This is a genomic window from Desulfofundulus salinus (assembly GCF_003627965.1).
Classification (GTDB): Bacteria; Bacillota; Desulfotomaculia; order Desulfotomaculales; family Desulfovirgulaceae; genus Desulfofundulus; species Desulfofundulus salinus.
Genome location: NZ_RBWE01000001.1, coordinates 172,803 through 230,473 on the forward strand (window position 1 = coordinate 172,803; position 57,671 = coordinate 230,473).

Consider the following 57,671-nt stretch of genomic DNA (forward strand, 5'->3'; position numbering starts at 1 on the left):
GCGGGCTGCTCGCGGTTGGGGGGTATGCCCGCCTGGCCGGGGCGGCGGTCGGCGGGGAACCGGGTTCTGACGCCGACCCCCTGGTAAGCAAGAGCTTCGTGGAGGAATATGTGGCCAAATATGTACGCGAAGCCCTGGGAGAAAGGCAGGGCGGCGGGGACTTCCAGTGGCGGGTGGCCACCGTACCTGCCGGGCAGGAGTTTACCGGCGGTGCGGGAATGGAATTTATCCTGCGTTCCGGTAAGGCAGTGGCCGTGGATCCCACGGGCAGCGGGATACCGGATGTTACCTCCGGCACCAATCTGACCGCCGGGAAGGCGGTGGCTCCCAACCACCTGTACATCATTCCCAGGGCCGACGGCCGGGGCTTGCGTGCCCAGACCAGCGTGATTATCATGTACCGGGGTGCGGCCGGCAAATAGGCCGGCCTTTATCACCCGGCTGGAAAAAAGCGGGGTGTTGGTATGGTTAGACGCAGGCGGAGGTGGAGACCAAAGCCCCTGTTCCTGCTTTTATTAATGCTTTGTCTGGCGGGGGGAGGCTATTTGCTCGCAGGCCACCTTGGCTTGGGCTGGCCGGAATTGCCTGCCGGTCCCGAGAACAATGAGGCGCAGGCCAGTCAGCCCCCGGAGTCCTTTACCGTGCTGCTCCTGGGTACCGATGCCCGGCCCGGGGAAAAGGTGGGGCGAACCGACAGTATTATTGTGGCCAACGTGGATGGCGAGAAAAAGCGCATTGCCCTGTTGTCCATACCCCGGGATACCCGGGTGGAGATCCCCGGCCACGGGACGGATAAAATCAATGCTGCCGCCGTTTACGGCGGGCCGGCGCTGACCTGCGAGACCGTCTCCAACCTCATCGGGATGCCCGTGCAGTATTACGCCCTGGCCCGCTGGGAAGGGTTCAAGAACATCGTGGACGTCCTGGGCGGCGTGACCATCGACGTGGAAAGGAACATGTATCACTACGATAGTTCCGACGGGCGTGAGTACGCCATCAACCTGCGCAAGGGGGTACAGCGCCTGGATGGCGACAAGGCCCTGCAGTATGTCCGTTTCCGGGGGGACGCCCTGGGGGACATCGGCCGCACGGAAAGGCAGCTGAAATTCTTAAAGGCCCTGGCCGCGGAAGTGATGAAACCGTCCACCCTGGTGAAACTGCCCCGCCTGGTGCCGGAAATAAATAAGAGCGTGGAAACAAACATGGGCTTCAAGCAGATGCTGGCCCTGGCCCAGGCGGCCCGGTATTTCGACCAGGCCGAGATCGTCACCCAGACCCTGCCCGGGCGGTTTTTGGATTTAAGGGGCGTCAGCTACTGGTATGTGGACCCGGCGCAGGCCCATGAGGTGGCCCTGGCCCTCTTTGAAGAGGGGCGGGTGACCCAGGTGGTACAGGGGTCCACGGTCAGCGAGGGGGGGCCTTCTTCCAGCCCGCCCGCGCGCAGGACGGAGACGGGCCAGCTTGCTGCCGGTGAGCCGGCAGTCACCCGGTCCGCATCGCCTGCGCCGGCTGTGCCGCCGGTTCCTCCTGCACCGGAGGCGAATACTCCGGATGGCGAGCCGCAGCCCGGGGATGGTTCCATCGGCGATACGCCTGGGGGCAGCATGCCGGGGCAGGATAACGCCCCGCCTCCCGCCGGCCATACGGGCAACGGTGGAGAGACCGGTGACGGCAGCTCTTCTCCGCCTGCGGCGCGAACAAAAACGGGTGAAAAACAAAAGGTGCTTGTCCCAAATAACGGAAAACAGAGCGGTGATAGCGGCGCGGTCATGGAAATTATCCCCATTCCCAACGGAAGTGCCAGTTAGTGGTAAAAATTCAGTAAAACGTTATGAGGAGGATGCGGCGCTGTCGGCGCGTGACAGCGCCGCATCCAACCTGGTTCACTGAATATTTACCCGTGAAGGTTTCCGTGCGCCTCCTGTAGCACCACTTGCAGTGCCCGCAGGAGGCTTGTAACTTAAGGGCCCCCTCCGGGGAACATTTTGTCTATGCTGGAGGTCTGTTATATTATGAGACAACGCTGGTACCCCCTGTTGCTGGTGTTTCTGTTGCTGGCGGGTGTGATCGCAGCCGGCGCGGCCGCCTGGCAGCGCTACCGGGTGGAGGCCGGTTTTCGCAGCGTGGAAGTGGCCATGCCCTACGAGGATCTGAACGCCCTGGCCCGGCTGTCGGGACGGGATACCCTGGAAGTGATGCGCCTTTTCCGGGAACAGGGGCTGACCACCGTGCTCTTTAAAGAGCCCACGGCGGACGAGCTGCGTCGTGCGGGGGAAATAGCGGTAATGACCGGCCAGGAACTGCAGTTAATGTCGCCCCCCTGGCTGGGACAGCTGCGGACCGGGGGTGGAATAGCCACCCGGGATACCTACCTGGTCACCTCCCGGGAGGAAACCTTCCGGCGCCTGCTGGTCCAGCTGGAAGCCAGGATCCCGGGAGCGCGGGGTTACCGGCCGGCGCCGGGGGTTTACGTGGTGCGCACTTCTGCCGACCCCGGCCTGTTGTCACAGCTGGGCCTGGGTTTTCCGGACGGTCCCCTGCAGGACAGCGCCCGGGCCGGGTTGCTGGCCATGGTCCAGGTGCGCAGCTGGTCCGGGGCCACCGCCAGGGGGATTGAACAGGCCCTGGCGCCCTTAAAGGAGATCCCCAACCTCTCAGCCCTGGCCTTTAACGACGACACCCTGCCCGGCTACCCGCAGAAACTGCGGGCGCTGGCCCAGGTGGTGGACCAGCTGGGGGTTCCTGTGGCCCAGATTGAATTTTACCCCCAGAAAGGCCTTGATAAGCTGGGGGTGCTGCTGGACAAGGATGTGGTGCGCCTGCACAGCATTTCCCCCAGGGACATGGGTCGCTACACCCCGGCCGAAGCACTGGAACGCTACAGGCTGGCTGCCGCCGAACGCAACATGCGGGTACTGCTGGTGCGGCCCTTCCCGGGGGCGGGAGTCCGGGACGTGCTCCAGGAAAACCTCGATTATATAAGCAGCCTGAAAGAGAGTTTGCAGCGGGAAGGCCTGGTGGTGGGGCAGGCTTCCACCCTGCCGGCCCTGCCCGTCTCCCGCGCCAATCTCTTCGTCATGGGCCTGGGGGTTATTGCCGGCGGCCTTTTGCTCGCCGGGCGCCTGGGTTTACGCCGGGGGGAACTGTGGTTGCTGCTCCTGGCGGTGGCGGCCTGGGCAGGAATATTATTTGTGGCTCCGTCCCCGGCGCGCAAGCTCATGGCCCTGGCGGCGGTGATCATTTTCCCCAGTTTGGCTCTAATTACCAACGTGTGCGCCCGGGGTGCCCCCGCCCTGGAAAGTGCGGGCATGCTTTTGCGCACCACCCTGGCTTCCCTGCTGGGTGCACTTTTTACCGTGGGCTTTTTGGCGGATGCCGGGTTCATGCTCAAGCTGGACCAGTTTAGCGGGGTTAAGCTGGCCCACCTGGCGCCTCTGGTGCTGGTGGCCGGGGTGTTTTTCTTCCTGTCCGGCCCTGCAGAACCCTTTGGAAAGCGCCTGGAGAGGACGTTGAACCAGCCGGTGCTGGTCAAGTGGGCCGCCCTCGCCGCATTGCTCCTGGCGGTTCTGGCCGTTTACCTCGTGCGTACGGGCAACGAAGGGCAAATGGCCACCTCCGCCCTGGAGCTGAAGTTCCGGGGATTCCTGGATGCCGTCCTGGGGGTGCGCCCGAGAACCAAGGAATTTTTGCTCGGTCACCCCGCTTTGATGCTGCTCTTCTACACCGGCTACCGGGACAACCGCTTCCTGCCCCTGCTGTTGCTGGGGACTATTGGCCAGGTTTCCCTGGTGAACACCTTTGCCCATATCCACACGCCGCTTCTGGTTTCCCTGATGCGGCTGGTCAACGGCCTGTGGCTGGGGATCCTGGTGGGCCTGGCGCTCATCCTGGTGGTGAACCTGGCCCAGCACTGGTGGCGCAGGTTCTCCCCGGGGGATAGTCAGTGACCCCGGTTGGATGCGGCCCAGCACTCACCCAAATATGATTCTGTTCCCGGAGTTACAGGTTTAATTGACACATCAGGTTTCGGGAAGAGCCAGTAATCCCAGTGAGTGCTGGGTCCTCGTTCACTCCGATGCTTCGCGCCGACAGCACCGCATCCTTGTCATAACGGTTTTTCATATACTTCCAGCAGAATAACTCGGGTGAAAACGGGGGTGTAGTTATGGCGGCTGGTGAAGGGCCGGTGGTGGCCATTTCCGGTTATTACGGTTTCGACAACCTGGGGGATGAGGCGGTCCTCTACAGCCTGCTGGAGGCCCTGCGGGAGGTGTGTCCCACCGTCCGCCCGGTGGTCCTTTCCCATGCCCCTGAAAGAACCAGTGCCCTTTACGGCGTAGAGGCGGTAAACCGCTGGCGGGTAGGGGAAGTCTACCGCGCCCTCACCAGAGCCGATTTGCTGCTCAGCGGCGGGGGTAGCCTGTTGCAGGATGTCACCGGCCTCAAAAGCCTGGTTTACTACCTGGGGGTGGTCTGGCTGGCCCGGCGCCTGGGCAAGCCTGTGGTTTTCTACGCCCAGGGCATCGGCCCCGTAAAAAGCAAAACCGGCCGGCTGTTGATGCGCCTGGTGGCCAACGATGTACAGCTCATCACCGTGCGGGACGAAAATTCCGCCCGGGACCTGGCGGAAATGGGGGTAACCCGGCCCCCGGTGGAGGTTACCGCCGACCCGGTGCTGGGTCTGGACCCGGCCCGGGCGGATAGGGAGAAAGGGATGGAGATCCTGGAAAGGATGGGTATTCTCGAACCACCGGTTAGCAGTGATCAGGGAGACAAACTTCCCGATCAGGGGGATAACTCCCGCCCTTTGGATAAGGGAGGAACGGTTCCCGGTGAAGGAGGAGCTGTTTACGGGACCCCCGCACCTGTGGTGGGAGTATCGGTGCGGGAATGGCCCGGTTTTGGGGAGAAACAGCAACGGGACCTGGCCCGGGTGTGCGACGACCTCTGCCGCCGGGGCTACCGGGTGCTTTTCATCCCCCTGCAATACCCCGAAGATCTGACCGTGAGCCGGCAGGTGGCCGCCATGATGCGGGAACGGGCAGCCGTTTTGGACCGGGGGCTGACCGTTGGTGAGGCAGTTTCCCTGGTTGCCTGCCTGGAGCTGCTCATCGGCATGCGGCTGCACTCCCTGATCCTGGCGGCGGTGATGGGTGTACTGCCGGTGGGAATAAGCTACGACCCGAAGATTGACCGTTTCCTGGAACAGCTGGGGCTGCAGCCTGCGGGGCAGGCAGCCGGCCTGGAGTACGGCGCTTTGAGCCGGGCAGTGGAAGGGGTACTGGCCGATCCTGCCGGGTTCAGGGCCAGTCTGGCCCGGATGGTCGGCCCCTTAAGGGAACGTGCCCGGGCTACCGCCCGGCTGGCCGGCGCATTAATGGAAGTTGGAGGTCGGAAGTCGGAAGTTAGAACAATTGATTAGTTAAATTCGCCCCGGGCGAAAAATTTTTTGCCCCTTCGCCCTGGAAAAATTACGAAGGCGAGGCACTGTTTATCTGGGGAGGTAATTCTGTTGCGTAGTGTGAAAAAATTAGTCGCCCTCCTGCTGGGGGGGACCTTTCTATGGGGCTGCACGGCTGCCTTTGCCGTTCTACCGGCCGGGGCGGATAGTGCCGCCGCCGGTTCCCAGGCCGTACAGGCCACGGTCGTGGGCAGGCCGGCACCGCAACCCCTGGTTGCCAGGCCGCCTGCCGGCCAGATCCAGATCCTGGCCCCGGGCGTCCGCTATTACCCCATTTCCGGCCGCACCTGGCAGGGTGAACCCCTGAAGGGGCATGTGGTGGAGGTAGACCCCGGCCAGGCCCTGCTGGAGGTGCGGGTGGCAGTGGCCGGTGACGCCCTGGGCAATAAGGAAACTTTGAGCCAGCTGGCCGCCCGTCACGGGGCGGTGGCCGCCGTAAACGGGGGATTCTTTGATCCCTCCCGGGGACACCCCATCGGCAGCCTGGTCCAGGACGGCCAGCTCCTGGCCACCTCCGAGATTTTGCGCACCTCCATTGGTATCACCGGGCGCAACCAGGTCCAGTTTGGTTACTTTGCGCCCCGGGTGAGTGTACGTTTTGGCTCGTCCGGGCCCCTTGCGGTGGCGCGGGTCAATACTTCTCCCGCACCCGGGGGCATTACCCTTTATACCCCGGCCTGGGGTGAGCGCGCCGGTTCCGCCGGTGACGGTATTGATGTGGTGGTGCGCCCGGAGACGGAAAAAAGCAACCGGTACATAGTTTCGGAAATTGGTTACGGGGGCAGCCCGATTCCCGGGGACGGTTATGTACTTGCTTTCCGGGGTGAGGCGGTTGCAGAAGCTGCGGTGCTGGCCGTGGGTACCCCGGTGATCCTGCAGTTTGACTGGGGACCCGGCTGGGAGGGGTTAAAACACCTGGTTACCGCCGGTCCGTTGCTGGTGGATGAAGGGCAGCCGGTACTGCAGGCGATTATGGAAGGGTTCCGGGGGAGCGTCCTGGAGCCGGCACCCCGCACGGCCATTGGTGTAGACGGCAAGGGCCAGCTCCTGCTGGTGGAGGTGGACGGCCGGCTGAAAGATTGGAGCGCCGGTGTCACCCTGGAGGAACTGGCCTACCTGATGACCGACCTGGGAGCGGTGCGCGCCGCGGCCCTGGACGGGGGCGGTTCCAGCGGCCTGTGGGTTAAGGGCAAGCTGGTCAGCCGGCCATCCGACGGCCGTGAGCGGGGACTGGCCAACGCCATTCTGGTGCTCCGCCAGGTGCCGGTTTACCTGAACGGCAAGCGCCTCTTCTTTGACGTACCTCCGGTGGTGGACAAGGGGCGCACCCTGGTGCCCATGCGGGGGATTTTCGAGGCCCTGGGGGCCACGGTGCACTGGGATGAAAAAACCAAAACCGTAACGGCAGCCCGCGGCGGGCGTACGGTCAGCCTGACCCTGGGTAAGGGTGAGGCGCTGGTCAACGGTAAAACGTTGCCCCTGGACGCCCCGGCCCGGGCGGTGGAAGGACGCACCATGGTTCCCCTGCGGTTTGTGGGCGAGGCTCTGGGGGCTGCAGTAAGCTGGCAAAACGCCCCGCCGGCGGTAATAATTGAGGTAAAGTCAGTTGATCAGCTAAGATAAGTGAAAGGTGAGGATCACCATGACCATAAGGGCAAATAAGTTCCTGGCTGCCGTTCTTGCCATATTCCTGGCCGCCGGTACCCTCCTTCCCCTGCCGGCCCTGGCCCAGGAGGCGGCGGTGGAGGTGGATTACCGGGACGACATTACCGTTAACCATCCTTACTGCGTGGAGCAACTGCCCGGCGGCAACCTGCTCATGACCCGGGTGGGACACCAGTCCCCGGCGGTGGTGGAAATCACCCCGGCCGGGCAGGAGGTGTGGTCTTATCAAGGCGTCCAGGCCGCTTCGGCCCGGCGCCTGGCCAACGGCAATACCCTCATCGCCGATTCCGGTGCGCCGGGCCGCCCCTTTGTGCCCCGGGTAATTGAAGTGAGCCCGGCCGGCAAGGTGGTCTGGGAATACCGGCTGCCTTCCCCGGCCCGGGCACCCCGCTATGCCCAGCGCCTGTCCGGCGGCAACACCCTGATCACCCTGCCCTACCAGATTATCGAGGTAACCCCGGACAAAAGGGTGGTCTGGTCCTACGGCTGGGGCAGGCCGGTGCCGCCCGGCACGCCGGGTCACCTGGCCAACCCGGTGCAGGCCGTCCGGCTGTCCAACGGGCACACCCTGATTGTTGACCAGGGCTTTACCGGGGGGCGGGTACTGGAAATCGACGCTAAAAAGCGGGTGGTCTGGCAGGTGGGTGATGGTACGTATGATCCACCTCCCGCCATACAAAAGGCCGCGCCGGACGCAACGGGGAATAACGAAGATCAAAACGGCAAAACTATCGTTCCCGGCCGGGACGGGGCAACCGCCAGCACTACAGCGGCAACTGAAAAAGTCAGGCTCAAGCGCCCCACGGGTGCTGCTCGCCTGCCCAACGGGAACACGCTCATTGCCGATGCCGGCACTTCCACCCTGCTGGAAGTGGCTCCGGACCGCCAGGTTGTCAATTCCTGGTCCTGGAGAGGTGCGCTGGCCGGCCTGCCCGTGATGAACCAGTGGCTGGTCACTCCCCTGGACCAATCCAGGGTGATCGTACCCCTGACGCTGACCAGTTCCAAATCCCGCGTGCTGGTGGTTTATATGAATAAAGTATTTTCTGGCAAATAGTGTAACCTGCAAAACTCCCGGCCTTATAGCCATAGCGTGAGGTTTCATTGAAGGGCAAATTTTACCTGCAGGATCTTGACACGGACCCACGGACTTTGGAGTATTGACAGTTGCTGTGTTTCAGGTATATTATTATACTTAAAGTAATTAAATAGGAGTTATTAACTTATAGAAATATAAAGTAAACAAGTCTTTGCAGGTCAACTATGGAAGACTTTACGAAAGGCCTTGTTTCTTAATGTATGGGGCTCAATTTGGAGCCAATACGGAATGAAAAATAATAAAGGGGCTGGTCGTAAAGTAAGCCAACACTCACACTTTTATAAAGGGGTGTTGGCTTTTTCTCGTATAACGCCCTGGGAGGTGGTTGTATCTCGTCTCTCCGGTGTTCCCTTAAGACGACCGCCGCCACTCAATCGTCTTTGAATTTTGCGACAGTTTCTTATAAAGGAACCTTTAAAGTTAATGATAAGGTGGGAAAGGGATTGGAACTGACTAAAGGACAAATGGAAGCAGAAATTAGCAATAGTATTATTCGGTTTGAAAAGGAGCATATGGGCCGGGGGCCAACTGAGGCCAAGACCTATATTTTAGATGACATGATAGTGGTTCGTCTAAAAAACGTCCTAACACCAGCCGAGCATCAGCTAGCCAGGACCCAGGAAGGTAAAGGTCTGATTAAACAGATGCGAATCCAGCTATTTGAAAACTCTCGATCTATCCTTGAGGATTTAATTTTAAAGGTAACCGGATGTTCTGTCGTAAGCATTCATTCGGATATCAGTACAGTAACCGGTGAACGAGTAATTGTTTTTATATTGAGTAAGAAGTTGAAAGAGTTATACTCTGGTAACCGATAAAGGTTGCGGGATGCCTGGTAAGCTTTTGCCTGGCGTGGAATTGATAAGGTGGTCACTAGACATAAAAGATGCGGAGGGGAAATGTAAAATGGGAAGTGTAAAGGATTTAGTTGTATTAAAGCAACCCAATGATGTTGAGACTGGCATAGGGCGTTTTATCTTCTCAGATCGTTACTCGATATTTGACTGGGGGGAGATGCCCAATTATATCGAGAATAAGGGTAAAGCTCTTTGTATTTTAGGTGCATACTTTTTCGAGAAACTTGAAGATATAGGAATAAAAACCCATTATCTGGGGGTGGTGAACGACTCTGGCTGTTAACGAATTGATCACTAAGGAAGTTACACCGTTGGGTCTTGTCAATGAGGACGGTAAAATTGAGTTCGGGTTTGATGAGAACCGGGACCTCATATTAGTCGATGTGGTTGGGACACCAGATGAATGCAGGTTTAATTTTCATGGTGTACCTGTAAGTAAGGAAGCTATGAGGATATTTTACCGGAATACTGAGTGGTACACCGAAGTAAGTGAAGCGAGAAAGAAGGATAGATTGAGATGGAAGGAGCTGGTAAATTCTCAGCCACCATCCCTTCCGTCGAAGCTTGAGAAACTAATTTCGTTGCTATATCAGGCATGTGCTAATGAAATAACCCGGAAGGAGTGGTTTGCAACGCCATCTTTAAGAGAAATAGTGTTAGAAATTAAGGGGATTCTTGGACAGTAAACCTCCCCCCGGGACGATTCCAGGTACTTCGTCCTGGGGGTTTCTCATGTCATCGAAGGATCCCCGCCAGAACGCAGGTCTTACGCCCTATTGTGAACCCCCCGGCTGGGTGACGCCCCTTTCATCCCACGGGACAAAGCCCGTGGGTTTTCAGGGGCGATTTTCTATAAATCAGCATTTTTGATCAACACTTCCACATATCCTGTATCAGGATCCATTAACAATCCATGAACCTGAACATCTTGCGGAATTAAGGGATTATTACGAATCTGCATAACGACCTGCCGAACGTTTGTCGCCTCGTCTTCAAATGCGCCGACCCACTTTGCTAGATCACCAACTTCTGCGATAACCTCTTCGCGCACCCCCCGACGGATCATCTCCTGACGCAAAACGTTTATATCCAACCCGGCCATGCCGCAGTCTTTGTGGCCGACAACAATGATTTCCTCGACCCCAAGTAAATAAATGGCCACCACCAGGCTGCGCAGAGCTCCTTCATCAAGAAGGTTACCCGCATTCTTGATGATTTTCGCATCTCCCCTGGATAATCCCAAAGCTGGTTCCAGCATATCGACCAAACGGGTATCCATACAGGTTAATATGGCTAGCCGGCGGTGCGGGTGCTTTGAAACAGAGGGAAGTGGTTTGCTTGTAAATTTGCGGTTAGCCAGCAAAAGATCATCAATCATTGTATAGTCCCTCCTATCTCAATGTTTTGTAACCGTGCTTCAAAAAGCACAGTTTGTCAGCCTTAAATTTAAAATGCTTTTTATAGAAAAACAGCACCACCCCATTCTGGTGGTGCTGGTCTACCCGGCAACTAGCCTGTAAAATGAAGAGACTTTTGTCGGGTCAACCTGACACGTATCGTGAAGCGAACCACCCCAGTACAGCAGGAAGCCGGTTCGCCTTGCAGCATTAATCTCAGTTACTTTAATGAGGCCAATTCTATGCAGTTTGTAAAAATCCTGCTGGCGCATGTAAAAAATCACTTCTCCAGCTTTACTCCCATACGGCGCAGGGTTTGCTGTACCCAACTGATCTGGGCGGGGCCAAAGCGGGCCGGTGCCTCCCCGTCCGTCAACGTTGAAAACCACCAGGGCGTTCACCCACCACTCGGAACTGCCCGGGCCGTCGGAAGCGGCATTTAACGGTTTTAAAGCACGTCGCTACCCCAGCGGGTTACCCCGTTCTGGTCCGGGAAAACTTCCCGCAGAACCAGTTGCACAATGCGCCGGGGGTGGCCGGTATAATCTACCGCTTCTATATCGTGGGACCAGAGAATAGAGATATTATCGTGCCGGCACCGAAAATGCCTCGGCCGGTAACCGTTTTCACGCACGGGCCAGGTCTTGTTGTCCATACCATTGCCACCTTATCGCAAATTTTTTCCGGCAAAAGGGTTGGCCAGGAGAAAGACTCCTGTGGTATAATATTCCTGTTTTAAGCTCGAAGCTTTAGCGTAGTCCGCTTGCAGTCGTTCGCTCCGGACAGCGCCGCATCCGTGTCAAAACGATTTTACTGAAATATTTACGGAAAGGAGTGTCACACCGGCTAAGGCCGGGAAAAAGCATGCTGGACGTGCAGTCGATACAAAAAATTCTACCCCACCGCTACCCCTTCCTGCTGGTGGACAGGATTGTGGAAGTGGAAGAGGGAAAGCGGGCCGTGGGCATTAAAAATGTCACCATCAACGAGCCCTTTTTTGCCGGGCACTTTCCCGGCCATCCGGTGATGCCCGGGGTGTTGATTATTGAAGCCATGGCCCAGGTGGGGGCGGTGGCTCTCCTGCAAATGCCGGAGTTTGCCGGAAAGCTGGCTCTTTTTGCCGGTATTGATAAGGCCCGGTTCCGCCGCCAGGTAGTACCCGGGGATCAGCTGCTCATTGAAGTCCAGATTCTCAAAATGCGCGGCAGCATTGGCAAGGCGGCGGGGCGGGCCATGGTGGGAGACCAGCTGGCGGCTGAAGCAGAGCTCATTTTTGCCGTAGAATAGGGAAGTTAATCAAATTTTCCTTGAGCAGGCAATAAGTTAAAAAAGCTTGTCCAGATTCCACCGTACCCCATTTATCACCCTCCGACATCATATAGCGCAGTTTGTAGTTATAAAGTTCATAATGGTACAATACCTCTGATACTATGGGTTATTGTCGGTTGCGGAGGGATAGAGCTTGTTCAAAGTGTTGCTGGGCCTGTTGCTGGCCGGCGGAATTACCCTGGCGGCAACCCCCTGGGTACGGCGGCAGGCCTTCCGTTGGGGAGCGGTGGACCGGCCCAATGCCCGCAAGGTGCATAAAGGTGTTATGCCGCGTTTAGGTGGTTTGGCGGTATACGCAGGTTTTGTTACGGCCGTTCTGGCCACCATGCAGCCCACCCGCAGTCTTTACGGGCTGCTGCTGGGGATGACGTTGATCATGCTCCTTGGTGCACTGGATGATATCCGGGGTCTTTCGCCCCGGGTGAAGCTGGCCGGGCAGGTAGCTGCGGCACTGGTCCTGTTGCCTCTGGGTGTGCAGGTATATTTTGTCACCAATCCCTTTAACGGCCATATAATCGATCTTGGGTGGCTGGGCATTCCCATCACCATTTTCTGGGTGGTGGCCGTTACCAACGCGGTCAATTTAATTGACGGGTTAGATGGTCTTGCCGGCGGCGTTTCCTGTATTGCCGCCTTAACCATGGCGGTGGTAGGCTGGACACAGTGGCAGGTTTTTGGTGCCGCAGGACAGCGGGAAATAATCATGCTGGCCTTAATGCTTGCTGCGGCATTGCTGGGCTTCTTACGCTACAACTTTCATCCGGCTAAAATCTTCCTTGGTGACTCCGGCTCCATGCTGCTCGGTTATACCCTGGCCGTAATGGCCATCATGGGTTTGACCAAGAGTGTAACTGCCGTTTCGGTGCTGGTGCCCCTGGTTATTCTGGGCATTCCCCTGCTGGATACCTTCTTTGCCGTATTGCGCCGCTACCACAGGCACCGGCCCATCTTCCAGCCGGATAAGGAGCACCTGCATCATCAGTTGCTGGCCCTGGGACTTTCCCACCGGCAGGCCGTCCTGGTGATTTACGGCATCAGCGCCCTGCTGGGAGCCAGCGCGGTGGTATTGAACCTGGTGGCTACCGACCAGGCCCTGGCCCTGCTGGTTATACTGGCCGTTGTGGTCATTGCCGCGGCAAACAAAGTGGGCGTGATTGGTAGGGCCCCTGAAAAGGATCGGCAGATATCAAGTAGATTATAGCTTGCGTTACAGCAGCGGTCCTGCCTTGATGGAGGACCGCTTAATTTTACATGATGGGGGTGTTGCTTTTTGCAGATCCGTAAGGCCATTATTCCGGCGGCCGGTTTGGGGGTACGTTTTTTACCGGCTACCAAGGCACAGCCCAAGGAGATGCTGCCCATAGTCGACAAGCCCACCATCCAGTACATCATTGAAGAGGCAGTGCATTCAGGCATTGAAGATATTCTGATCATTACCGGCCGTCATAAGCGGGCCATAGAGGATCATTTCGATAAGTCTCCAGACCTGGAGGAGCAGTTAAAGGCCAGGGAGAAGCTGGGGCTGCTGGAACTGGTTCAAGATATCAGCGAACTGGTTGATATATATTATGTGCGGCAAAAAGAGCCCAGGGGTCTGGGCCATGCCGTATACTGCGCCCGGAAGTTTATCGGCAGCGAGCCCTTTGCCGTACTCCTGGGCGACGATATCGTGCGCAGCAGGACCCCGTGCTTGAAGCAGCTTTTAAACCTCTACGAAGAAATGCCCGGCACCATCCTGGCGGTGCAGGAAGTGTCCCCGGAAGATGTCAGCAAGTACGGGATCCTGGATGCCGAGCCCATCAGAGAAGGCGTTTACCGGGTGCGGGATCTGGTGGAAAAGCCGGCTCCCGAAGAGGCCCCCTCCCGCCTGGCTATCATGGGCCGTTACATAATTGACCCGCGTATCTTTGATATACTGGCCAAAACACCCCCCGGGGCGGGCGGGGAAATCCAGCTTACCGATGCCCTCCGGGTGCTCTGCCGGGAGCAGCCCGTGTACGGCCTGGTCTTCAAAGGGCGGCGCTACGATGTGGGAGATAAGCTGGGCTACCTGAAAGCCATGGTGGAATTTGCCCTGGAACGCCCGGATCTTGGTGAAGAGTTTGCGGCCTATCTCAAGGAGGTTGCCCGGACCCTCTAAGGGCCTGGCAGGTACGGGAGCCGGTGGCAAAGGCCGGCTGTAAATGTTCAGTAAAACCGCTCTGTTAACTGCAGGGGCACGGCGTTGTCCAGAGCGAACGATTTTGCGGAGCGCCGGTAAAGCGGATTAACTGAACACTTACGGCCGGCTCCTGTTTGGTTACATAAGAAACGAAAGGAGTTAATCATGCGGATTCTGGTTACCGGCGGTGCCGGTTTTATTGGTTCCCATGTGGTGGAACAGCTGGCGACCTGCGGAGCAGATGTTGCGGTGCTGGATGATCTCTCCCGGGGAAGCCTTTCCAACCTGCACCCTGCGGCCAGCCTCTATCACGGAGATATCCGGGACGAAGAGTTCGTGCGGGAAACTCTGGAGCAGTTTCGGCCCCGGGTGGTCATTCACCAGGCGGCCCAGGTGGACGTGCAGACCTCCCTGGAAGACCCTGCCCGGGATGCCGCGGTAAACATTGGCGGCACCATCCACCTGCTGGAGGCGTGCCGGCGCACAGGGGTGGAAAAGGTGATCTATGCCTCCTCGGCGGCGGTTTACGGGGATCCCCTCTACCTGCCCGTGGACGAGGAACATCCCGTTCGCCCCCTGGCGGGGTACGGTATTTCCAAGCATACGGTGGAACACTACCTGGAAGTTTACCGGGGGCTTTACGGGTTGGATTACACCGTGCTGCGCTACGCCAACGTTTATGGCCCCCGGCAGGACGCCACCGGTGAGGGGGGCGTGGTGGCCGTTTTTATCCACCGTCTGCTGCAGGGTGAAGCTCCCTGTATCTTTGGTGACGGCGAGCAGACCCGGGATTTCGTTTACGTGGGGGATGTGGCCGCGGCCAACCTGGCCGCCGTGAAAAAAGGCAGCGGCCGGGTGTTTAATGTGAGCACCGGCCGGGCCACGTCGGTGAACGATCTATTCCAGCTGCTGCGACAAATTACCGGGAGCAAAATAAAAGCCCGCTACTGCCCGCCCCGCCCGGGGGACATTCGCCATAGCTATTTATCCTGCGATCTTGCGCGAAACATCCTGGGCTGGCAGGCCCTCACGGACCTGGTTGCCGGTTTGAACTTGACCGTGGAGTGGTATAAAAAAGAAAGGTGTCTATTTGTGAACGGTTCTTGAGCTCCCGTAGCCGGCCGGGGGCTTGCTTTTCCGGCTTTGCTGAAGCTGCCGGAGATATTCTTCAAACATCTTTTGTCTCTTTTCAAGCTGTTTAAGCAGTTTTTGGCTGTTCATGCGTTACACCCTCCCAGGGGTATTATTACCATAATATGGTTAAATCAAACCCCGTTTGCAACGTGTTCCCGGATGCCCCGGCGTTCAAGAGGTATAAATTCCCTGGCCCCCGGTAAACTAAGGCTTGTAAATTAATACTGACGGAGGGAAGGGAAGATGAATCCTTATTTGGAAATTCTCATCCGGGGTGTGGGGGCCTTTGTGGCGGTGCTTGTGGTTACCCGGGTGGTGGGTAAAACCCAGGTGGGCCAGCTTACGGTAGCGGACTTTGTAAATGCCATTGTCATCGGCTCCATTGCCGCTTCCCTGGTAACGGATTTAAAGGAAAACGGCTGGTATTATGCCTTTGGCCTGCTGCTTTTTGGCCTTTTGACGGTTATTTCGGAGTATGCCTCTTTAAAAAACCGCCCCCTGCGCAAGTTAATTGAAGGCGAGCCTACTGTGATCATCCATAACGGCAAGATCCTGGAAGATAATATGAAAAAGTTAATTTATAATATGGATGACCTCATGGTGCAGCTGAGGGAAAAAAATGTGTTCAATATAGCCGATGTGGAGTTTGCCGTTGCCGAGCCAAACGGTGGGCTAAGCGTGCTGTTGAAAAGCCACAAGCAACCTCTTACTCCCAGTGATATGCAGATACCTACCAAATATCAGGGCATTCCTTCGGAGTTGATTGTGGATGGTGTAGTAATCCAGCAAAACCTGAAGCAAAACAACCTCACCGAGGACTGGCTCTACCGGGAACTGGAAAAGCAGGGCGTCAAATCGGTCAAGGATGTCATGTACGCCAGCCTGGATTCGGAAGGCAAATTGTATGTGGATAAAAAAGAGGATACCATGCAGCATGTTACAGATATTACCGACAAACTTCCCGGCAAAATGCCCCAGTAGGGCCACCGGGAAAAGGAATCGGGCGGTGGTGGGAAGAATCACCATTAAATGGAGGTTGGAATTAGAAGGGGGGACTTAACTTGGCAACCAAAATTTCCTTCGGTACCGACGGCTGGCGGGGCATTTTGGCCCGGGATTTCACCTTTGATAATGTGGCTCTGGTGACCCGGGCGGTGGCCGATTACCTCCACGTCCACCACCTGGCCGGGCGGGGTGTAGTGGTCGGGTACGACAACCGTTTCCTGTCGGAACAACTGGCCGCCACCGTGGCCGGTGTTTTCACCGGGCGGGGTATTCCCGTCTATCTTACCGAAAGGGCCACTCCCACCCCCGTTACTGCCTTTGCCATAAAGGAGCGCCGGGCCGGGGGGGCCGTAATGCTGACGGCCAGTCACAACCCGCCCGAATATAACGGTTTTAAGTTTATCCCCGAGTATGCCGGGCCGGCCCTGCCCCATATTACCCGGGAGATTGAAGATAATATTCACCGCCTGCAGGCGGCCGGGGAACACGAAGGCGGGCCGGCTGAACCTTCCGGGGACGCTGCTCAAAAGATCGACCCCCGGCCTGCTTACTTCCAGCACATCACAAAGCTCGTTGATCTTGACGCCATAAGAAAGGCCCGTTTAAGGATTATCGTGGATCCCATGTACGGGGCGGGTATCGGTTACCTGGAAGATATTCTGGGTGGTGAGGGTATCGAGGTGGAAGCAATCCATAACCGGCGGGATCCCCTTTTCGGCGGTAGCCTCCCCGAGCCAACCGGAAAGTCCCTGGGGGAGCTGCGCTCCCTGGTCCTGGAGCATAATGCCCATCTGGGCCTGGCCCTGGACGGTGATGCTGACCGTTTCGGCATCATTGACCGGGACGGCACCTATATCGCACCCAACCTGTTCCTGCCCCTGCTGTACTACCACCTGCTCCAGACCCGGGGTGAACGGGGGCCGGTGGCCCGTACGGTGGCCACCACCCATTTGCTGGACCGCCTGGCCCGTGCTTTTGATCAAGAAGTTTACGAGACGCCCGTTGGCTTTAAGTACATCGGCCAGCACCTGCTGGAAAAGAATTGTCTTTTAGGGGGCGAGGAAAGCGGTGGACTGTCCATTCGCGGGCACATTCCGGAAAAAGACGGTATCCTGGCCGGGCTTCTGGCTGCGGAAATGGTGGCTGCCCGCGGCAAAAGCCTGACCGACCTGGCCTCCGAGGTGTGGTCCCGCTTTGGCCGCCTGTACAGCGAGCGGCTGGACGTACATACATCGGCGGAAGAAAAGGAAAGGATCCAGGGGTTGTTGAAGAATTTCTATCCTCCGGAAATTGGCGGCTTGAAGGTGGAGCGGCGCATCGCCGTGGATGGGACCAAGCTGGTGCTGGAAAACGGCGCCTGGGTGCTGGTGCGGGCTTCAGGCACCGAGCCCCTTTTCCGTATTTACGTGGAGGCCAATACTGAAGATGAGCTGCGCCGGCTCCAGCAGGCCGCGCGGAGCATGCTGGGGCTGTAAACCACGATTCATATCTCGCTGCTACTTCCGCAGGGCGTTCACCGCCTGGGCAAGCCCGGCGATGCTGGCGGCCAGGTTCTCCAGCCTGGTTTCAATGCGCACCAGCAGGTAGGCGGTGACCACAATGGGAAAGCCGATTGTCTCTTAGTCACGACTTGAGCCATGTTAACAAAGGGGTTCAAGACTACGCATAAGAATCCTTATGTGAAAAAATATCCTGGAAAAATTCGCATAAGATGCAGGAAGACGCCCTTTTAAGGGCGAATTTTTTGTTCGCATAAGTTAACTCAGGGGGGAGATGGTTGTGTACGAGACATACCATGCACAGGCAAAGGAAGAAAGTCCCAGACCCCCCGTCAAGTGGGCAGGGGGGAAATCCCAGCTTATACCCCAGTTCGAACCGTTGTTTCCTAAAAGAGAGTACAGCCTCTACGTTGAGCCTTTTGTTGGCGGCGGGGCGGTTTTCTTCCACCTGTTACCCCCCAGGGCGGTGTTAATAGACAGCAATGATGAGTTAATCAATTTCTACCTGGTTGTGCGGGACGACCTGGAGGCCCTTCTACAGGACCTGAGAAGGCACGAAAATACTGCGGAATACTACTACCGCATCCGTGCCCTTGATCCCGGTCAGCTAACTCCCGTGGAGCGGGCCTCAAGATTTCTCTACCTGAACAAGACTGGTTATAACGGGTTATGGCGTGTAAACAGCCGGGGGCAACACAACGTACCCTTCGGGCGCTACAAGAACCCCAAAATAGTGGATGAGCCGAACCTCCGCCTGGTAAGCGTGGCTTTGAAAAGGGCGGAGATAATCTGCGGCGACTTCAGCCGGATTCTGGACTGCACAGCTCCGGGAGCTTTCGTTTACCTGGACCCGCCCTACCATCCGCTTTCGGAAACAGCCAATTTCACCAGCTATACTCCCGATGCATTTGGAGAAGACGACCAGCGGCGCCTGGCGGAGGTGTTTCGGGAACTGGACCGGAGGGGTTGCCTGGTCATGTTGAGCAATTCTGATACGCCTTTCATACGCGAGCTTTATAAAAACTATGATATACAGGTGGTTTACGCGAAAAGAGCCATTAACTGCCGGGCCGATAAGCGGGGACCGATAGCGGAACTGGTTATCCGTAACTATAGTTAACCGGGGGTGGGGAGATTGTCACCGGGCGGGAAAGGAACCAAAACAGGGGCCGTTTGGGAACAGGTTATCAGGCCGGTTCTTGATATACACTATTCGGGGCGGTTTCAAACCCATGTGACAGTAGGAAATCAACTTTTTGGATCTGCCTACCAGGCTGATTTTGTCGTTCAGGACGATACCGGTGGAATCATAGTCAGTGCAAAATGGCAACAGATTCGTGGGACGGTAGAACAAAAACTTCTGTATGATATAGCAAGCCTTATTTCCATTATTCGAAATTCGGACGAGTATCGCAAGGCTTATGTAGTTCTTGGTGGAACCGGCTTTTCCGAAAAGGCGCGCAGCTTTTTGCTGCAAAATAAGCACCGTGAGATTTTTGCTGATGGTCACCTGGTGGAAGTTTTATCCCTGGAAGATTTTCTTGCCCGTGCCAACAAGGGGGAGCTGTAATAGGTGCTAGATGGGTTTATCTTGCACTTGAAGAGCCGGAATTGTTCTTTCAAAACCGTGACTGCATATACTGGGGTCTTGCACAGCTTTATGAGATGGCTGGAGGATACAACCGGATTTCCATTTGACTTGGCTTCCGTCACACCGCTGGATGTGGCTGACTACCGCCGGTACCTGCTAAACAAGAATCGCAAGCCAGCCACAATAAACCTTCACCTGGATGCCCTGTCATCTTATTTTTCGTGGGCTGCGTCCAGTGGCGTGATCTCTTCCGACCCGACGAAGGGTATTAAGAGGGTGCCGGAGCAGCGTGGAGCTCCCAGGTGGCTCACGAGGCAGGAATTGGGAACGCTGATGAGAGCGGTACAGAAGTACGGCATTCCCAGGGACCGGGCGCTGCTGGCAATTCTACTACACACCGGCCTGCGGATTTCCGAGGCGGTGTCACTGCATGTGGAAGACGTGGTAATCCGGGAGCGTTCAGGCTGGGTGACGGTCCGGGAGGGCAAGGGTGGAAAACGTAGGGAAGTGCCGTTGAACGTTACGGTCCGAAGAATAATTCAGGAGTGGCTGGTTGTCCATCCCGGCGGCGACTGGCTCTTTCCCGGTCGAAAAGGACACATGACTGTCCGGGCCGGAGAAAAGATATTGGAGAGATACGCCCGGCTGGCGGGGGTGGAGGTTACACCTCACCAGTTGCGGCACACCTTCTGCAAGATGCTGGTGGATGCCGGGGAGTCCCTGGACCGGGTGGCAGTTTTAGCGGGCCACTCTAATTTGAACACCACGGCCAGGTACACCAGGCCGGGGATGCAGGATTTGGAAAAAGCTGTGGAGAAGCTTTCGTGGGAATAAAAAATTTCTTAGGCCGTGTAAAATTTCAGTAGGCACCAGAAGGGGATCAGCCTCCTGAAAAAGAAATGAGACCTCGCGCGCCAAAACACCCCAAAGAGGAGTATGAGGTCTCATGCTAAATATTCGCCAAATAGTGGGTGCAGTCCTTCTTTTCGTCACCGGCCTGGTTAAATTAATTGGTGGGTGCAAAGACTTTTATGAACTTGAAAAAGGTATCCACGAGCTTTGTCAGAAGGTCAGCAACCAAATATTCACCTGGGCACTGGAACAGCTCGATACCCGCCTGATGAATGAACGTGACCGGAGCACCTGGAAGGTGGTCGGGTTTCGGGATAAAACAGCCATCAGCACCATTGGGGAATTTCTCTACAAAAGGCGCATGTACAAAAACAAAAAAACCGGGGAAACCAGATTCTTTTTAGATGAGCTGTTGGGCTGGCCGGAGCGGGCCAGGATTACCCCCCGCCTAAAAGAACTGGCTGTCAAACTAAGCACTGAGCTTACCTTTGATCGGGCCGCGGAGATTTTGAGCTACCTTGTTCCCGGCGTAAGTCCCATGACCATCTGGCAGGCCACCCAGGAAGTAGGCGAAGTTCTCCAACGCGAAGGCCAAGAAAAAAGAGCAGCGGTTTTTGAAGACGGCGAAGCTCCCGGAGGGAAAGAGGTGGCCCCGGAGCTGTGTATTGAAGCCGACGGGGTGATGATCCGCCTGCAAAGGGCAAAGCAGAAACGAGGAGAAATCAAACACATAGTAGCTTACGAGGGGAAGGAGCAAATAGACCGGGATCGCTTCGCCCTGAAAAACAAGCTTGTGTTAAGCGGCTTAAATGAAGGTGAGGCAGTCTGGGAAGAAGGTTATGCCGAGATCGGGGGGAAATGGGATTTAAGCCGGACCCAAAAGATCTACATTGGCGGCGATGGAGCAGACTGGCCCAAGCAGGGAGTGGAATACTTCCCCGGCGCCGAATATCGCTTAGACCCATACCACCTGAGCAAGCATTTAACGGAAGCTCTCTGGTATGATGAAGAAACCTTCCGGAAGGTAGCCGCAGCTATTTCCCGGGGTAACTGGCAGGAAACCCAAGGGATTCTAACGGAAGCAGCGAAAAAGACCCGAGGTAACCGGAAGAAGAGGATCACCAGGTTTTTGCACTATCTTGAGGAAAACTGGGTGGGGATTGTTGCCTCGCCGGGAGCAAAACGCCTGGGCACCATTGAAGGGCAGATACAACACAACGTGGCCCGGCGGATGAAACGCCTGGGAGCCCGGTGGACCATTAACGGTGGGGACCGGATGGCCCGGATTTTGGCCGCTAAGGCAAACGGGAAGCTTGATAATTATGTTTTGCGCTGGCCGGTGAAACACGAAAAACTGAGGGAATTGGCGCAGATAAAACCAGTGGAAAAACAAAAAGCCGGGGATGTGGAAAAATGGCTGCAGGTGTCTTTACCGGCATTAAAGGGTCCTTTTGCCGACCGGCCGTGGATTAAGTATGTTTTACGGGAACTTGCCCGGCCAGATTTTGCTGCCCTTATTTGCTAACCTGTTCCCTGGTGAGCCTCGGAAGGCTTAAAAGGCAGTGCCGTTAGGGGAGCCTTGACAGCCGGGGTCCCCGCAGGTGGTACAATGGTTTTTGCGACGGGGCGTGGTATTATCTTTACCTGTTCCCCGGAGCCGCCCCGTCGGTGGGTTTGTCTGACCACCTGCGGGGTGGATGTCAAGGCCGCTGCCTTGAAGCTAGTGTTTTTGAGCGGTGAGGTCTCATAACGGTAAAATTTTTTTGTAGATACCTACCCTGAAAATAACCTAACGTAATAAAGCAATAACCACCTAAGCCAATCCGTTATGAGAATTGGCCCAGAAAAACTCAGGAAACCAAGGACTTAGGCAACATTCAGTTCCAGCGAAACCTTGTATCCCAAAGACTCAAGTTTCTTAACCGCCCGGTGGATGGTGGCCTCTTTTTTAAGCCGGTCAAAATAGTCAGCACCCAATTCGATGTACGGCCTGCGCCTTTTTAAAATGTGATAAATAATCACCAGAATAGTGTGGCCAACGGCAACGGCCGCCCGGTTAGCACCCCGGCGGGCGGCAATCCGGTGGTACTGGGAGGAAAGGTAATTGTTCTTGGTTCTGGCAGCAGCCCGGGCAACTTCGACCAGGATATTGCGTAAAGGATTATTTCCTTTGCGCGTCCGACCCGGCTTACGCTTTCCAGCACTCTCGTTGTTACCTGGACAAATCCCCGCCCAGGAAGCCAGGTGGGCGGCGGTAGGAAAACGCTCCATATTGGTACCGATTTCGGCCAGGATTTGTTCGGCTGCGCGCCTGCCCACACCGGGAATGGTGTCCAAAAGGACCATGGCTTCTTCAAAAGGGCGCATCCGCTCCTCGATCTCCTGGTCCAAACGAACGATTTGCTGGTCTAAAAAGTCGATATGTTCTAAGATGACGGCCAAAAGCATCCTCTGGTGGGGGCCGATTAAACCGGTAAGAGCTTTTTCTAACTGTTCTTTTCTTACTCTTCATCCGCCCCCGGGCCAGTCCGGCGAGAAACTTGGGGTCATCTATGCCGTGAATGATGGCTTCGATCATGGAGCGCCCAGAAACCCCCAGGACATTGCTGGCCACGGAGGAAAGCTTGATGTTGGCTCCTTCTAAAACCTTCTGCAGGCGGTTGACTTCCCGGGCGCGTTCATTGATCAGGCTTTTACGGTAGCGGACCAGTTCTCTTAACTCCCTTTGTTCCCGGTCGGGGATGTAGCTCCCCTGCAGAAGCCTGTGTCGGAGGAGATCGGCGAGCCATTCGGCGTCTTTTAAGTCGGTCTTCCGGCCGGCTACCGCCTTAAAATGCTGGGCGTTGACCACGAGGGTAGTGATTTCCTCCATCTCCAGAGGTTGTAAATTGGTTTCCAGTACACGACGGTGCTTTCCATGGCCACGTGGGTGCACCCTTTCTCCTTGATCCACTGGACTAAGGCCACCAGGTCATCGGTCATGGTTCCAAAGGACTTGAGTTCCTTCCCTTCGGGGGTAATGATGCAAGCCGTGATGCTCTTTTTGTGCACATCCAAACCACAGCAGCGCTGATAAATAATGTCCATTAACGATTCTCCTTTCGCGGCGGCAGTTTTTGTTGCGGCTGGTGCAGCAGCCTCTTTAGTATTTAATCTACCCTGCGTGCTTCCCAAAAAGGGAGCGACAATCTGTGGTGCATCAGGCCGCTGGGGTCCGTCTACTGATCGGGCTTGAAAACGCCAGGTAACTTCGACCTCTCGCCGCCAGCCGCAAAGGCATGGTTCGACACGAACCCATTTTCATCCTCTGTTGGTGCCGCTAAAAAGCGGCATGGGGGTCTACTGGATCTTGACACGGACTGGTGTTCGACAAAAAGCCACAAAAAGTACCTGTTGCTTTTTTTTGCTATATGTTATTTTATAGGAATTGGCAGGTAGCGGAAGAAAAGAAAGGCAGGTGGTGGTGTGGGTTAAGGTGAGGGGGGGGGAAGTTAATAGTTTTGCGATAGCCTGGTTGGGTTCAGGAAAGAGGTGCGGGATAGGCAGGCAAAGGCTGCCGTGCTACGCTGTGGTAAAAGGCGGGAGCGGAAAGTTTTAAGTCAGGGGAAGTGAGGGATGATGACCTAATATCAAGAAAGATTATCCTTTTAAGGTAGAAACCTGTCTGATCAACTTAAGTTGATTGTCTCAGAGGTACACCCAAGATTCAATCCGTGAATGCTGTGAGTGAGTTGCTAAATCAAAATATACGAGGAGGGATTAATTTGTCTAGTATAATTATGAAGTATAGGTATGTATTTGCGTCTATAGTTTTAGCTGTTGCGCTGTTAGCAACAGTAGCACTCATCACTGGAGCTTCTTCAGATTCAGACCCTGCCGTAATATACGAATCAGCGCTTCGGAAAGAGGAATTACCCAAGATGAACGAATTCAACGGTAAAGCTTTTATTCAAAACGAGATGGGAGCTCAGTTTGATTTGTCAGACTTACGGCTTAGAGCACAACTGCCGGTTAATCTTGACAGCAGCAATTTTTGGCAGGATATAAAATTTCAACTCAAAACACCTAAGAAATCAGTGCCTGTTACAATCATTCCGGAAGAATCCAACATGCAAAGCGGAACCCTTTCGAACGGCGATATTATAAGATGGGGTGCTATTACCGGTAACATCTCTATTGCGGCAGGTAAACCGCAAACAGTGGTAATTGGGGTTTTTGAAATACCGTCACAGCAAAAGGCTAGTTTTACGTTTGCATTGCACGCCGGTAATGGAAATCCACCAGTTGCGTTAAGCTTCGGGAATCTAACTCCGAACGAAGAAATACTGCAGATAATAAAGGGTGGAAAGGAGTAAGGAGGGCTAACTCATGTTGAAAGTTAAATTAATTACTCTGCTTATGATATCACTGATAGGGATCTTGCCAGCTACTGCTTCGGCTGACCAGCTTTGGGACAAAGGCCGCTCATACGGGACCTTTTTAGCTGGGACAAATACAGGTAAAGAAATGAATGTTGTAAGTGCCTCTGCAAACAAATCATTCTCTTCAACCGGCTGGCTCTTAGGTGTAGAACGTGTCAGGGCGTGGGCGCGTCTACAAAATGTAGAAGCTATCTATCCAGCATCGTTGGGTTATTTGTGCTGGATAAACGGTGCTCAAGTTAGATTGTACAGCGATGATCCACGCAGGAACTATATGTTTATCACTGGTATGAATCCACCCGACTATTCCTCCTCAACGTTAATTCCCCTTGTTATTTGGGATATTTTAGGTTACTTAGGCATTCCAAATAATACCATTCAGGCATACGCTAATAACTTTTCAGCAAAAATCTCATCGGCAGGTCTCGGCAGCTATGATGCATATAAAATTTTTACCGCCACAAGTACTAAAATAAACTTGCCGAGTACGTACACCTATAGTAATGCAGATGCTTATACTAACAGCAACACCGGTTCCAGTGCAGAAGTATGGTTCGGTTACGATGTCAGAACCACCGATAATACCGCTTTCGCGCTTTGGCCACAATCAAAGATACAGTATGCCATACAATACCAGGGGTCCCTGCCCTGGTACTGGTGGACGAATTATGCCGGGGTAAGACATACCGTTAATTAAGATTTGTAAAGGTGTAGATATTCAATGAGAGAGAAGGATCACAGACCAATTTCACGGCTATCGGCGTTTACTGTTGTTCTGTTAATTATCTCCCTCATTGCAAATATTCACTTATGGGTTTCCCGCCCGAAAGCCTCAGCTCATGCCGACCTGTTGGCCGAAGGGTATGCGAAAATATTATCGGGCTATATGAACGGGTTAAAAGAACAACTCGACTCGGCTAAAGGGAATGATTGGGCTGACGCCAACCAGTTATGGTCTATCTCTTCGGTTATCCAAGTCACAGAAGTCAGAGCATTATCTATCTTAGACCTGAATCCATTGTTAGACCGAAAGATCGGGAATGAAATTAGCAAGTCGCGCCTGCCGGATCTATGGCCGGATTTGCGTCAGACTTCCTTAGACTTTAATAACGCTGCGGCCAACCGGGTTAAGGGTTTACCTGTGGATACCCGGAAATTAGAGAATTTCAGAGTGAAGGTTAAACGGGCCAAATTTCCGAATCAAGACACGTTTACCTGGCAAGAGTTCCGTCTGGCCATCGACCGTTACTTTGGAGAATAACATATGCTGGATAATGATTGCCATAGGCCTTCCTTTCTTCCTTGGAGCACCACTTTACTGGTTTTATAGATCTAAAAAGCGCGGATCGTGCGAAAAGCGGGCTGATCCCCTAAGATTGGACAATTAGACTTTCGATCTCACGATATCAAAGAAATTCATTCCGGAGGCGGCCCTGACTGCCACCCCGCACGTGGTCCGTTGAAACCACCGACGGGGCGGCTCCGGGGATCAAGTAAAGATAATACCAGCGCCCCGTCGCAAAACCATTGTACCACCTGCGGGGTGGATGTCAAGGCCGCTACCTTGAAGCTGATGTTTTTGAGCGGTGAGGTCTCATAACGGGAAAAGTTGTTGTGGAGATACCTACTGGATCTTGACACGGACAATTTCTTAGGAATTATTGACAAGATGTACTTTTGATGAATAAGATGGTTTCAGAGAGTGCATCCGGTATCATTCATTTGTCCAGTGGCAATTTATAGAAGGAGTGGGAGTCATGAATAAGAAGCTAAGAGATTTATTAGCTTTTTTTATTCATAGGTTCCCACGTATGCTTAGTAGAACAGAAATAGTAAAGCTGGTTTATTTATTTGAGTATTATTATTTTCGTTTATATGGGCAATCATACTGTCAAATACAATTTACACGGGATTATTATGGACCGAATTGTTCTGTAATCGTTCAGGAATTATGTTCCATGGACAAAGATGGTATTATTTTAATAAGGGAAATGCCTAATTACGCAGGTAATTCATTTTATACGCATTATTGGCGAGGTAATATACCGCCGGAACTTGAGCCAGAAGTCGAAAGAATAGCCCTGATTATTATAAATATGGCGGGAGATAAGAGCTTAGGTGACATCAAGAAGGTGGCATATTCAACACCTCCCATGCGTAAGATTGTCGAACAGGAAAATGTGTTAGGGTACAAGCTCTACGGGGAGGTAATCGATATGACAATTAAAGAAGATAGTGTAAAGAAAATACCTATCTCTCGCCTCAAAGTTGCTTTTAAGACAATTAACCGGGAATCTAGAGGGACAAACGAAGAATACAACGCAACTATCTTTAAGGAAAAGGAAGGCTTAAAGGTTTATCGGGAGAGAGCTGAAAGGTGTATAATTTGAGGGCAGCCTTAAAAAAAGCAGGCATTGACAACAGAAGATTTGAGCAAGGCGAGATTTATCTGGTAGGAGATGAAGAAGTAAAAATACCAGATGATAAAATAACAAACAGAACCTTTCATAATACAAGGCCAGTGGTTATTGTTTATAACCATCCAACTAACTGGGATCCGCTGTATCCTATTATAGTGGCAGCACCTTTATCTCATGAAATAACAAGGAAACGAGAGACAGATTTAGAAGTATTTGCTAGTGAAGACGGGGTAGAATGCGATTGTTTATTAAGATTAGGGCTTATACAACCTTTTTTAAAATGCGATTTACATGGTCCAAAAGGTAAGCTATCTGAACGTAGAATTGAACAAATGTTGGCTTTGTTATTACATTTGCTTGGCGTAGATATGGACGATGCAGATACTGCAGTAATATGAGTAAGCTGGGGGCATAATGCGCAGGCCCCTTTTTTATGTCTGGAAGCCGCTGCTTTCGGGAGGGGCGGCGGTGGCGGGTGTACCTCCCGGTTTTTTTGCGGCCCGCGGGAACGTGGGCTTTTTGTTTAGAATCCCGGCCCGCCCGGGGAGAGTGACACGGCTGGCGGGCGGTGTCCGGCCGGGATAAAAATGTCGCCCCTGCGGTCGTATGGTTCTACCGCAGGAAGTATATCACCCGGGCCGGGTTTTCCCGGCCCGCTGTTTTTTCAGGAGGTGATTTTTGGTGCGATGTCTTATCGTGGAACTGATCGCCTGGGTGCTGCCCCGGCGGAAGAGTATTCACGATTCGCTTGCCGGATACATAGGGGTATCCAGCGACCGGTTTCAGCAGCTGCTGGACGGGTAGGTTTCTTTTGTGGAGAAGGTCAGAACTGAACGGTCCGGGTGTTGCATTCTGCCGGTAACATATCCGGGTGATGGTGGGGAATATGACGGCGAGAAGGGGGAATACCTGTGCTCTGGCGCACGCACTTTCTGGCAGGGGCTGCCGCCGGGCTGCTCTTAACCGGTCACGCGGACCCGAAGACAATGGCGGTGTCGGCGGGGGTAGCCGGGATTGCGGCCCTTCTCCCCGACCTGGACGACCCGCGCTCGAAGTTAGGCCGGCTGGTGGCTCCGGCTTCGTGGGTAATGAAGGTGACCGTGGGCCACCGGGGACCGCTGCACTCGTTTTTAGGGGCGGGGGTAATGACCCTGCTGGCGGCTTTTGTGTTGCGGTTCTGGCATGAATATACGTATGTGTACGGCCACTTGGTGCCGCTGGTACTGGCTGGCTACCTGTCTCACCTGATCATGGACAGCCTGAACCCCCAGGGTGTACCATGGTTATGGCCGGTAAAAACGCACCTCCGCGTGCCGCTGGTTCAGACCGGAGGCATTCTGGAGCGGGTGGTTGTAATGCCGATCATGCTGGTTTTGTGCGGTTTGCTGTTCTGGTAGGCCGGATAGGAATTCTGCTGGCCCGTCCGGGATTTTCCCCACCCACCTGATGAACGGCGGGCCAGCTTCCCCCAAAAATTCTTCCCCTTTTCTTTTGCCCGGTTTCGACCGGGCTTTTTTATATAACCCGGGCGCGGCCGGAAAATCTTCCGGGGAAGAAGGAGGGGACGTTTTCTGTACCCCGTGTCCGGTTGCTCTACAAACGGAAAGGAGCTGTTTTCTATGAAAAATCCCGGACTCGCGGCGGTGTTGAGTTTTTTGGTTTGCGGTCTCGGCCAGATCTACAACGGCCAGATCGGCAAAGGGATCGTGCTTTTCGTAGCGGCAGGCGTTTCCGGCCTGCTCTGCGCGGTGGTAATTGGGTTTATTCTGCTGCCGGCCGTCTGGATATACGGCATTGTAGATGCCTACAGGACGGCTGAGAAAATCAACAGGGGGGCTGAAGGAAGTGCAGAAGACTATAGCAGGTAAGATTGGAGTTGCCTTTTTGCTAATTACCGCGCTGTTGACTTTTGCGGCTCCCGCCCTGGCAGAAGATCAGCAGGCTCCGGCGTCAGGTTCCGGCGGGATCCAGCCGGTGAGCCCGGACCAGTTTGCACAGAAGGTTAACACCATGATTGACGGTGCCTACAAAGCGGCTGGTCCCGTTACGGACGCTGTAGCGAAGATCATGCTCGCCGTGGCGGGTGTGGCCGCGCTGCTGGTGCTCTTCAGCGGCATGAAGCTCTTCCAGAAGGTTGTCGGCGCGGTCCTGTCCATAGGTTTCGGCATACTGCTGTTCTACGGGGCGCCGTATGTCGTCGGGCTGGTCAAGGGCCTGGCCCAGTATGTGACGAGGTAAAAGGAGGATGGTGGAAATGTTTAGTAAAAGGCTTAAGAAAGCTGCAGGCGCGCTTGGTACGCTGGCTGCAGGCATATTCGGGGCGGCTGCTCCTGCTTTTGCTGAACTACAGCCGCAGGACCCCAGTCAGCTGACAGACAAAATCATCGACCTTGTAAACAGGGTCGGCATGCCCGTCGGTGGCGCGCTGCTGTTTCTCTCCGTATGCGTGGGGGCCATCGAACTGATCCTGTCCCGCGGCAGGCCCGAGAAACGGGCAGAGACTATGAGCGGGCTGCTGTACGTCGCCATCGGGGGGATCATTCTCGGGGGTTCGCTGTTCTTCGCCGGGGTGTTCTTCGGCATCGGCAAGAGCGTCTTCGGCGGTTAAGGGGAGATTTGGTTCATGCGTCTTTTCCCTGTCCCCATGGACTTAACCGAAGAAGAAAAGATTCTCGGCGGTGTGCTTTCCCTGCGGCAGGTGGTCTACCTTCTGGGGGGCGGCGTTGCCGCCGTCCTCGCCCTGGCCTTTCTGAGAGCGTTACACGTACCGTGGGCGCTCGCCTTTCCGGCGGGCGTTTTGTGGTTTGTTGCGGGAGTCTTCCTGAGTTTCGGATCGCTGGCCGGTATAGGTGCGGACGAATACCTGAGCAAATTGCTTTTGTTTCGGTTCCGGCGCCGCCGGTATGACTGGGGGGATGAGTTATAGTTATAGGACTGATCTTCTTCATCCTTTCGATAGCTGTCGCAGCTTCGCTACCCTTTCTCCTGCGCTGGGCCGACAGGCGCGCGGAACGCGGCAGGTGGCAGAAAAGCGAACGGGAAGAGGTTGTGCGGGAAGGAAGGACCGGTCGTAAGAAGGCCGGCCCCTCCCTCCGCGACCTCTGGGAGATAAAGGACGTCAGGGATGGGGTGGTGTACCTGACGAGGAACCGCTACCGCATAATACTGCGCCTGACGCCGGTGAACTTCGACCTGCTTTCCGAAGGAGAGCAGCACGTGATCGAGAACGCCTTGATGGCCGTATGCCAGGGGTTAGATTTTCCCGTACAATTTCTATGCACGGCTGAAACGGTGGACACCCGGGCGGCGATAGCGGAACTTTACAGCCATGCCGCCGGGGAAACGTCCGCCGTACGGCAAAACTACGCAGAGGTGCTCTTATCCTACCTGGACACCCTCATGTCGCAGCGGTCGGTGCTGGTCAGGCGTTCATACGCAGTTGTCGGCTGCGACGGGCAGCCCTATGAAAAGGCCCGCGGGATACTGGAACACCGCGCCGCTGCACTGGCGGGCGCCCTGTCTCGGGCGAAAGTCGCGGCGGTAGTACTGTCCAGTGATGAGATCGTAGACCTGCTGCACCACCTGCTCAACAGGAACAAGGTCGTGCGGCCGTCCGACCTGGTGGGAGCAGGGGCATTGGACCTGTGCGTGAGCGGAAAGGGGGTCATTACAGGTGTTCAGACGGAAAAAGCAAAAGCAAACCTTGCGTCAGAGGGAGTACTCGCTGGATGACGGCATTCCGGCGGTGCAGGATCTTTTTATCCCGGACGGGCTCGAAGAGGAGAAGGATTACCTCTATCTTGGCCCGTCCAGGTACTGCCGGATATTTGCGATATCGAAATGGCCGCGGGACGTATACGTGGGGTGGCTGGACGAAATATTCTCGGTAGGAAACGTCGACCTGGCGGTACACGTGAGGCCCGTGCCCGACAGAAAAGTGGTGAACGACCTCACCGGAAAGGTGGTGTCGGCGCAGTCGCAGTGGATCGTGGAGAAGAACCGGGGGAGCATTATGCGTCTTCCCGAGCTGGAAAATATCATCAGGGACCTTGAAACCATCAGGGAGGCCATACAGTGCAACCGTGACCGGATGTTCAACGTTACGGTACTGATCGCTGTGCACGGCACCAATGAGGAAGACCTGAACGCGCGGTGCGACCGCGTCGAAGACATACTGGCCCGCCGGGCAACGGAGGTGCGTGCGCTCACCTTCAGGCAGGTGGAAGCGCTGAAGAGCATCCTGCCCGCGGGAAACCTGTGCGTACACGGCAGGGGCACCTTCAGGAACCTAACCCTGGGCGGCACGGCTACCGTACTGCCGGTATCAAGCGCTGTGCTCTCCCACCCGACAGGTGTGTTTCTGGGGTTCACAACCGCGAACAGTCCGGTGTTCTTCGACCCCTTCATCGGTCCGCCGTGGTTGCCCAACCAGCATATAACTGTTTTTGGTTACCCGGGTAGTGGAAAAAGCGTTACGTTGAAGGTTCTCTGCGGCAGGATTTCTCTGGTAGGTGTAAGAGTGATAATCTTCGACCTGGAGGGTGAATACAGGGAGGCGTTGAAGAACCTTTACGACGGCGAAATAATACCTGTAGTAGCCGGCGTCCCGGCGGGTATGAACCCGCTGGAGATGGAGGTGGAGCGTGACCCGGAGACAAAAAAGGAATACATCAACATAAACGACAAGGTTGCGGACGTGCGGGCTCTCGTGGCTACGATTGTGCGCGGTTTCGCCAACCGCCCCCTTGAGCCCGAGGAAATAGCCGTGCTGGAGGAAGCGGTGCGCGAGTTGTACGCCGAAAGGGGCATAACATCCGACCCGGCGAGTCTTTACGAGCCGGGCGGCAAAAAACTGCCGGAGGGCGGTTTCGCGATCGGGGGCGTAAGAAAACGGATGCCCATGCTGTCCGACCTGCACGCGAAGCTGCAGGAAAAACCCGCTACGGAAAAACTGTGCTTGATCCTAAAGCCCTTCCTCAGGGGAAATTCCCTGGGCATGTTCGACTGCGAGACGTCAAAGGACCTCACCGCGCCGGTCGTGGTATTCGACCTCTCGCGGATCAGGGACGACTTCACCAAACTCTACGCCATGTTTGTGGTGCTGACCTGGGCCTGGCACAAGTTTGCGCTGCGGCACACCGGGAAGAAGATGGTGGTGATCGACGAAGCGTGGATGTTCGTCAAATGGCCCGATTCGGCGCAGTTCCTGGAAACCCTGGCCCGCCGGGGCAGAAAACACGACACCGGGCTGGTGATAGCCAGCCAGTACGTCGAAGAATTTCTGGCACGTGAAGAAGGCCGGACGGTAATAAACGGCTGCGCTACAAACATACTGCTGGGTCAGAATCCGACCGTGGTGGACCAGGTGGTGGAGGTATTCAAACTGCCCAAGGGCATGGGTGAAAGACTCCAGACCTTTACTGACGGCAGGTGTATAATAAAGACAGGCGGTAAAAATCTGCAGGAAATGGGCGGCAACATAGCGGAAATGCAGGTATCTGTACTGCCTTACGAGATGCCGTTTGTCCGGACGGGAGGAAAGGGGGAACCGCAATGAGCTACGATTACAACTACAGGGACAGCTTCTGGGAAGCCGATGCCGCAGCCCGGGGTCTGGTTTACGACCCGTACACCGGGAGGTACGTGGAACCCTGGGAAGCTTACGGCAGTGCGGAGGAAGCCGTGGCGGGCGGCGGCGCGCTGGCCATCCTGGCGGCCCTGGAACTGGTCTGGGGACTCGTAGTCGGAATCATCCTCCTGGTTTCGCACATCGTCCTGAAGATATTCGAGTGGAACGATGCCCGGCTGGAGTACAAGCGCCTGCACGAGAAAAAAGAGCCTCTGGGGTACCAGTACGACGCCTCACTCAAAAAGTGGGGGGACGGCGTGCGCGAGAGGTACGTCCTGACCGACGAAGGCCTGGTGAGGGCGGATGAATACCGGGAGCCGGAGAAAAGCGGCCCGCGGCGGATTGTGTTCGCGAAGCGGTGCAGGATGGTGATGACCCCGCGCGGGCTGGTGCCGGCGGAAACCGCGGAGCGGGAAGGGATCAGCGGGTCGATTAGGAAAGCGGGCGGAGTCGTTCAGACTCCGGTGAGGGGAAAATGGGAGTTCGGCGGTATCTAGCGGTCGTCTGCTGTTTTCTACTCCTGGCCTTCCTGTTTCTGTCGCCTCCTGATGCCCGGGCCGAGTCCGAATATCATGCCGTTGAAGTAAAGAACGTGCGCTTCGCCACCGGTGACGGTAAGGTACACGTCACCTGGGAAGCGCACGTTGTGAAGGGCGGTCCCGCACTGGGACCCGACCGCATTACCATAAAGCGCAGCGAGCACTACGGTTCCTTTGTCGGCGACCCGGTGGCCGTCCTGGAAATGCCGCAGTCCGAAGGCTGGCTCTCCATGTCCTGGACGGACGGGAACGTTGAAGTGGGTAAAACCTACCACTACAAGGTCAACAGCAAGGATTACTGGAATGCTGTTACCGTCAGAAAGGATTCCGTTCCGCCGTCCCTGGGCGGGCAGGAAACGTCGCCCTGGTCGCCCGGCGGGGACATCAAGGATGAAGGCGGTTTATTTGAGAGAGCCGTTGCCTCCGTATTCGACGGCCTGTACAAGGTTTTCACGAAGCTGACCGGCAAGTTCGGCTTCAAGCCGGTAGGAGAACTCGTCCTGCAGGTGGATGACAACGCTTACGACCTCGTAGCCCCGGCTCCGTTTTCACCGGAACAGTGGCGCACATTGGACGGCCTCTACGGGGGCATGGCGAGCGTCGGCCTGGCGCTCTACCTGATTGCTGTGCTCGTGGCGGCGGGCAGGTTCATAGGCGCCGGGATCTCGAAAAACCCGGAGGCCAGGGCGGAAGCATCATCACAGCTCTGGCGGATGTTTTTCGCGCTCATCATCATCGCCGGCGCGCCTGTTGTCGTTCGTACGCTCTACGTTCTGAACAACGCCCTGGTGGAGGCCATCAGAACGGCCGCCGGGGACGGCGGGCGTTTGTCTGAAATTCTGTCCAACGACTGGCTCGCGAAGTTGCAGACCGGGTCGGTGCTCGGCACCGCCATTGTCAAGGTGGTCTTCGCCTGGGCCGGGTTCTGGATAAACATCATCTTCTGGGTGCGGGACTGGGTCGTTTCTGTCCTGTATGTCTTCACGCCGGTAATGGCGCTGCTCTGGGTCATGAACCGGAATGTCACCGCGGCGAGCGTCTGGCTGGGTGAGCTGCTCTCAAACACATTTCTCCAATCGGCATACGCTCTAGCGGCCGTTGTCATTGTGGTTTTCATAGCGAACGGCAACATAGGCTGGCCGCAAAAAGTCCTGGGCGCGTACATGATAATCACGCTGGGAGGCTTGTTACGCAACGGCCTGCAGGGACTGTGGACCAGGTGGGCCGGTATTGAAGAAGAAGGCGTTGCCGCGAAAGCCCTCGGCATGTTCGGGCTGGGCGGCGTGGCCGGCCTGGGGCGGCTGGTCGTCGGCAGCATTGCGGCCCCGTCCGTGGCTGGGGCCCCCGGCGGCACGGGTGGCATCGGTGCCTCAGGCGGCTCTACTATAAATTTACAGGGTACTGCGGCACCTTCTGGAACCGCAGGTTCAACGGGTACATCTCCGGGTGCGGGTGCCGCCACCGGGGGGCCCCCGGGCTATACGGTGTCGCCGGGCGGATTACTCGTCCCCGCGTCGCAGAGCGCCGCGCCCGCAGGTACTGCGTCAGGTTCCGGAGTACAGGCCGCTGCGGGTCCACAGCTGGCTACAGCAGGCGGCGGGCTCCCCACCTATCAGAACCCCCTGATTAGGTCGATGGACTACGGCAGGGTGACGAGAAACGTGGTCCAGGGCGTGGTCTCCACCGTGGGAGCGGCGGGTGCGGCCGTCATGCCCGGCGGCGACCGCGTGCTGCGTGCCGTGGCGAAAGGCGCGGGTATAGCCGCGCAGGTTGCCGCCACTGCAGGCGGCCTGATGCACCACTCCTACCAGCGTGCGAGACAGGGCGGCGGCGGGGCAGTGGAGACCGTGCGCAGGCTGCCGGGGGCGGCGCTCCAGACCCTCAAGGATGGTACCAACGTACAGCAGGGCGGCGTCTACGGGGCCGCAAAGGCGACCTTCAAGGCAGCTACCGCCGCTACGATAGACGCCGTGTCGCCCAATTCCACGCCGGTGGTGGCGAAGAGACTGACCGGGTCAAGCCTTGACGGCTACAGGTTCAAGTCCTGACGGCTGTCACGGGTTCGGGCAGGCCGGATAACAATGTCCGGCCTGCTCTTTTTTTTAAGACCAGCGGGGGAGGTGGTATTCTGGATTACCTGAAGAAGGCTGCCGGGAGGGCCGTGAAGAGGGCCGCCCGGGCCGGGGTGAGGAAACTCCTGCTCCTGCTCCTGCCCTACCTGGTGCCGTTTATTCCCTTTCTGGTGGTTCTCTTCCTGGTGGCGGTGCTGGTTGCCGCGACGTATTCGGCCATGGCCCCCGGCAGTTACCTGACGGGAGTTGATCCCTCCCCGGAAGATAAGGAAATCCAGCAGAAATACGAGCAATTGTGCAATAAATACAACGTCGCGGACACCTGGCTGGTCAACCCGGGGGAACCCTCCAGGCAGGGCGGCCCCGATTACGAGTCCTCCCCGGATCACCCGTATTACCCGAACCGGGGCAGAGGGAAAAACATCGGGGCCATGGTGGACAGGTACCGCCAGGACCTCAAGCTGGCGCTGACCTGGGGGCAGGTGCACGGGGCGTGCCTGTTCCGGAATTACGTCACGGGGGAGCGGGAAATAACGGACGGGCAGCGGGAAAAGACGGCGAAGGATCTTCACCCTTACTTCTACTATAAGGAATCCGAGGTGACGGTCTGCAGCAAGGACGGGTGCGACACCTACACTGTCTACCTGCTGGTGGAAGCGTACACCATCCAGGGCCACTACCAGTACCACTACGAGTGGGTTACGGAGACCTACGGCGAGGGAGAAAACGCCTACACCATCACCTACGAGCGGTTAAAAGATGTGCAGCAGATCCTCCCGGACAAATGGCAGCGCCTCAAGGACTGGATGAAGCAGGAGTACAATCTGGAAAACGACGCCGGCGAAGTGGAGCTGGCCCGCACGTGGCTCTGGGAAGCCACCCGGGGGTTTGACGAGCAGACGGAGTGGCTCAACTGGCTTGTGAACAACGTCAGCTATGCCTCTATTGCCTCTTCGGCTATGATCCCCCCGGAGCTGGTACCTTTCTTCAAGGAAGCGGAAGAACGGTTCGGTATCCCCTGGTGGTTCCTGGCGGCGATGGCCTTCAAGGAATCGTCCTTCAACCCTGGGGCGGAAAACCTGGACACCCACTGCTACGGGCTGATGCAGGTCTCCCCGTCGAACTGGGAACATTACGCCCCCCTGCTGGGGTTCGACCCGGTGATGGACAGGGACAACCCCCGGGCGCAGGTGATGGTGGGGGCTTACCTGTTGAAAAACTACCTGGGAAGCGTGGACTGGGAGGGCGACTGGAAGGAGCAGACCCTGCCGGGGTTGGTCAGGTACGGCGGTTTTATCGAGGTACCGCCCGGCAAACCCTATGGCTCTGTTAAAGAATGGTGCCGGGCGGAGTACGCTTCGATTATCTGGGAGCTGGCAGAAAGTTTCCGGGACGTGCCGGGCACCTGGCCGGTGCCGGGTTACAGTACGATATCGTCTTACTTCGGCTGGCGCATTCGTCCATTTACAGGTGAGAAGCAATTCCATAAAGGCATAGACATACCGGCACCTGAAGGGACCCCGGTGGTGTCGGTTTCCGGCGGGGTGGTGACCTTTGTCGGGTGGGAGAACCCGAACGACCCGGGTCAGGGGTACGGCCTCTACATGACCGTCCGTGATGGACAGCACCTGTACCTGTACGCACACCTGAGCCGCACGGATGTGGTAAAAGGCCAGACCGTCCAGCCGGGCCAGCAGGTGGGCGCGGTGGGCAATACGGGTATCTCCACCGGACCGCATCTGCACTTCGGAGTACAGGATCTGAGCGGTGGCAATTGGATAGACCCGCTGCTGGTGGTACAGCCGCAGTAGTTGCCGGGCATACGCCCGGTTTTTCTTTTTGGGGAGGTTGCCCAGACAGATCGAGTGCTGACGTTGGGAGGCCTGCAACGACTATGGTTGGAAATGATTTATTATCACTTTTTTGTAAAAACCTTTTAAGAAATGATTCCCATGCAGTTTCTCGGGAGGTGCTCGTATTGGGAGACAAGAATCTGAAGCGGATTAAGATTGTAAGTAGATGTACAGGTTTGCTGCGGCGTGCTTGGAACTTTCCGCCACCAGGGATATATCACAAGGAGTATGAGAGAGACTTTGGACCGCGGCTTGGTTTTAGGTTGTTTCTTACTTCAGTAGTAGGAATGCCGCTTTGTGTATTACTTTGGAAAGTTTTGGGTTTAATTTCATGGGTCAGCGCAAACACTCGATTTTGGGTTTGCGTCTTGGCCCTTCTGTTCTGGTGTGGTTTCTATTTTGTTTATTGGGTCTGGAAGAACGAGCCTCAAAATGGAGGTGATGTTTGATGATAAAGCGGAATTTGCGTTTCTCTGGGCTTCTGGATAGTTACCGGTTCTGTGATCTTGACATCTGTTGGTCCCACGACTCTGACATCTATGATCTTGCGTCTGAATTGAGGAGTTGTTAAGTCTTCCAGGATTACTATCGCAAGGATTATTGCGGTCACAAATGCAGAAGGGATGGCGAGTAAATAAAGGAGCCGGGGAAAACGAGTGGAGAAAATTTGGTATAGATGAAGAACTTCTGTTTCCCCTCCTAAAAGATAGATTAAACCGATAGAAACCCACATCCAGGCAAAGCCGGACAGAAGAACACCGTTAACCGTTCGAATGTGCCATCCAGATGGGGGATTAGGTAAATATATTTGGTACCTCTTCAGGAGAGTTCGTACAGATTCTATTATCCAGCAGAGGAGGGTGAGAATAGAACCTATTACTCCGTATATAGCCATTGCCAGGGATGCTATCTTTAGTATGTTTAGAATGTCGGGTAATAAGTTTCCGACTGGCTTACAAACTTCGATAAATGTCTCGGGGTCAATATGCTTAACGGTTAGAAGAACTATTAGTATTAGCAAGGCTTTCTCAGGAGATTTGATAAGCTTAATAGCCTCCTTAATCACTCCCGTATTCACTACCAGGAACCTCCTGTGCGCGATTTTGTTTGCAGTTGTTAACTTTTGAATTCGCCCGATAACCGTATTTTTCCTGCAGGAACGGGGTGAAAATCAAAATCGTCAGGATTGGCGGCAGCAGGCTGCTAACTTAGGAAAATGCCAGTAAGAGTCACGAAGACGCTTTTTCCTTCTAGAAAGCCTGGGCGTTTCAGACCTGTTTTTGCCATCTGTTTTTTCTCAGGGGTAGCTTCGGAGAAATCTGAAAGCGGGGTTCTCATTGCGCTGGACCGGGGGGTGGTGCTAGGTGGACTTTCTCGAACTATTGAGGCGAAAGTGGGACACTGAGGGGAAGGCCTTCCCGGGCAAGCTCTGCCCGCTGAAGTGGATAAACAGCAAAAATTATTTCGGCCCCTGCTACGGGGGGAAGTGCACTTGGCGGGATCCCTCCAAAGGAGGTGATTTTATTTGCGTGTTCTAGTTGCAACGGGTTTGGAAGAGCTCGACGGGAGCATTTCCGACGAACTCTCCAGCCGGGACATAGAGGTGGTTGGCGAGTGCTACTACCGTGAGGGCCTCCTGTCGCTCGCAAAGGACCGCGGGGCGGACGTGGTGATTCTCTCCCCCCACCTGCCCGGGTGGACCGACATGGTGGAGCTGGTGAGGGAGCTTCGCATGGCCGGCCTGCGCGTAGTGCTCCTTCCCGGCCGCCGTGATGACGGGGAAGCTCTGGACCTGGCTCGGAAGGGGGTTGCCCTGGGGGTATATGATCTGGTCTGGGATCCGGTCAGCCCGGCGGCGGTAATTAACCGGGTGTTGAACCCGGCCACGCTGGCCGATGCGGGCGTAGAGCCCGACGAGGCGGCTGTGGGGAAGATGATGGGAGAGGAAGTAAAGGTTAAAAAAGCGGGGTTGCTTGGAAAGCTGAACCAGCTCCGTCCGAGCAGCATCAATCAAGCTGATAAGCCTGAACGGGAAAAAATGCAGGTCGGAAACGATCCGGAACAAGAGGAATCAACTCCGGGAGGAGAAGACGCCGTAGAGCCGGGCTACAAACCCCCGCAGGATACGGGTTGCGGTATTCCTGTTTTAAACAAGGTGGTTTTGGGCACCCCTAAAGCGCTTCTGGGACTTGGTAGCGAACAACTGGAGGAATGGTTCCAGGGGGTATTTGACGGCGTTCTGGAAGTAATCCACGCTTCCAGGACGCCGGAAGATTTTAAGGAAGCCGTTGAAAATTCCGCCCCGGATATAGCCGTACTTATGCGTACGGGGCCGGCCGGAGGTATAGCCGACGCTCATAAACTCGCCGCATTGGCGGTTACCAGGGTACCGGCTGTTCTGTTCATCGCCGGGGAACTCGACGATATAGGCAAAAAAATGGTTGAAGCCGCCGCCAGTGCGGGGGTACGCCACATACTTACCTGCCCGCCCGGCGGTTTCGTTTCCGGGGAAGAACTGGTCTTCCTGGTGAACTCCCTGATCCGTGAACTGAAGACCATACAAACCGAACCGGCGACAGCGGTGCAAAAAACCAAACCCAAAGAGAAACCCCGGAAGAGCGGGCGGCGGGAAAGAAAGCTCCGGTTCGCACTGCCCGGGATATCTGTTAAAGAATCCGTCCCTCTGGAAGAGGAAACCCGGGAAGACGAAGCAGAGAAAGATAAAACCCTGCACGATGTGCCGGGGAAAAATCCGGCATCCATAGTCCCCGGGGGACTTTTTGCGGTCGTATCGCCCTGGCGTCCGGGTCTTGCGGGTAGAATCGCCGCCCAGGCGGCGAGGATGTTTGCGGCCACAGAAAACGAGGTGGCCTTTATATGTGCTGCAAAGGAGAGCACGGGCGCGGTCTGGCTGGACGTGAGCGACGAGGAACTCATCATGTGCGACTGGCGGGTGCCCGGGTCGGCCGTTCCTCTGGTGCGTGACAGGCTCAAACTCTGGCCGGTGGACCCGGCAAAAGACCTGGACTGCGGCAGGGACGGCGTGATTGAGCTCATAAAGCAGGCGCGCAGAACTGCTGTGTACACGGTGGTCGATTTCGGCGGGGACGTCAACCTGGCCGGTAAAGCGGTGTTCCTCGGGCGGTCGGTCGTAATGTGCGTAGTCCCCGGCGGGGACACGGTCGAATTAAAGACGGCCATGCTCTGGTACCGGCAGCTAAAAGAGGGGAGGGAAAACGTGGTGGCGGGCATAGACCTCAGGGGGTCGCCGCCGGTTGTGCCGGAACAATTGGACCCCGTGCTGACCATACGCCATAACCCGGCGGATGCCCTTTCCGAAGCTTTGGTACAGGGAGCGGAAGGAGAGTTTTACTGGGAAAGGATGAGGAGCATTGCCAAAAAACAGACTGGTTAACGTTTTAATAGCTCTGGTCCTGGTCGTACTGTCCGGTTTCCTGGTGTGGTATATCATCGGGATTACCGCGCCGACGGTACCGGTGGTCAAGGCCCAGAAGAGAATACCTGTGGGAACGGCCATCACCGGCGACATGGTGAAGGTCCAGCCCATGGCCAGGGTGGACGTACCTCCCGACGCCGTTTCAGACGTCCGGGAGGTAATCGGCAAAACCGTAACCCTCGGCACCCTTCTGCCGGGTGACCCTGTCAGGAAGGCGCACGTGAAGGCAGGAGTGGGGAGCCTGCAGGCCCGTCTCAGCTCCCTGGCCCCCGGAAGGGTGGCCGTGGACCTGCCCGCTGAAAGCGCACTGAAGGGGCTTTCCGCAGGGGACAAAGTGATGGTCTTCGGGGAAGTGCCGGTCGGAGACGCGGCCTCGAAGACGGCGGCCACGGTTGTGGAACTCATAGCCAAAGATGCCGTGGTCATCAGTGTACCCGGGGACAAGCAGCAAAGTGAAGGCGTATTCGGCAGCACCGGGGGCGGCAAGGGGCCGGTGGTGGTGGCGGTAACGCCCGAAGAGGCCAAAAAAATCGCCAGCTCCATCGTCAGGGGCAAAAGGACTGCGATAGCCCTCCTGCCCCAGGAGGGAGTCAAATAAATGTTTGGGTTCGGCAAGAAAAAGAAGAAGGATATGGAGGAATCCAGGGAGAGCCTTATTCTATGGGGGCCTGCGGCGGAAACGGAGCATCCGAAACAAGAGGAGGAAAAGGAAAACCCCGGGATGATCGACGGCATTCCGGTCTCCCCCGAGGCCCTGCCAGGGCGGGGGAAGATAATCACCTTCCACTCCCCCAAGGGTGGGGACGGCGTGAGCACCGTGGCGGCAAACGTAGCCGCTTTATTAGCCAGACATGCCGGGACGGTGCTGGTGGACCTCAATGGGGTGGGCGCAGTAAGATCGAGGTTCGGGCTGCCTTCCGACTGCCCGGTGAACATTCTGGACTGGGAGAGTGCTGAAGACAGGCGGCACATATCGGTTTACGAGCACCAGTGCGGCCTGGCCCTGGTGCCCGGTGTGGTACACTACGACGACCTGGAGCGGGTCAATCCCGCCCTTGTTTTCCGGGTCCTCGGGATTCTGAAGGATGCCTACGAGTACGTGGTGGTGGACGCGCCGCCGGTGAACGGAACCAACCCGGCCTGGGCCGCCGCGGTGGTTTCCGACATGGTGTTCACCGTTATCACTCCCGACCGGGCAAGCATCGACATGCTCGGGGGTGCCATGAACTACCTGGAAAGGCTCGGGTGCGGGGACCGCTCGGCTGTTTTGTTGAACAAGGCCGGGGTACCCGGGGGCATACGTGTCAACGACCTGGTGGACAAAAATCCCCTGGGGATAGACTTTAAAGCCGTCCTGCCGTACAGCGAAGCGGTGATGGAGTGCAACAACAGGAGGCAGGCGGCGGCGCTTTCAAGGCCCAAAGACCCCTTCTCCCGGGCGGTGGCCGCCTTCATGGAGGTGATGGATTGAAATGGATGTAGAGCTGATCAGGAAACTGGCCGGCAACTTGAACAAAGTCGTGCCGGCCGAAATTACCGCCGCCGATACTGCACAGACTCAAGATGCAGCCATCTCCCAGGAGAATCTCTCCCGGCTCCGTGGTTACGTGCAGCTGGCCCTGCGGCAGCAGTTGAAGCCGGAGGAGCTGGGGAAATCCCGGGACCCGCTGGTGCGCTCGCGGTTGAGGAGCATAGTGATGCGCGCCCTTGTGGAGCTGGACATCCCCATAGGCAGCGGCGCGGCGGCGGCCCTGGTTGAGGAGCTTGCGGACGATCTCCTCGGCTTCGGCCCCATCGAGCAGTTCTTCTACGACCCTGAAGTAACCGAAATCAAGGTGAACCGGTACGACCTCATCCGGGTTGAAAAGCACGGCGTCGAGCGTGTGGCGGAGGGTGTGCGCTTCCGGGACGAAGAGCACTGCCGCGACATACTGGAACGTATGCTGGCCCCCACGGGGCGGCGTATCGACATCAGCAGCCCCCGGGTGAACGCCAGGCTCTTCGACGGCTCCCGGTTGATAGCCCATATCTCCCCGGTGGCCGTCGAGGGCACCACCATCACCATCCGGCGGTTCCGCCAGGACATGACGGTGGAAAACCTGCTCAAGCGGGGGGTGCTCACCCGGGAGGTGCTGGAATTCCTCAAGGCGGCCGTCAAGGCCCGGATGAACATCGTGATATGCGGGGGTACGAGCTCCGGGAAGACGACCCTCCTGAACTGCATCGCCTCCTTCATTCCCGACGAGGAGAGCATCGTCACCATCGAAGATCCTGCGGAGCTCCAGCTGCAGCACAGAAACGTCAGGCGCCTTGAGGCAAAACCGCCCAACCAGGAAGGGAAGGGGGCGGTCACCCAGCGGGACTTGATGGTCGACGCCCTGCGCATGGCCCCCAAGCGGATCATCATCGGGGAGTGCCGCGCAGGGGAAGCATTCGACATGCTGCAGGCCATGAACACCGGCCACCTGGGGAGCATGACGACCATCCACGCCAACTCGGCCCGTCACGGCACCCGGCGTCTTGTCAACATGGTCCAGATGGCCGGACTTGACCTGCCCTACGAGGCCATCATCGAGCAGATAGCCGACGCGGTGGACATCTTCATCCATGTCCTCAAAGACAGATCGGGCCGGCGGCGGCTGGACCACATCGTGGAGGTGACCGGCGTCGAGCGCACGCCCGAGGGAGTGCTCAACGTGGGGCTCAACCCCCTCTGGCAGTACGATCGTTCTTCCGGCAAACTGGTCTGGGTGGCGGAAAAATTCACCCGTGAGCGGATTTTCCGGGAAGAGGGGGGCTGGACGTGCTGACGCTTTTAAACTTTGCCGCCGCCGGGGCAACCGTTCTGGCGGCGCTCATACTTGTCTTCGGCCCGAATCTTTCCGGCCGCACCCGTTCAGTAAGGCTCAAGGAGCACAAAACAGGTAAAATACAGGACCTCCCCGTGCTGCTTGCAGGGGCCGCCGGGTGCGCCCTGGTGGCTTACGCGGTGACCGGGACGGTTTATTTTGCCGCCGCCGCCTCGCTGGGCGGCTTTTACGTGTCCAGGTGGTGGCGGGACGCGCAGGAAGCCCGGAGAAAAGAGCTCCTGCGGGCGCAGTTCGCCGACGTCCTGCAGCAGCTGGCCAGCGCGGTGCGGGGCGGCCTGAATCCCTACCAGGCCCTGGAGGACGCCGTACCGAACATGCCCCGGCCGGCCAAGGACATTTTCTTTGAAGTGCTGCGCAGGACGAGGACGGGCCAGACCATCGTCCAGGCCCTTGACTCGGTGTGCCAGGAAACTGACTGGGAAGACCTGCGGGTCCTCACCGTCGGCCTGAGCCTGTACAGCAGGACGGGTAGCGACCTGGCCGCCATATGCGACCACGCCCTGGAAGCCTACTACGAGAGGGAAAGCTTCCGGGCGTTCATCGACGCGGTTACCGCTGACAGCCGCATGACGCTGAAAATATTATCCGGGCTTCCCTTCCTCGTGGTGGGATTTGCCCGTGCCGTGAACCCGGCGTTCGCCGAACCTCTTTTCCACACGTTGCCCGGGAGCGCGGTCTTCGTGGTGTGCTGTGCGATGATCTTCCTGGGCAATGTGGTGGTTAAGAAGATGATGGCCGGGGTGTCGCAGTAGGGAGGGATAAACTTTGGATTTGCGCCTGACGGCGGCCCTGCTGGCGTCGGCGGGTATAGCCGTTTTAATGTTGAAGAAGCCGTCTCTTTTTTCGGAAGACGCCCGGGAGAGGGCGGAGGAACTGCTGGCCCGTACGGGGAAAAGGTTCTCTTCCGGCGATTCCCGCACCCTGCTGGAAAGGAAAATCGTCCAGGCGAACCTGGACATACGGCCGGAGGTGTTTGCGGGTTTGCGTATAGCCCTTCCCCTGGCCTGCATGGCCCTGTTCGTCCCGCCGGCTTTACTAGGATTCCTGGACATATACTGGGGGGTCGTCCCGGCGCTGGCGCTCTGGTTCCTGCCCGGCTGGTGGCTCAACAACCGGGTGAAAAGCCGGGTGGCCGCCATCAGGCGGGACCTGCCGGACTTCTCCATCATGTTTTCCACGGCGCTGGCCGCCGGGGCGGACATCCTGACCGCCCTGGAACAGGTGGCCTCCTCGCTGAAGGGGGAGCTGGGGGCCGAGATTCAGCGTGTCTGCCGCGATATGGCCGTAGGGAAAAGACGCACTGACGCCCTGGCGGAGATGGCCGCCCGGTGCGGGGTGGACGAGTTGACCGCCCTGGTGAGGGTCATCGAGCAGGCCCAGCGTTACGGCTCACCCCTGGCTGAAACGGTGAAGCAGCACGCCGCCCAGATGCAGATCCTCCGCCGTTACGAAGCCCAGCGGGTGGCCGGGGAACTGGGGGTCAAGATCATCTTCCCGATCATCATGTTCATCCTGTTCCCCATGCTAATCCTGGTGGGTTTCCCGGTCATCTGGCACCTGATAGCTGCCCTGGGCAATTAAGTTAAAGGAGGTGATATCTGGTGCTGAAAAAAATTAAAACCCTGGCGAGCAAGTTTCACCGCGACCAGTCGGGGGGCGGAATTGCCGAGTACGGCCTGATCCTGGCCCTGGTGGCGGTGGTATGCATTGCGGCTCTCACCGCTCTGGGCGTTGCCCTGGTGAACAAGTTCAATAGGGTCAAGGAAGCCCTGGACAGCACGGGCTAGTCAAGATCCCCGGGTTACCAAACCCGGGGATTCTTTTGGAAGGTTATGGAAGGGGGTCATACTACGGAACGATTAGCCGCGGAACACACCGACCGGGCCTTCTACGTCGGGCTGGCCCTGCTCGCATATGGCGTTTTTTGCTCGATTATCACTTTAACCATTGCGGCCGCATACAGCTTTTGGGAACTTTTTAAAGACAGGGGGAATTATTGAATGTCGATTGAGTTTCCGGTCATCATTGCCGCCGTCGTAGCTCTTGCGGCGGCTTATATGGACGCCAGGTGGGAAATGACCATCCCGAACTGGTTGACGTATCCGACTATCCTCGGCGGTGTGCTCCTGGATTTATGGCTGGGGAGGTATGATTACCTTGTCGGTGCCCTGGTAGTGTTCGTGGCAATGTTTTTATGCTGGATGTTCGGCTGGATAGGGGGCGGGGACATGAAACTTGCCCCGGGGCTGGCGCTTTTCCTGGGACCCCTACCGGTGCTGTACGGGGTGGCCCTGGCGTCCGCCATCTTCGCCATATGGGGCGGCCTTAAAGCCTGGCGCGGTACGGGCCGTCCGGCGGCCTTCCTGATGGTCCTGGTGGGGAGAATGCCCGGCGGGGCGGTACCCCTGGCGGTGTTGATGGGTCCGCTGGCGGTGGGGTTGAAAGTGCTGGGAGTATGAGAGTGAAAAGCGATGGTGCGGGGCTGTTGTGTAGAAAGGAGTTGGCATGAAAATGTGGAAAGAACTTAGAGAAAGACAAGCGGCGATAGACCGCTACGTCTTTCGGTTAAGGGAAAACTCGCTGGGATATGTCTTAGCCCTGATCTTTTACGGTTTAACGTTGCCTCCTTGGGCGTTCATCATAACCTTGAAAACGGCGTTATATTACACCACATTACTCCGCGGTGGTATGCCGGATCTTCCAGGGAAGGTTATTATAACTTTCCTTTGCATGTTCATTCCGGTAACGTTATATTGTTTGGCCCCGTACCTGGCATTAAGCTGGATAAGCCTGCTACTGAAGTTTGCGGAGTTGGTGAGGATTTTTATGGTTAAATTACTAAAGAAAGTCGGGTTTGGGGAATATGGTTTTTTGACCAGGAAAGAGCTGAAGCACGGTTGTATATTCTTCGGGGACGGTGTCCGGGATGATTAAGCCGGATACTCTTTCCCTTTTCTGGTTCTGGTACGTTTTTATGCCCGGCTTGATTTACGTGTGGGTCAACAGGACATTTCGGGGCAAAAATATCGCCGCGTATCTATGGGAATCTTTTGTTTGCGGGATAATCCTGGCTGCTTCCGGGATAGTTCTGACGTTAGTGGTTTGCTACTTTTCTGGAGGATATAGTGATGCTCTGCTGTTCTTAAGCGCCCTTCTTTACGTAAATAAAGAAGGTCTGTTGTGGCTTCTCGAATGGAACGAGCTTGCTTTTTTCTACTTATCCTTGAGTTGCCTTGAGATATATATGTTGGCCGCAGGGTTTGGGGTTGGATTCAGGCGCGTTGCCGAAATGGGCTTGTTCGCCAATAAAAAACCAAGGATAACGCCCAGTTCGGCCCTGGATATAGAGATGCTTGAGTTCCGCAAAAGAAACGAGGCTCCTTGGGTAACCATATACTTGAAAAATGGGGTGAAGGTTGAAGGGGAATGCTGCGCTTATACATTTACCGAACCGCGGGAAATTTCAATAATAGCAGATTGTGGGAAAATAGTCGTGCCTATAAATGCGGAAGTTGTTGCTATTGAGTTAGTTGGGAGAAAAAAAAGAAACCAGGGTGGCAGTAAGCTGGTTCCTCTTCCCCGGCATTAGCCCGGCCCCGCCGGGTTTTTCGTATTTGGGAGCTGTTTTTACCCCGCTCATGCTATAATATTCCAGAAGGTAGTGGTCCCTGGAACAAAAGTTTCCATTCCTACGTCTAATACCTTAAAAAAAGGAGTGATGTTAGTCTGCTGAAATTTTTCTGGTTCATCATCATGCTGGCGCTCTTCGTGATCTTCGTGCCGGGCATGCGCCCGGTATAGGAAACTAACGGAATAAACCTTCCAGAAAGGAGAGGTCTTATGCGGAAACTGGCTGTATTGTTTGTTACGGCTCTAATGCTCCTGGGCTTTACTACTTTTGCGTGGGCGGAAACGCAGTATGACCCTAACAGCGGCCCATCTAATTTAGACAATGCGACGCACGGGGTTGATAGAGGTTTCATTGACGGTTCTGTGCCCGTCTATGGAGGCGGGGATTCGGGTGGTGTTGCTAAACCCATCACCATCGTTGTGAACGGGAATGAGATCCGGCCCGACGTTGCGCCGTTCATAAAGGACGGGCGCACCTTCGTGCCCTACCGGTTCATAGCGGAAGCGCTGGGTTGCAGGGTGGACTGGGACGGTAAAAACCAGAAAGTGACCGCCGAGAAGGACGGCCTGAAGGTGGTCATGTACGTCGGCAGGAAGGCCGCCTACGTCAACGGTATGGAGAAGCAGATGGACGTGGCCCCGCTGGTGAAGTCCGGACGCACCTTCGTCCCGGTGAGGTTCATCAGCGAAGGATTGGGGTACAACGTCAGGTGGGAAAGCGAGACCTGGACGGTGGTCATCAGTTCCCGGGACTACGACCCCGGCCAGGAGTTCCAGAAAGTCAGCTACAATTATGTGCCCAGCATAGTCACTGACGGCGTGTTCTGGACAGGTGGCTATAACCCCTTCAACCGGTAGCAATTGGGGAATGCCGGAAGAAAGGAACGATCAGGCTTAATCGCCTGACGTTTTTATTTTTTGAAAGAAAAACTTGAGGAGAGCAAAGGGGGAATGCACGTGCGCAGGATTCTCGTCGTATTTCTGATTCTGGTGTTTTTGTTTGCTTCGGCGTTTCCGGCGCTCGCGGCGACGACGTCCGGATGGGGTTTGTGGAAGGACGTGACCACCTTCGGATTCGACGACTACCACACCAGGGTGGGGGACAATACTAACTTCCCGGTGATGTGGCCCGCCTGGTACGCCTTCCAGAACCCGCCCGAAACTTCCTACTCCCAGCCGTTGATCCTGGACGGGGACTATTTCGGCAAGGACCGCCCGGTGGTCATCGCGGCAATAGGAAAAGCCCTGTGCGGGTTTGTTTCCAAACAGGCCAAGCCCGACGGGAAATGGCAGCCCAACCCGCCGGTCTGGTCCCTGCCCCTGAAGGGTGACGGCCCGACCAAGAGCCACCCGACGCTGGTGGATCTCAACGGCAGGAAGCTGGTATTCATCGGCACCGAGCATGACAGCGCAGTGGGCGGGGCCTGGCTCCAGGTGTTCGACGTTACGGACTTCGACCACCCGAAGGAAGTGTTCCGCGACTGGTCGAAACTGATTCACGACGTGGTCTCTGCCCCGGTGGTATACAACTGGTGTGGCCACCTGGTCGTAATCACTACCGCTGGCGATACAGGCCGGATAGTGCTCTGGTTAGGCCTGGATAAATTAAAAGACGATGGGGTAGTCAGTACGGGAGAAATAACCACGGGTTATCTTGCGCTTCCCGGCCGCACATCGTCCACGCCGAGCATCGTGAAGCTCGCCGACGGGTCCGACGGTTTAGCCGTGGGCGTGGATCAGGGGCTATACAGCGGCAAGCTGGCAATCTACAAATTTAACGATATCCTGAGTGAGAACAACGGAAAAGTGCATTTAAAGGGCAAAGACCCATTCAGAACAATCGACCTCCCCTCCGGCCTGGTGGCCAGCTTCTCGGTCAGCGGGGACCGCACGAAGCTGTACTTCGGGGACTGCCGGAGCCGGGTGTACTGCTACGACACGCGGGCGCTGAAAGGCGTGTGGGTGAACACCGCTGTCGCCGGCACCTTCTCCAACCGCTCCCCGGCCCTGCTCCCGGGTACGGTCTTCTTCCCGGCAGTGGGCGGCACCAGCTCGGGTGACGTAAACTCCGAAGGCAGGGTGATCGCCGTCGACCGCAACACCGGGAAGACGATGTGGGTTGCGAATTTCGACTCCCGGGCTCAAACGGCCCCGGCGGTCTGGGCGGTCAACGGATACGGCAGCATTGTCCTTGAAGGTACGCGCGGCATTCCCGGCAAATCCTCCCCGGCGATGGCCTTGCTGGACGCGGGCACCGGTGAGAAATACGGGTACATCAACCTGCCCGTGTCCAGCAGCGGCGGGTCCTACGCCGCCGGTGTTTCCGGCGAGATCTCCGTAGCCCACGACCACCTGGTGGTCACGACAAACGAGGGCATATACGCCTGGAGCGCCATCCCCATCGACCTGGAGGCTGTTTCCATCGACTCCGGCGTGCCCAAGGGCCAGAAGGCTAAAGTGGGGCAAAAATACACCGCCACCGTGGTCTTCAAGTACAAACAGGACCCCGGTATTGAGTGGCCATTGGACAAAATACCCGTGGCGGCGTTCCACGTAATCGGCGACGCAATCAATAAAGCGAGTTTAAAGGACGAAACGGGCGCACCGCTGCAGGTTTACGAGGGCAACAAGCAGCAGGTTATCTCTCTCAACAAGCAGGGTGACACGGTGACGGTCAAGTTCGACTGGACGGCCCAGCCGGGCTCGAAGAAGCTGGTCGCCGCCTTGAACACGTTCTACCCGGACATCATGAACCCGAAGCTGGTGCGGTACTATCCCGAACTGACCGAGAAGAACAACCTGGTGTCCGTCAATATCGAGGTTGAGGGCCTCCACGACGTCAAGGCCACCCTCCTGCCCGCCAAGACGGTCTGGAAGACGATTCCCGGGAGGGACGTGAAAATAATCGTAACCGGCAGGGCGACCAGGAAGGACAACAACGGCAGCGAAATACCGGTGAGGTTCACGGTGAGCGGTCCGGGCGGGCCTGTAACGAAGACGGTGCGGCTCGGGCCGGGGGACAGCGAGAGGACGATTTACACCTTCACCACGTCCACCCCGGGGACGTACAGGTTCCGCGCGGAAGCGTGGCCGGCCGACAGCTCCTGGGAGGACGCCTACCCGCCGGACAACGTGGCTGAAACCACGGTTAGGGTGGAGGTGGTACAGCTGCCGCCGAAAGACAGTAAGATCCATGCTGAGTTGATTGGGGATTAGGAACGAAGGGGGAACGGCGGGGCCGGGGGTGACCCGGCCCTATCGTTTTTCAGGAGAGTTTCCGTCTGTTGCTGAGTTCCTACCTGTATTGGTACCATTTTGCGAAAAGAAGGAGGTGACGGTAAACAAGATGACGTTTAAAGTTCTCGCTATTTACTTTAAAAAGAAAATCGTCGAGCTGAAAAAAGGCCGTCCGCGTCTCTATTTTGATATCTTGCATGGAGAATGCATAATCCTGCCTGACGTTGCAATCTGGACCGGTTACGGTTTGTATCTGGCGGCTGTGCTTCTTGCGGCATGGCAGGACGGGTGGGAGCCGGCTTTTGTTGTTAGAGCACTAACGGTGGGCGGATGGTTGCTGGTTTCCCATCTTGCCGTTGTTGTCTTTTACCTTGCTTACCTGGTATGGAAGGATTTAGTACGAGAGCGTCGAAACGAATGGGTAGACCTGTCGTGGAGCGAGATCCGGCGAGGTGAAATTGATTTTGAGAGGTGGTGCCGTTAGTGGCCGGGCTGACTCTTGCAGTGCTTTTGTTTTTGTTGATGGTATATGTTCCGGGTAATGTAGCACTGGGCATAGCCGGGCGGCGACGGGCGGAGCGATCCATGTCGGATGCTTTGATTATCGGTTCCGGTGTGTTCGTAATAGTTTTCGGGACCATGGGAGCGCTGCAGATCACCGGTCGTTCCGGCATTTTCGAGCGCTTCGTGAATACAATCATGGCCGCCAGCGGGGTCGTGCAGGCGAAGCCGAGCCCCGAGGCCATGTTAATAATGTTTTCGTTCGAGTATATGGTGGCGTTTATTTTAGGATTGATAGAGTTGTTCAGGGTGAGCGGCAGGCCGTGGGACCAACGCGGGGCAGTAATAAAGGTAAAACCGGGTGATTCGCTGTTGGAAACGCTGATTGCATACCGCAAGGCCGGATTGCGGCCGAACGTGGTTATTCATCTGAAAGAGGGTCACAAGGTGGAGGGAGAATGCCTCCGTTACAACTGGAATGGGAAAACAGCGTTTCTGATCGGGGACGCGGATAACCCGGAAAAACAGATATGGGTCGGTCTAGACGAGGTTATTAAAATCGAATTTGTAAATCTTGATTTCCTTGAGATTGTGGAAAGAGATAAAGAAAAGTCCCTGGAGTTATTGCAAAAAATAGAAGCTCACAGAAAGGTGTTCAACTGGATATCCCCTGGTTACGGGGATGAAGTGTATGAAGGGAAAATTAAGGCGATTAAAAACACCCTTTCGTTGAATGATTCAACGGTCCCCGGAGCTGTTGAACCAAGAAAAACTATCAATAGCAAAGGAGCGTGAATGCTAATGCGTAAACTGACCATTCTACTAACCGGCCTTCTCCTGGCCCTGTCGATTTCCACTGCCCCTGCCGTAGCCCAGGAAGGAGCAGGAGTGCAGGGAGACGGAAACCCTGCAAAGTCTGCTGTATTTGCAGTGGGAATCAAGGAATACTTTTTGGGGAATTCACCGGTAGGGGTTAAGATAGACGCCGCCCCGTTCGTGGCAAGCGGCAGGACTTACGTACCCTTGCGTTATCTGGCCAATGCCCTGGGGGTGGAAGACAGGTACATAACCTGGGACGCAAAGTCCGGTCTGATCACGCTGAGTCAGCCGGGGCATCCCGCGATTGAGTTGAGTATTGGCAGCAAGCGAATAAAAACCGGCGGCCAGGCTGGGCAGATGGACGTGGCCCCGCTGGTACGCAACGGGCGGACGTACCTGCCCGCCCGCTGGGTGGCCGAGGCCCTGGGTTACCAGGTCGAGTGGGACCGGTCCAGGAACTGGGTCGTATGCTGGCCCAGGGGTGAGTCCAAGCCGGACGTGAACCGGATAAGCCAGAGCCTTCGCGGCTGGAAGTGGACGGAAGTGGGCTACAAGCTGCCGGACCCGCAGGGAGAGTTGATTGATAGGGAAGAATCCAGAGGGCTCATGGACCAAGCTTACAGGACTAGAGCAGGTTTGACAATGGCGTTTTACTATAAACTGGGTTATATTGACAATAGAGAGTTGGCATTATATATCTCTCTACCGGACGACCCCTATAACCCGGGAACCCTGGAGGCTTTCGACCAGGCCGAAGCGATCCTGGCGAGCAAATTCGGAACCCGATTCGCGAGCGAGGTTATGAGTTGTGCGCGCCAGCATAAGAGCTGGAGGGACAGCACGCCTGCAACATTTTTTATGGCGCCCAATGGGCAGAAAGTCAGGGTACATGGAAGCGATTCGATTGAAATCATGATCTATAAAAGTTAGAGATGTAGAGTGCCGCCTGGAAGGCGGCTTTATCTTTTTTGGGGGGAAACAACTGAAAGGGGGTGGTTAGGTGAAGAAGTTTTTCACCCCCCGTACAAAAGGGAGGGAGAAAGAGGTGAGATGAATGCGTCTCGTTAAACGCTATGTGTCCCTGGCCATGATCCTAGTCATGCTTGTGACAATCTTTCTACCCCTGGTCCCTGTAGCCTGGGCCTACGTGGACGATGACAAGAGCGACCTGCCTATAGGAAGTGGTAAGGGAGCCTATATCACAAAAGGAGACAATGCTAAGTACGTCCAATCCGGCAACTATAATTACATAAAACTTGCTGACATCTACTCCAGGAGCGGTACTACTCTTGGCAAGGGGATGTACTTCGAGAAGGCTGGCTCCCCTTTGGCAGAAGGCTACGTAATGCTCAAATGGTCGCTCATATCCGACTGGGCGGAAGAACTGAACGGCAACCCGGATTTCGTCAACTCTCACCTGTGGGGCCTGGGGAACATTATCACCGCCGAGGGGTACACCGCCAAGAGGATTCACATCCGCGACCTGGCGGACCTCTGCGGTACGAGTGACGTCAGCTGGGACAAGTCCCAGTACAAGGTGATCATCGGGATCACCCAGAACCCTACGGCCTTCATTGGCGGGCCGACGCAGGCCCGGCAGGGCGACACGGTAAGCATACCGATCAGGGGGACGTCCTACGTCACGTCTTCCGACTGGAGGAACAAGATATCCTACGAATTTTACGCGGACAGCCAGAAGCTGAAAAGCAACAGCCTGAACTCCAGCAGTTTCAGCGATTCAGTCAGCTACCAGGTGACCAAGTCCCCCGGGAGTACCATTACACTGCGTTTAAAGGTGACCGACGGGGTTGGACGGAGCACGGAAATAACCAGGACCCTGCAGGTGGTAACGGACCCGGTGCCGCCTCCGCCTGATCCGCTGGACCCGCCGGATCCGCCGGATCCACCGCCGCCGCCACCACCTCCGCCTCCGCCGGACATGGAGCCCGTGGCGGACTTCACGGTCTCCAACCCAAACCCGGAGGAGAACGAGAGCGTCACCCTGCGGGACGCTTCCGAGCACCCCGGGGAGGAGTACGGCGAGCGCATCGTTTCGTGGACGTGGGTCATCGAGGGCGTTGGCACCAAGACGGGTAAAACGGTGAGCGTGAGCTGGCCCGTGGCCGGGACGTACAAAATCACCCTTACCGTCACCGACCAGGACGGCGACAGCGACAGCAAGACCAAGTCGGTGGTGGTGGCCGCAGCGCCGCCGGTTGCCAACATATCGGTTAGTCCCACGCGCATACTGGCGGGCCGGGAGGTGACCATCAGCGGTGACGGGAGTACGGCCGGCGGAGGCCGGACGATCTTGCTCGATCAGAACGAGTGGCAGATTATCAGGCCTAACGGTTCGTTGAAGTGGTCGGGAGTGCAGCGGTACCCGGCTAACCCGCCGCCGCCCAATCAGATGTTCGACTCACCTGGCACCTGGAAGGTGAGGCTGCGGGTGACGGACTCCGGCGGCAACAAGTCGGAGTGGGCAGAGGAAATCGTGGAGGTTTTGTCCGACCAGCCGCCGGTGGCGGACTTCTGGGTATCAATCGGCGCGGTGCGCAATACGGTGGATAATTTCAGCCTCACCGTTTATGATCAGTCGCAATTGCCCGTGCCGGACGCCTTTGAAGACCGTATCTTCCGTCGGACCTGGACCCTGATTTACGATAAGAACAATAATGGGGTTTTCGGGGATAGCGCGGATGAAATCATTTCGGCCGCCGATACCAATAAGAGTGCCCGCATCCTCCAGAGCTCCAACAACGATCCCAATCCCAAGCTGGTCTTTTACCAGACAGGCCGGTACAAATTGACTCTTAAGATCCAGGAGGAATGGTACGGTTGGGGCAAATGGAACCCCGGCCTCCAGGCGGATACCAGCTCCAAACCCAATAATGAATGCGTGATAACCGTCCAAAACCTGCCGCCATACGTGAGCATTGGCACCAGTCGTCCCGAGCCTAAAGCAGACATCCTTTTTGTTTTGGGGCAAATCGATAACAAGAGGGATTACCTCAATGCCTTTAACGCCAACCTGCCCGGCTTCTTGGGGAAGCTGGCGGAATACGGCATTGACGCCAGAGCCTATCAAAACGATGCCATGAGTACGGGCAGTGTCACCCGGGTAGATCAATCAGATTACTATATTTACCTTATAGGCGACCCGACTGCTCCCATTTATAAGGTATACGTCCAGCGCAACGGCGGCGGCTTCCATGTGGAGCGGCGAGATCAAAGTGGTAATTACGTACTGGCCTTAAAGACGGTTTCCTACGGAGGCAACGACATCGACCTCCACGCCGACGGCCATGGTTATGGCTACGGCGTCACCGTGGATAACAACGGGCAAATTGTAACCAATTTCAGGTGTGGCCACGATGATTCTTACCGTACCATCTGGGTGGACGCCAATGGGGTCATTCACGTAAGGTACTACGTTGCATGGGATCAGGGTTATAACTCCACCCAGATATGGGACTTCTATGACGGCAAAGTAGAACTGGTCAAAACCAACACCGACGGGAGAACTCCCTATCGCACCTTAACCCAAGAAGATGCAGATACGATAAGGGTTTACGGCAGCCATTCCGGTACCTGGGAACTAACCTATACGCTGAACTACCCTCCTACGCTGGGCAAGTTGCAGGAGGTTTCCCAGGGAACGCCCTGGCGGTCTGGTGTCACCCGATTCCTGGTCTTGATGAACAATGCTACATTCCAGGATTATAGCCAGAAGGCACAATTTGTAAGTTATATGAAGAATAACAGCATAGGGTTAATAGCTGAAGCAGGTGCCGCAAACTACAGCCAATGCAACCAGCTGGTCAGTGAAATCGGCAGGGATATAGTCTTTACTATAAACGATGCAGCTTCCGATCTTAACGAGATAGCCAACTACATTATCGACTTGCTGGGTCAAAGAGATATGCTGGCCAACGTGGTTCTGGTGAATCAAAAGTTTATTACCACGTCAACAGAAAACGACCGGGAATCAGATGCCATAATAGCCCGGGTCTGGCAGTATTACCACGATCCCAACACTATTATGGGTTACACCTTGTCAAATTCCTGGGGCTTGAACACGGACGTTCATGGCAAAACTTTCAGCCAACCCCTCACTTCTTTCTCTAAACCTGGAACCTACACCGTCAAATACCGCATCCAGGACCAGCCACCCAACTCGCCCTACTGGAACGACCCGGACGCCGGGCGCAAGTGGTCCCAGTGGGCGGAGATGAAGATCTACGTCCACAGGAGGCCGGTGGCAGCGTTCACGGTTTCCAACTCAAACCCGGTTGTGGGACAGACCATAGTCTTTACCGACCAGTCCTACGACCCCGACCTCCAGTATACCGACCCGGAAGGCAAGAAGGGGATAAGGACGTGGGAGTGGCAGTACCGGGTCAACGGAGGGAAGTGGATCACGGATAGCAAGCCACCGGCAGCAATTACCGAACCGGGGACGATGGACGTGCGGCTGCGCGTCCAGGATGCACTGGGCGCCTGGTCCGACTGGGCGTACAGGTCCATAAACGTGCAGAACCGCAAACCCCGGGCATATTTCGAGGCCAGCCCCAACCCGGCAGGCAAGAACGAAACAGTTACCCTGGTCGACCTTTCCACGGATCCGGACGGGGATAGAATCGTGGCCTGGGAATGGACTATCGTGGGGGGAACCAGCAGTAACCGCATCACCGAAGTCCGTTTGCGCGGGAACAGTGAATCGAACTACGACTACGGCTACCTGTACGGCTGGAACGGCTCGTCCTGGGTACAGATGGCCCGTTACTCCGGTAGTTATGATGTTGTGGTCAACGCCGCATCGTTCGGCAATATTACGAAGCTGAAGGTACGGCTGACCACGGACGGCAGCGTTATCTGGAGCCCGACCTATGTGGAGGCGTACCAGGTAACAATAAACGGCCAAACGGTAACACCGAGGGGTCTTTACCTGACCACTTCAAGCAATTACCAGAACCTGTGGAGCGGCGAGTGGACGGCTCCCCAGGTACCCACCGAGAGCAAATACTACACTAAAAACCTCACCCTGTCCTGGGCCAACCCCGGGTCCTACCGGGTGACCCTGAAGGTGAAAGACGAGCACGGTCTCTGGAGCGACCCGTATACAGGTACCGTGACTGTCGAAGACCGCCTGCCCAACCGGCCACCGGTGGCCCGCATGACTGCCCGGAGCCCGGTCTATGCCGGGGAAACCCTGACGGTGAACGGCACTTCTTCCTACGACCCCGACCCGGGTGACTACGTCAGGAGAGCTTACTGGCGCTACAAACCGCCCGGGGGCGACTGGGTGGGGCCGTACACCCAGATCAGGGGAGCTGCGGATTTCCTGAAGTTCAGCATAGTGCCGCGGGATGACCAGGTAGGCCAGTGGCAGTTCGAACTGGTGGTGGAGGACTCCCGGGGAGCGTGCTCCACCCCGGCGGTGCTGACCGTAGAGGTCAGGGAAGGTTTTGAGGTGCACGGAAGTATCGAGCCCAATCCCGGCGAGAGGGGCAGGAACGTCACTATCAAGGCGTCTGCCGTAAGGCCCTCGGATGGCCAACCGGTGTCCGTAGACAGCATGAAGGTGATCATCCCCCTGCCGCAGAAACCCGACGGCAGTGCCGCCCTGCCGCCGGGTTGGTCCTCCCGCGAAGCCTGGATGACCTACAACCCGGGGGACAAAACCTGGTACTACACTTATACGATACCGGAGCGCACGGTGCGGGGCCGCTGGCCGGACGACGGGTTCTACCTGGTCAAAGTGGTCGGATACCGCAGCGGCGCGGCTAAGGAAGACGTGATGCAGTTAGAGATCAAAGGACACATCCTGAGAAGGTTGATCATCAGGACCATCTCCTGGTAATCATGCAAAACCCCTCCTCTCTTTTTCAAGAGGAGGGGTCTTTTTTATGGGGGTGATGCCATATTCGAAAGAGAAGGAACGGGAGTATCCTCTTGATGAACCGCGACGAACGGGGCTCGATAGTGGTTGAATTCGGCCTGGTCGCGCCGCTTTTCATTACATTGATTGTTTTCCTGCTCGTTTTCGGCCTTTGGCTTTACAACAGCTCGGTGGCCGCTCAGGCAGCACGCATGGCCGCCCACCACCTGGCCGTAACAGGGGACGCCCGGGAGTCCCGCGACCAGGCCATTAAGCACCTCAGAACGGCTTC

The 57,671-nt window shown here is 56.2% G+C and carries 56 protein-coding genes and 1 pseudogene (2 of these 57 cut by a window edge); 52 read left to right on the top strand and 5 right to left on the bottom strand.

Annotation, left to right across the window (positions count from 1 at the left end; genetic code table 11):
* The 9 genes from D7024_RS00875 to D7024_RS14895 form a co-directional block, all read left to right on the top strand.
* Positions 1-422 carry the 3' portion of a hypothetical protein gene (locus tag D7024_RS00875; protein WP_121450133.1) on the top strand. 43 nt of this gene lie to the left of the window's left edge, so 422 of the gene's 465 nt are visible here — the last part of the coding sequence; its start codon lies beyond the left edge, outside the window; it ends in the stop codon at positions 420-422.
* Positions 423-545: 123 nt separating this feature from the next.
* Positions 546-1,808 carry an LCP family protein gene (locus D7024_RS00880; protein ID WP_243113642.1) on the top strand — a complete coding sequence of 421 codons (1,263 nt, stop codon included), beginning with the start codon at positions 546-548 and terminating at the stop codon, positions 1,806-1,808.
* Between the two features lie 204 nt (positions 1,809-2,012).
* A complete protein-coding gene (locus D7024_RS00885) occupies positions 2,013-3,947 on the top strand; it encodes a DUF5693 family protein (protein ID WP_121452399.1) in 1,935 nt (644 codons plus the stop codon).
* A gap of 218 nt (positions 3,948-4,165) precedes the next feature.
* Positions 4,166-5,422, top strand: coding sequence for a polysaccharide pyruvyl transferase CsaB (gene csaB, locus D7024_RS00890; protein ID WP_121450135.1), 1,257 nt, complete (start codon positions 4,166-4,168; stop codon positions 5,420-5,422).
* 99 nt (positions 5,423-5,521) lie between these two features.
* Entirely contained in the window at positions 5,522-7,084 is a 1,563-nt protein-coding gene (locus D7024_RS00895; protein ID WP_243113809.1) for a stalk domain-containing protein, read from the top strand.
* 19 nt (positions 7,085-7,103) lie between these two features.
* Positions 7,104-8,183 (top strand): PQQ-binding-like beta-propeller repeat protein, encoded by a 1,080-nt coding sequence (locus D7024_RS00900; protein WP_121450136.1) that lies wholly within the window; start codon positions 7,104-7,106, stop codon positions 8,181-8,183.
* A 485-nt stretch (positions 8,184-8,668) separates the two neighbouring features.
* Positions 8,669-9,043: a Na-translocating system protein MpsC family protein gene (locus D7024_RS00905; RefSeq protein WP_121450137.1), complete on the top strand. Its 375-nt coding sequence runs from the start codon at positions 8,669-8,671 to the stop codon at positions 9,041-9,043.
* A 34-nt stretch (positions 9,044-9,077) separates the two neighbouring features.
* Positions 9,078-9,365 (top strand): phosphoribosylaminoimidazolesuccinocarboxamide synthase, encoded by a 288-nt coding sequence (locus D7024_RS14890; RefSeq protein ID WP_243113810.1) that lies wholly within the window; start codon positions 9,078-9,080, stop codon positions 9,363-9,365.
* Positions 9,366-9,393: 28 nt separating this feature from the next.
* Complete coding sequence (locus tag D7024_RS14895) at positions 9,394-9,768, top strand: phosphoribosylaminoimidazolesuccinocarboxamide synthase (protein ID WP_243113643.1); 375 nt, start codon at positions 9,394-9,396, stop codon at positions 9,766-9,768.
* Positions 9,769-9,932: 164 nt separating this feature from the next.
* Here D7024_RS14895 and D7024_RS00915 read toward each other — a convergent pair whose 3' ends face one another.
* Together D7024_RS00915 and D7024_RS14640 are read right to left on the bottom strand one after the other, a co-directional pair.
* Positions 9,933-10,460 (bottom strand): beta-class carbonic anhydrase, encoded by a 528-nt coding sequence (locus D7024_RS00915; RefSeq protein ID WP_121450138.1) that lies wholly within the window; start codon positions 10,458-10,460, stop codon positions 9,933-9,935.
* Between the two features lie 467 nt (positions 10,461-10,927).
* Positions 10,928-11,134, bottom strand: a complete 207-nt coding sequence (locus tag D7024_RS14640) for a hypothetical protein (protein ID WP_165859202.1) — start codon at positions 11,132-11,134, stop codon at positions 10,928-10,930.
* A gap of 209 nt (positions 11,135-11,343) precedes the next feature.
* On the opposite strand from D7024_RS14640, the gene fabZ reads away from it, so the two are divergent.
* The 6 genes from fabZ to D7024_RS00950 all read left to right on the top strand — a co-directional run bounded on the left by fabZ (position 11,344) and on the right by D7024_RS00950 (position 17,583).
* Positions 11,344-11,766 carry a 3-hydroxyacyl-ACP dehydratase FabZ gene (fabZ, locus tag D7024_RS00925; protein WP_121450140.1) on the top strand — a complete coding sequence of 141 codons (423 nt, stop codon included), beginning with the start codon at positions 11,344-11,346 and terminating at the stop codon, positions 11,764-11,766.
* A gap of 175 nt (positions 11,767-11,941) precedes the next feature.
* Positions 11,942-13,009: an MraY family glycosyltransferase gene (locus tag D7024_RS00930; protein ID WP_121450141.1), complete on the top strand. Its 1,068-nt coding sequence runs from the start codon at positions 11,942-11,944 to the stop codon at positions 13,007-13,009.
* 69 nt (positions 13,010-13,078) lie between these two features.
* Positions 13,079-13,948 (top strand): UTP--glucose-1-phosphate uridylyltransferase GalU, encoded by an 870-nt coding sequence (gene galU, locus D7024_RS00935; protein WP_121450142.1) that lies wholly within the window; start codon positions 13,079-13,081, stop codon positions 13,946-13,948.
* Positions 13,949-14,134: 186 nt separating this feature from the next.
* Positions 14,135-15,076, top strand: coding sequence for an SDR family oxidoreductase (locus tag D7024_RS00940; protein ID WP_121450143.1), 942 nt, complete (start codon positions 14,135-14,137; stop codon positions 15,074-15,076).
* Between the two features lie 270 nt (positions 15,077-15,346).
* Positions 15,347-16,084 (top strand): DUF421 domain-containing protein, encoded by a 738-nt coding sequence (locus D7024_RS00945; RefSeq protein ID WP_121450144.1) that lies wholly within the window; start codon positions 15,347-15,349, stop codon positions 16,082-16,084.
* A gap of 80 nt (positions 16,085-16,164) precedes the next feature.
* Positions 16,165-17,583, top strand: a complete 1,419-nt coding sequence (locus D7024_RS00950; protein ID WP_121450145.1) for a phosphoglucomutase/phosphomannomutase family protein — start codon at positions 16,165-16,167, stop codon at positions 17,581-17,583.
* A 21-nt stretch (positions 17,584-17,604) separates the two neighbouring features.
* On the opposite strand, the gene D7024_RS00955 is transcribed toward D7024_RS00950, so the two are convergent.
* Positions 17,605-17,721 (bottom strand): YvrJ family protein, encoded by a 117-nt coding sequence (locus D7024_RS00955; RefSeq protein WP_121450146.1) that lies wholly within the window; start codon positions 17,719-17,721, stop codon positions 17,605-17,607.
* A 160-nt stretch (positions 17,722-17,881) separates the two neighbouring features.
* Between D7024_RS00955 and D7024_RS00960 the strand changes: the two genes are divergently transcribed.
* From D7024_RS00960 to D7024_RS00975, 4 genes are all read left to right on the top strand, one after another.
* The gene (locus D7024_RS00960) at positions 17,882-18,727 is read left to right on the top strand and encodes a DNA adenine methylase (RefSeq protein ID WP_165859218.1); all 846 of its coding nucleotides are present in this window, start codon (positions 17,882-17,884) and stop codon (positions 18,725-18,727) included.
* Between the two features lie 6 nt (positions 18,728-18,733).
* A complete protein-coding gene (locus D7024_RS00965; RefSeq protein WP_243113644.1) occupies positions 18,734-19,177 on the top strand; it encodes a PD-(D/E)XK nuclease superfamily protein in 444 nt (147 codons plus the stop codon).
* A gap of 3 nt (positions 19,178-19,180) precedes the next feature.
* A complete protein-coding gene (locus D7024_RS00970) occupies positions 19,181-20,032 on the top strand; it encodes a tyrosine-type recombinase/integrase (protein WP_121450149.1) in 852 nt (283 codons plus the stop codon).
* Between the two features lie 112 nt (positions 20,033-20,144).
* Complete coding sequence (locus D7024_RS00975) at positions 20,145-21,575, top strand: ISLre2 family transposase (RefSeq protein ID WP_121450150.1); 1,431 nt, start codon at positions 20,145-20,147, stop codon at positions 21,573-21,575.
* A 341-nt stretch (positions 21,576-21,916) separates the two neighbouring features.
* On the opposite strand, the pseudogene D7024_RS15535 reads toward D7024_RS00975, so the two are convergent.
* A pseudogene (locus D7024_RS15535) lies at positions 21,917-23,137 on the bottom strand (IS110 family RNA-guided transposase).
* A gap of 677 nt (positions 23,138-23,814) precedes the next feature.
* On the opposite strand from D7024_RS15535, the gene D7024_RS00985 reads away from it, so the two are divergent.
* From D7024_RS00985 to D7024_RS01055, 16 genes are all read left to right on the top strand, one after another.
* Positions 23,815-24,405: a hypothetical protein gene (locus D7024_RS00985; RefSeq protein WP_121450151.1), complete on the top strand. Its 591-nt coding sequence runs from the start codon at positions 23,815-23,817 to the stop codon at positions 24,403-24,405.
* Between the two features lie 13 nt (positions 24,406-24,418).
* Positions 24,419-25,168, top strand: a complete 750-nt coding sequence (locus tag D7024_RS00990) for a hypothetical protein (RefSeq protein WP_121450152.1) — start codon at positions 24,419-24,421, stop codon at positions 25,166-25,168.
* 24 nt (positions 25,169-25,192) lie between these two features.
* The gene (locus D7024_RS00995; RefSeq protein WP_121450153.1) at positions 25,193-25,732 is read left to right on the top strand and encodes a hypothetical protein; all 540 of its coding nucleotides are present in this window, start codon (positions 25,193-25,195) and stop codon (positions 25,730-25,732) included.
* A 496-nt stretch (positions 25,733-26,228) separates the two neighbouring features.
* On the top strand, positions 26,229-26,861 hold the full coding sequence (locus D7024_RS01000; RefSeq protein WP_121450154.1) for a hypothetical protein: 633 nt from the start codon (positions 26,229-26,231) through the stop codon (positions 26,859-26,861).
* On the top strand, positions 26,849-27,289 hold the full coding sequence (locus tag D7024_RS01005; RefSeq protein ID WP_121450155.1) for a type II toxin-antitoxin system PemK/MazF family toxin: 441 nt from the start codon (positions 26,849-26,851) through the stop codon (positions 27,287-27,289). The genes D7024_RS01000 and D7024_RS01005 overlap by 13 nt, the downstream gene beginning before the upstream one ends.
* 283 nt (positions 27,290-27,572) lie before the next feature.
* A complete protein-coding gene (locus tag D7024_RS15300) occupies positions 27,573-27,695 on the top strand; it encodes a hypothetical protein (RefSeq protein WP_279220952.1) in 123 nt (40 codons plus the stop codon).
* Positions 27,696-27,802: 107 nt separating this feature from the next.
* Positions 27,803-28,288 carry a metal-dependent hydrolase gene (locus tag D7024_RS01010; RefSeq protein WP_121450156.1) on the top strand — a complete coding sequence of 162 codons (486 nt, stop codon included), beginning with the start codon at positions 27,803-27,805 and terminating at the stop codon, positions 28,286-28,288.
* Between the two features lie 222 nt (positions 28,289-28,510).
* Entirely contained in the window at positions 28,511-28,759 is a 249-nt protein-coding gene (locus D7024_RS01015) for a hypothetical protein (RefSeq protein ID WP_121450157.1), read from the top strand.
* Positions 28,737-29,129: a hypothetical protein gene (locus D7024_RS01020; protein WP_121450158.1), complete on the top strand. Its 393-nt coding sequence runs from the start codon at positions 28,737-28,739 to the stop codon at positions 29,127-29,129. Before D7024_RS01015 ends, D7024_RS01020 begins: the two co-directional genes overlap by 23 nt.
* 16 nt (positions 29,130-29,145) lie before the next feature.
* The gene (locus tag D7024_RS01025; RefSeq protein WP_121450159.1) at positions 29,146-29,499 is read left to right on the top strand and encodes a pilin; all 354 of its coding nucleotides are present in this window, start codon (positions 29,146-29,148) and stop codon (positions 29,497-29,499) included.
* 15 nt (positions 29,500-29,514) lie between these two features.
* Complete coding sequence (locus tag D7024_RS01030) at positions 29,515-29,817, top strand: PrgI family mobile element protein (RefSeq protein ID WP_121450160.1); 303 nt, start codon at positions 29,515-29,517, stop codon at positions 29,815-29,817.
* Between the two features lie 122 nt (positions 29,818-29,939).
* Positions 29,940-30,623 carry a hypothetical protein gene (locus tag D7024_RS01035; protein WP_121450161.1) on the top strand — a complete coding sequence of 228 codons (684 nt, stop codon included), beginning with the start codon at positions 29,940-29,942 and terminating at the stop codon, positions 30,621-30,623.
* Complete coding sequence (locus D7024_RS01040; protein ID WP_121450162.1) at positions 30,565-32,448, top strand: VirB4 family type IV secretion system protein; 1,884 nt, start codon at positions 30,565-30,567, stop codon at positions 32,446-32,448. The genes D7024_RS01035 and D7024_RS01040 overlap by 59 nt, the downstream gene beginning before the upstream one ends.
* The gene (locus D7024_RS01045; protein ID WP_121450163.1) at positions 32,445-33,017 is read left to right on the top strand and encodes a hypothetical protein; all 573 of its coding nucleotides are present in this window, start codon (positions 32,445-32,447) and stop codon (positions 33,015-33,017) included. Before D7024_RS01040 ends, D7024_RS01045 begins: the two co-directional genes overlap by 4 nt.
* Positions 32,996-35,107 carry a hypothetical protein gene (locus D7024_RS01050; protein ID WP_121450164.1) on the top strand — a complete coding sequence of 704 codons (2,112 nt, stop codon included), beginning with the start codon at positions 32,996-32,998 and terminating at the stop codon, positions 35,105-35,107. Before D7024_RS01045 ends, D7024_RS01050 begins: the two co-directional genes overlap by 22 nt.
* A gap of 113 nt (positions 35,108-35,220) precedes the next feature.
* Positions 35,221-36,942 (top strand): M23 family metallopeptidase, encoded by a 1,722-nt coding sequence (locus D7024_RS01055; RefSeq protein WP_243113645.1) that lies wholly within the window; start codon positions 35,221-35,223, stop codon positions 36,940-36,942.
* A 469-nt stretch (positions 36,943-37,411) separates the two neighbouring features.
* On the opposite strand, the gene D7024_RS01060 is transcribed toward D7024_RS01055, so the two are convergent.
* A complete protein-coding gene (locus tag D7024_RS01060) occupies positions 37,412-38,062 on the bottom strand; it encodes a hypothetical protein (RefSeq protein WP_121450166.1) in 651 nt (216 codons plus the stop codon).
* A 447-nt stretch (positions 38,063-38,509) separates the two neighbouring features.
* On the opposite strand from D7024_RS01060, the gene D7024_RS01065 reads away from it, so the two are divergent.
* The 17 genes from D7024_RS01065 to D7024_RS01155 all read left to right on the top strand — a co-directional run.
* A complete protein-coding gene (locus D7024_RS01065) occupies positions 38,510-40,399 on the top strand; it encodes an ANTAR domain-containing protein (RefSeq protein ID WP_125185596.1) in 1,890 nt (629 codons plus the stop codon).
* The gene (locus D7024_RS01070; protein WP_121450168.1) at positions 40,377-41,039 is read left to right on the top strand and encodes an SAF domain-containing protein; all 663 of its coding nucleotides are present in this window, start codon (positions 40,377-40,379) and stop codon (positions 41,037-41,039) included. Before D7024_RS01065 ends, D7024_RS01070 begins: the two co-directional genes overlap by 23 nt.
* Complete coding sequence (locus D7024_RS01075) at positions 41,040-41,912, top strand: CpaE/TadZ family protein (RefSeq protein ID WP_121450169.1); 873 nt, start codon at positions 41,040-41,042, stop codon at positions 41,910-41,912.
* A gap of 1 nt (position 41,913) precedes the next feature.
* Entirely contained in the window at positions 41,914-43,251 is a 1,338-nt protein-coding gene (locus tag D7024_RS01080; RefSeq protein ID WP_121450170.1) for a TadA family conjugal transfer-associated ATPase, read from the top strand.
* A complete protein-coding gene (locus D7024_RS01085) occupies positions 43,245-44,063 on the top strand; it encodes a type II secretion system F family protein (protein WP_165859219.1) in 819 nt (272 codons plus the stop codon). Before D7024_RS01080 ends, D7024_RS01085 begins: the two co-directional genes overlap by 7 nt.
* A gap of 13 nt (positions 44,064-44,076) precedes the next feature.
* On the top strand, positions 44,077-44,892 hold the full coding sequence (locus D7024_RS01090) for a type II secretion system F family protein (RefSeq protein ID WP_121450172.1): 816 nt from the start codon (positions 44,077-44,079) through the stop codon (positions 44,890-44,892).
* A gap of 20 nt (positions 44,893-44,912) precedes the next feature.
* Positions 44,913-45,098, top strand: coding sequence for a Flp family type IVb pilin (locus tag D7024_RS01095; protein ID WP_243113646.1), 186 nt, complete (start codon positions 44,913-44,915; stop codon positions 45,096-45,098).
* Positions 45,099-45,311: 213 nt separating this feature from the next.
* Positions 45,312-45,770, top strand: coding sequence for a prepilin peptidase (locus D7024_RS01100; protein WP_121450173.1), 459 nt, complete (start codon positions 45,312-45,314; stop codon positions 45,768-45,770).
* A 52-nt stretch (positions 45,771-45,822) separates the two neighbouring features.
* On the top strand, positions 45,823-46,245 hold the full coding sequence (locus tag D7024_RS01105; protein ID WP_121450174.1) for a hypothetical protein: 423 nt from the start codon (positions 45,823-45,825) through the stop codon (positions 46,243-46,245).
* A complete protein-coding gene (locus tag D7024_RS01110; RefSeq protein WP_121450175.1) occupies positions 46,238-46,900 on the top strand; it encodes a hypothetical protein in 663 nt (220 codons plus the stop codon). The genes D7024_RS01105 and D7024_RS01110 overlap by 8 nt, the downstream gene beginning before the upstream one ends.
* A 287-nt stretch (positions 46,901-47,187) precedes the next feature.
* A complete protein-coding gene (locus tag D7024_RS15035) occupies positions 47,188-47,799 on the top strand; it encodes a copper amine oxidase N-terminal domain-containing protein (RefSeq protein WP_243113812.1) in 612 nt (203 codons plus the stop codon).
* A gap of 201 nt (positions 47,800-48,000) precedes the next feature.
* Positions 48,001-50,157 carry a PQQ-binding-like beta-propeller repeat protein gene (locus D7024_RS01120; protein ID WP_207666869.1) on the top strand — a complete coding sequence of 719 codons (2,157 nt, stop codon included), beginning with the start codon at positions 48,001-48,003 and terminating at the stop codon, positions 50,155-50,157.
* Between the two features lie 28 nt (positions 50,158-50,185).
* Positions 50,186-50,662 (top strand): hypothetical protein, encoded by a 477-nt coding sequence (locus D7024_RS01125; protein ID WP_125185598.1) that lies wholly within the window; start codon positions 50,186-50,188, stop codon positions 50,660-50,662.
* The gene (locus tag D7024_RS01130; RefSeq protein WP_121450179.1) at positions 50,662-51,474 is read left to right on the top strand and encodes a hypothetical protein; all 813 of its coding nucleotides are present in this window, start codon (positions 50,662-50,664) and stop codon (positions 51,472-51,474) included. The genes D7024_RS01125 and D7024_RS01130 overlap by 1 nt, the downstream gene beginning before the upstream one ends.
* 6 nt (positions 51,475-51,480) lie before the next feature.
* Positions 51,481-52,428 (top strand): copper amine oxidase N-terminal domain-containing protein, encoded by a 948-nt coding sequence (locus tag D7024_RS01135; RefSeq protein ID WP_165859221.1) that lies wholly within the window; start codon positions 51,481-51,483, stop codon positions 52,426-52,428.
* Between the two features lie 124 nt (positions 52,429-52,552).
* Positions 52,553-57,361 carry a PKD domain-containing protein gene (locus D7024_RS14650; RefSeq protein ID WP_165859222.1) on the top strand — a complete coding sequence of 1,603 codons (4,809 nt, stop codon included), beginning with the start codon at positions 52,553-52,555 and terminating at the stop codon, positions 57,359-57,361.
* A 95-nt stretch (positions 57,362-57,456) separates the two neighbouring features.
* On the top strand, positions 57,457-57,671 hold the 5' portion of the coding sequence (locus D7024_RS01155) for a TadE/TadG family type IV pilus assembly protein (RefSeq protein ID WP_121450183.1). 202 nt of this gene lie beyond the right edge of the window; the window shows 215 of its 417 coding nt (coding positions 1-215); its start codon is at positions 57,457-57,459; the stop codon falls past the right edge of the window.

Coding starts and splice junctions, on each gene's coding strand:
- D7024_RS01050 (WP_121450164.1), top strand. CDS start 32,996: ATGGGAGTTCGGCGGTATCTAGCGGTCGTCTGCTGTTTTCTACTCCTG.
- D7024_RS01000 (WP_121450154.1), top strand. CDS start 26,229: ATGAATAAGAAGCTAAGAGATTTATTAGCTTTTTTTATTCATAGGTTC.
- D7024_RS15035 (WP_243113812.1), top strand. CDS start 47,188: ATGCTCCTGGGCTTTACTACTTTTGCGTGGGCGGAAACGCAGTATGAC.
- fabZ (WP_121450140.1), top strand. CDS start 11,344: ATGCTGGACGTGCAGTCGATACAAAAAATTCTACCCCACCGCTACCCC.
- D7024_RS01135 (WP_165859221.1), top strand. CDS start 51,481: ATGCGTAAACTGACCATTCTACTAACCGGCCTTCTCCTGGCCCTGTCG.
- D7024_RS14640 (WP_165859202.1), bottom strand. CDS start 11,134: ATGGACAACAAGACCTGGCCCGTGCGTGAAAACGGTTACCGGCCGAGG.
- D7024_RS01100 (WP_121450173.1), top strand. CDS start 45,312: ATGTCGATTGAGTTTCCGGTCATCATTGCCGCCGTCGTAGCTCTTGCG.
- D7024_RS01075 (WP_121450169.1), top strand. CDS start 41,040: ATGTTTGGGTTCGGCAAGAAAAAGAAGAAGGATATGGAGGAATCCAGG.
- D7024_RS01080 (WP_121450170.1), top strand. CDS start 41,914: ATGGATGTAGAGCTGATCAGGAAACTGGCCGGCAACTTGAACAAAGTC.
- D7024_RS00940 (WP_121450143.1), top strand. CDS start 14,135: ATGCGGATTCTGGTTACCGGCGGTGCCGGTTTTATTGGTTCCCATGTG.
- D7024_RS00915 (WP_121450138.1), bottom strand. CDS start 10,460: ATGATTGATGATCTTTTGCTGGCTAACCGCAAATTTACAAGCAAACCA.
- D7024_RS01110 (WP_121450175.1), top strand. CDS start 46,238: ATGATTAAGCCGGATACTCTTTCCCTTTTCTGGTTCTGGTACGTTTTT.
- D7024_RS00975 (WP_121450150.1), top strand. CDS start 20,145: ATGCTAAATATTCGCCAAATAGTGGGTGCAGTCCTTCTTTTCGTCACC.
- D7024_RS01025 (WP_121450159.1), top strand. CDS start 29,146: ATGTTTAGTAAAAGGCTTAAGAAAGCTGCAGGCGCGCTTGGTACGCTG.
- D7024_RS00885 (WP_121452399.1), top strand. CDS start 2,013: ATGAGACAACGCTGGTACCCCCTGTTGCTGGTGTTTCTGTTGCTGGCG.
- D7024_RS01105 (WP_121450174.1), top strand. CDS start 45,823: ATGTGGAAAGAACTTAGAGAAAGACAAGCGGCGATAGACCGCTACGTC.
- D7024_RS00995 (WP_121450153.1), top strand. CDS start 25,193: ATGAGAGAGAAGGATCACAGACCAATTTCACGGCTATCGGCGTTTACT.
- D7024_RS01015 (WP_121450157.1), top strand. CDS start 28,511: ATGAAAAATCCCGGACTCGCGGCGGTGTTGAGTTTTTTGGTTTGCGGT.
- D7024_RS01045 (WP_121450163.1), top strand. CDS start 32,445: ATGAGCTACGATTACAACTACAGGGACAGCTTCTGGGAAGCCGATGCC.
- D7024_RS00990 (WP_121450152.1), top strand. CDS start 24,419: ATGTTGAAAGTTAAATTAATTACTCTGCTTATGATATCACTGATAGGG.
- D7024_RS01030 (WP_121450160.1), top strand. CDS start 29,515: ATGCGTCTTTTCCCTGTCCCCATGGACTTAACCGAAGAAGAAAAGATT.
- D7024_RS00900 (WP_121450136.1), top strand. CDS start 7,104: ATGACCATAAGGGCAAATAAGTTCCTGGCTGCCGTTCTTGCCATATTC.
- D7024_RS00945 (WP_121450144.1), top strand. CDS start 15,347: ATGAATCCTTATTTGGAAATTCTCATCCGGGGTGTGGGGGCCTTTGTG.
- D7024_RS14650 (WP_165859222.1), top strand. CDS start 52,553: ATGCGTCTCGTTAAACGCTATGTGTCCCTGGCCATGATCCTAGTCATG.
- D7024_RS00960 (WP_165859218.1), top strand. CDS start 17,882: ATGGTTGTGTACGAGACATACCATGCACAGGCAAAGGAAGAAAGTCCC.
- csaB (WP_121450135.1), top strand. CDS start 4,166: ATGGCGGCTGGTGAAGGGCCGGTGGTGGCCATTTCCGGTTATTACGGT.